Below are 57,671 nucleotides of genomic sequence, written 5' to 3' on the forward strand. Positions count from 1 at the left end.
CAAAGTATGCTGACAAGTTAATTACTTAACTTACCTATTACTATGTGAGCCTCAATAAATTTAAAGCTTATCTGCCGAAGCAGACGCACTATTCATCGAGTGCCCACACTTATCGGTTGTTCAATTTTTAAAGATCAATCGCATCTGACTTCGCTTCGTCGCACACTTACCGCGCCGTCGCTTCGTTTTCTGCGTCGCTGCATCAGCAGCAGAGAAGTGAGATTATGTCGCAGCTTCTCGTCGTCGTCAACAGCTTTTTTCGCTCTTTTCGTTCGTCGCCGTAGCGACTCACAAGCTCCAAAACCACTAACCACCGGGCTTTGCAGCCCGTCGCTTCAACTTCGTCGCTGCTTTCGCTGCGTCGCTGTCGTTGCGAGAGACGAGATATTAGTGAAAACCCCGAACCTTGGCAACCCCCTTTGTGAAAATAATTTGAAAAGGGCAAAAAAAGGCCCGCGTCGTGGGCGGGCCAAGATCCATGAGACAGGACACATGGAGGAGACGGATTCAATGTATCCGGGCTCCCCCCGACGACGCAACGAATGAAATCGCATATGCTTCCTGAAAGCCTGCCTATATGGAAAGGCTGTCCCGGGGTCGATTCCCCCTTCCTCGCGGCTTCTATATATAAGAGCGTTCGAGATGCTCCCTTCGCAGGCCCCCCGCCGCTTTCCCTCTCGCAGCCCTCAAGCGTCGGGGTTACGCGACTCGCCTCGTTGGTATGCCTCTGGATGGCGGCGCCTGGCTTCGCTCATCCCTCTCTTACTAGTCTTCGCTGCCTGTACATCGGTGCGGCCGCCGCCGGAGCCTTCCCAGTGGACGTCTCATACCCCGGCGACGACGCCCGGCGCGCTCGCCTCGGCATTGGCCCCGGCCATTCAGGCGCACGCGGGCCAGTCCGGCTTCCAGTTGCTGGCGACAGGCTCCGCCGCGTTCACCACGCGTCTCGCACTTGTCCAGGCGGCGCAGCATAGTCTCGACGTGCAGTACTACAGCGCGGGCGAAGACATTACCGGCCGGCTGTTATTGCAATCGTTGCTCGACGCCGCCCATCGAGGCGTGCGCGTTCGCATGCTGGTCGACGACATCAATCGCCGTCACACCGATCCGGCCTTCGCCGCGCTCGACCAGAGCCCCAACATCGAGATCCGCGTTTTCAATCCGTTCGGCACGCTCGACACCACGCTGCTCCAGCGCGCCGGGAATCTGCTCACGCAGTTCGATCAGTTGAACCGCCGCATGCACAACAAGGCGCTCGTGGCCGACAACCAACTGGCCATCGTTGGCGGACGTAATCTGGGCGACGAGTATTTCGACGCCAACCCCGACCTCTCCTTCCGCGACTTCGACCTGCTCTGCGCGGGCCCCGTGGTAGAAGCCATCTCCCGCAGCTTCGATCATTTCTGGACCAGCCCGCAGTCCTATCCCCTGAAGCAAGTCCAATCCAAAATCGATAACGAGACGCTGGACGCCACCCGCGACGCCCTCGCCGAGCACTGGCGCAACGCCGACAATGTCCCGGCCGGTCACGAGGCACTCCATCAGCCGCCCCTCGCCGCCAGCCTGCGCGACGGCACGCTCCCCCTCTTCTGGGCGCCGGCAGAACTCGCCGCCGACACCCCCGACAAGCTCGACGCCCCTGCCGCCGAGACAAAAAGCGCGCCCGCGGACAAACTCCGCCAGCTTGCCGCGAAAGCGCAAAACGAAGTCCTGATCATCTCGCCTTACTTCGTGCCGCTCGACGGCGGTGTCCGATTCCTGTCGACGCTGGCACAGCGCGGCGTCAAGGTTCGCGTGTTGACGAACTCCCTCGCGGCGACCGACGTCGTGCCGGTCCACGCTGGCTACGCCCGCTACCGTCCGGCGCTATTGCAGGCGGGTATCGAGTTATATGAGTTCAAGCCGATCCGGAGCGACGACGGCGAGCGTCAGCCCCGCCGGGTGACGTTCGGCGGCTCGTCCCGGGCGAGTCTGCACGGCAAGGCGTACGTGATCGACCGGCGAGACGTCGTACTCGGCTCGTTCAACCTCGACCCGCGCTCGGTACGTCTGAACACCGAGTTGGCGATCGTGATCCACAGTCCTGAATTCGCCGAACGCATGGCACGTATCTTCGAGCGGGCGACGTTGCCCCGCACGAGCTTTCGCGTCGAACTGGCGCCGGCGGGCACCACGCCGCCAACGTCGACGCCACCGACCGTGCCCGCGCTGCGTTGGGTAGGCGAGGAGAACGGTCAGCCGCGAACGTTCGACGTCGAGCCCTACGCCTCCTTCTGGCGTAACGCCGTGGCAGGCGCCTTCACTTTGATGCCGAGTGACGACTTGCTCTGAGTCGTAGCTCGCAGTCATGGGAAATCCGTATCGCCGTCTGCATCATCCATGTACCTCCTGCATCGCCCTCATCGCCGATATCGCGCCAATGAGGTCGCCCATGCAGTGCGCCACCGCTGCGGCAGCCGGCCCATACGCGAGGTCCGCCGGGTGCCGGTGACGAAGGGCGGTGGTTCTCTACGTCTGACACCGATCCCTCATCGTCGGCATCGCCCCAATGAGGTCGCCCATGCAGCGCGCCACCGCTGCGGTAGCCGCCCCGAATAGCGCAAACGACGGCGCAAGCAACGGCCGAAAACGCCCGGCTCAAGACAAAAAACCCGCTTGCGCGGGTTTTTGTAGATTCCGGTGGTCTCACACAAGAGAGGCGGGGTACCTACCTGGTGTCGCCACCGGTATAAGTGCTGGCAATCCGTTTCCACCGACCGCAGCCGCCGTCAGAACTCGAACGTCGCCGACAGCGTTGCCGAGCGTGCATCGCCGATGGCGACGACCGTCTGGCTGACGCTCGACGGGTAATACGTCTTGTTGAACACGTTCTTCACGTTGAGCTGATAGTGGATGGGATGGCGTCCGATCTTGGTGTCGTACGTAGCGAACACGTCGGCGACGAAGTACGCCGGCAGCGTGAAACTGTTCGCCGAATCTCCCGGACGCGACCCGATATATCGCCCGACCGCGCCAAGCCGCAGGTTGCCGCTGCCGTCGCCCAGCACCGGCCCCCAGTCATAGACGCCCGCCAGCGACGCCGTATGTCGCGCCGCATTCACCAGCGTATTGCCCGTATATAGCGGATCGTCGGTGGTCTTCGCGTCGGTGAACGCATAGCTCGCGATCACGTTCCAGCGCTCTCCGATCCGTCCCGACACGTCCAGCTCGACACCCCGCGAGCGCGCCGCACCGGACGTGCGCCAGTCGAGCGTGCTGCTCCCCGGTACCGCCTGCGACACGAGCACGTTGCGCTTGTCGATGTTGAACACGGCCAGCGAACCGCTCAGCCCGTTCGGCATATCCAGCTTCGCGCCCACCTCATACGACTTGGCATGCTCCGGCGGCACGTTAGAGTCGATGACCACGCCCGTCGACAACGGCGCGATGGTGGACGTCGGCTTGAGCGATTCCGAATAACTGCCGTAAAGCGACAGGTAGTCCCGCAACTTATAGACGACACCCGCACGCGGCAGCCACTTCGAATCGCTGATATCGGTATTGGCCTTGAACGGACGGCCCTTACCGGCGATCTGGCTGTACGTCAGCAGGCGAACCCCACCCACGACGATCCATCGATCGGTCACGTGGATGGCGTCCTGAAAGAAGACCGACGCGTCGTGCAGCGTATCGGTCTGATCGCTGTCGCTGGCAGACACCGTCGTCGGGATCACCTCGCAGCCGTAGACCGGATTCAGGTAGGAGAACGTGCACTTCGCCGCCTGACGAATCAGGTCGCGCCGGTAAATGCGCCGATACTCCCAGTCGCCGCCGAACTGCAAATCGTGCCGCATGCCCGCGAGCGTGACTTTACCGTCGAGGTAAGCCGTGCCGAAGCTGTCGGTGCTGTCCGAGCCAAGCGTGCCGTCGTTGCTGCGCGAGACGATACCCGTCTTCGAGTTCACCCCAGTGATACGCAACTGCCCCGCATCGTAGGTCTCGGTGTTGTAGCTATAGCCGAAGTGGGCCTTCCAGTCCGGGTTGAACTGATGATCGACGGTAATCTGCGCCAGATGCGACTGCCCCCGCATCTCGTTGTGCACGTCGTCCAGACGTTCACGCGCCGAGATCGCCAGTGGCCGGTTCGTCGCCGGGTCGAGCGCGGTGCCACGATCGAACGGCGTCAGGAAGTTACGGTATTCATAGGAGGCGACGACCTGCGTGTCGCGTCCGTAATAGGCAAGCGTCGGCGCAACGAGCGTCTCGCGCTGCGAGCCGAAGACGCGCCAGTACTGCTGGTTGTTCTGATCCACGACCAGCCGGTACGCCAGCCCCGAATCGCCGATCGGACCGGTCGTGTCGAGCGTCTCTTCCACGCCGTTCTTGCCGTGGCCGTAGGTCGTGCCGGCAACGCTCACCGCCGTATAAGGCTTGAGCAGCGGACGTTTGCTCACGACGTTGATCACGCCGCCCGGGTCCATGATCCCGTAGAGCAGCGACGTCGGCCCCTTGAGCACTTCGACCGAATCGGCGTTCGCGTTCAGCCCGCGTCCCTGCACGAGCGGCATGCTGTTGTGCATGATAGAGCCGTCGCGGTTGCCGCCGAAGCCGCGTTTGAGCAGCGTGTCCTGCGTACTCGCCAGCGTATTGCCCTGAACAATGCCGCTCACGTTGACCAGCGCGTCGTCCAGCGTACGGGCGCGCTGGTCGGCCAGCACCTGATGCGGCACGACGTTGACGACCTGCGGGATGTCGAGCACCGGCGCGTCGGAGCGAGTGACGTTGGCGTCCACCGGCATGCGGTAAGCGTCTGACCAGGCCTGCGCCCGCACATGCGTGGTCGGCAGCGCGACGTCGCCCGAACCACCACCGGCCGCCATCGTCGCGGCGACGGGCGCCGCCTGCGGGACTAGCGTATAGCCCGCGCCCTGCGGCGATGCCGTCAGCCCCGTGCCCGCCAGCAATTGCCCGAACGCGCGCGGCACATCGAAACGCCCCTGCACGCCGGGGCTTTGACGGCCGGTCGTGAGCGCGGGTGTGTATGTCAGCAGGATGCCGGCCTCCCGGCCGAAGCGCGTAAGCACGGCGTCGAGCGGGCCTGCCGGGATGTCGTAACTGCGGGCGACGGCGGCACTGGCTGTCGTCGCGGGCTGGGCCGCTGTCTGTGCGTGAGCGACGTCGGTCCAGAACGTCGACGCGAACGAGGCGAACGTCAGGGCGACGCCCGCGCAAATGCGGCGTCGATGCCAGCCGGTGGTAGCGGAGCGGGTGCACTGAAGGTGCGGGAAGTCCGGGATGTGCGGCGATTCAGGTAAAGCGACGGCCATGATGATATCTCGTACAGGCAAGAGAGAAGGTTTCACTTCCCTTGTCACGCGAGACCGACGAAACAGCTCACTGACCGTAGAACAATGCGAAAAAAGTTTGTCGTGACCGGCTGTCGACCGATCGAATCATCGCTCAGCCGCTGCGAGCGGCCACCGCACGAGAGCGGGCGAACCCAGTCGGCACACTGCCCGGCACCTGCACCGCACCGTCGGCGGCAACTTCACCCGACATCAGCCCCGTGGCCCGACCGTCACCCAATAGCGCGTGACGGATGCGACCGACACCGGCAATGCGTGCGGCAGCACGCCGAGAATGGCGTCGGTGTCTGCCAGCGGATAGGTGCCGGACACGCGCAGCGACGCCACGGCTGGATCGCAGCGCAGATAGCCGCGACGGTAGCGCGACAGCTCGGCAAGGAAGGCGTCCAGTCGCATGTCGACGGCCACGAACATGCCGTCGGCCCACGCGCCGTCGCCGTCCGCCAGCGGCAGCACCGGGCCGACGCCACCGGCATCGAACTGCGCCTGCTCACCCGCGTGGATGATCTGGACACTGGCCGCGTCGCTGCCTGATACCTTGGGCGTCACGCGCACGGCGCCCTCGAACACCTGCACCGAGACGTTCGCCGCGTCTTCCGTTTGGCGCACCACGAAACGCGTGCCCATCGGCCGGAGCGTGCCGTGCAAGGTCGCCACTTCCAGCGCTCGCGGCGGCACGTGCCCGGTGTCCTTGCCGGTGGTCACCATGATTTCGCCTTCCACGAGCCCGATGCGGCGCACGTCCCCCTCCATCGACAGCCGCACGGCGCTGCGCGTATTGAGGACGAGCGTCGTACCGTCGGCCAGACGCAGCGTGCGCCGCTCGCCCACGCCGGTCCGCGCATCGGCACGCAGCCGCTGGACCGTCAACGGATCGCTCGCCACCCACGTGCCGGCACCGACGAACAACGCACCGGCGATGGCCTTCACCGCCATACGGCGTGCCCGTGAGCGCGGCGCGCGCAACGCGGCCTGCGCGACTGCGGCGCCGAGCGTGCCCGAGACATGCCGCATGCGGGTGTCGGCATTTTCAATATGACGCCATGCGCGCTCGTGCTCCGGATGCGCCTCACGCCAGCGGGCGCACGCCGCGCGTAGCGTATCGGTGGCGTCGCCGCTTTGCAGCGTCACCCACCACTCGACGGCCTGCTGCGCGATCCCGGCGTCGAACGACGAAGCCGGCGACGCCAACGAAGCCGCGCGCGTCATGCCGTCCCCATCGCGAAGAAGCACTGCGTACCCGCCCGCACCAGATGACGCTTCACCGTCGCCAGCGAAATGCCAAGCTCGGCGGCAATCTCGGTATGGGTCAGCCCATCGAGCTGGGCCAGCAGGAACGCACGTTTGACGAGGGGCGGCAGGCCATCGAGACAGCGGTCGATTTCGAGCAGCGTTTCGAGCACGATGGCGCGCTCCTCGGGAGACGGGACGAGGGATTCCGGCTGCTGGGCGAGCGCGTCGAGATAGGCGCGCTCGATCTGTTCACGACGCCAGTAGTTATAGAGCACCCGCTGGGCGACGGTCGTCAGGAACGCGCGCGGCGACGTCAGCACGCCGGGCGGTTCGCGTTCGAGCAGACGAACGAACGTGTCGTGCGCAAGATCGGCAGCGCGGTGAGAGCAGCCGGTCTTGCGGTGCAGCCAGCCATGAAGCCAGCCGTGGTGATCGGTGTAGAGTCCCTGCAACGAAGTGTCGCGTTGCAGTGTGTCGTCGGCGGGCATACGCCCCTCCTGTCCCCGGGCCAGGTGCGGCCGCGAGGCTCAGGCACCGTTTTGCAAATGAGAATCGTTCGCAGTATAGCAAACAAGTCCGGAGCACACGGGGCGGCCTGTCGCCCGTCGTCGCTACGCGTGGTGCGTATGCCACAACGGGCTTCCAGCGGGCCGACGAGTCCGCGGGTACGGATCGACGGCCGACCGACGACAAATCAGTAGTAGCTGTCTTCGAGCAGCATGTCTTCGAAGAACGCGCCGAAGCGGTTCTGCGGATCGCGCAGGTGAATCTCCAGGATCCAGCGCATGGCCGACGGCGTCGTCTCGAAGTCTGCGAGCGAGCCCGTGTGGATGGCCGCGTGCGGGAAGTCCGACACGCGGTGCCCCGGCAAGTCGAAGTTCAGTGTCCAGCCCATGCGACGGGCGACTTCATCCGCGTGGGCGTACAGTGCCTGCCCCGTCGAACCTTCACGCTGCCACTTCTGGCGAACGTCGTGGAACAGCGCCTCGGCGTCGCTGGCGCAGCGTTGGTATTCGGCATGCTCGCCGACGACGAAGCTGGCTCCGCCGTCGCCTTCCCACGCCTCGAAGCGCGGCGCGATGTCGATGAAGAAGATGTCGTGCTCGCCGAGCACCACGCCCGGTTCGGACGGCTGACGCATCGGCTTGAGCGTATTGCTGCCGAAGCGGACCCGCGTCGGGTGCCAGCTCAGTTCGAGACCCGCCGAGACGAGCACGCCTTTGGCCATGACGACGGCGTCTTCTTCGACCATGCCGGGTCGCACGTTGGCCGCGATATCGCGGATCGCGGCGCGGGTCTTGTTACGGGCGGCGAGCATGCCGTCCACGGAGAATGCCGGGCCGACGCGCTCGGCGAGCGAAGCTTCGTCCGGATAGCGGACGGCGGAAGCATTGGCTTGAATCGACATCGATAACCTCACAGGGTGCGCAGTGTTGGGGGGGCGCGACGATCGTTGCCGTCGCTCACAACGATTGTCGAAGCCCCGCGCCCGCACACCGGGCGGCGCCAACGGTCCGATTGCGCCAAGCAGCGGCATCTTCGCGCCAGCCGTCGGCCGAACTGTTGCCGATGCGCCGCTTTCTGCCAAAATGGGTCGCATCGCTGCCAGGGCGACGGTGCGACTGGGCACCGTTCACTCGCCTTTCTGCCGACACCACCGCCTCCCGAATCGCCATGATCCGTAACGTCGCCCTCCTCGTGTTTCCCGGCGTGCAGTCGCTCGATGTGAGCGGCCCGCTCGACGTCTTCGCAGAAGCCAACCGCTTTCTGCTCCCCCGCGATCACTATCAGACGGAAGTCGTCGGCACCCAGCACGGCGCGATTGCCTGCTCGAACGGCATGACGCTGCTGCCGCGCCGTCACTATCAGGATGTGGGCGGGCATGTCGATCTGCTGCTGGTCGCGGGCGGCCCGTCGCTATTGACGGACGACCTTGGCCCGAACGTCTACCGCTGGCTGAACGACATGGTCCCGCGTGCACGACGCTACGGTTCGATCTGCAACGGCGCGCTGATCCTCGCAGCGGCGGGATTGCTCGACGGCAAACGCGTGACCACGCACTGGAACGACGTCGACGTGCTGGCCGAGCGCGCCCCCGGGGCGAACATCGAAGTCGACCGGCTGTTCATTCAGGACGGGAGTCTGTACACCTCGGCGGGCGTCACGGCGGGTATCGATCTGTCGTTGCATCTGCTCGCGCAGGATCACGGACAGGAGGTCGCGCTGAACGTGGCGAAGCGTCTGGTGGTCTTCACGCAGCGCGCCGGCGGACAGTCACAGTTCAGCCCGTATCTGACGCCGTACGCCGAACCGCATTCACCCGTCGCGCAGGTGCAGCAGTATGTGCTGGCGCATCTGGCCGAACCGTTGTCGGTCGGGGATCTGGCGGCGGTGGCGAAGATGAGCGTGCGTAACTTCTCGCGGGTGTTCGCGCGCGATGCGGGCGTGACGCCCGCCGACTTCGTGAGCGCCGCCCGCGTCGACGCAGCACGGGTGATGCTCGAGAACGGCAATGCGCCGCTCAAGACCGTGGCCTGGGAATGCGGCTTCGGCGATCCGCACAACATGCGCAAGGTGTTTCAGCGCCGTTTCGGCGTATCGCCGCAGCAGTACCGCGAGAACTTCGGGCAACCGCAGGGGTAAGGCAAGTCCTGCGGTTTTGTCATCACACGTCAGCGCTTGCCGGACTCACCGGAAGAAGGCGAACGCCGCGAGCGCCAGCATCACGATCAGCGCACCGCCGATACGCGTGGCGATCTGCGCGAACGGCATCAGCTCCATGCGGTTCGCCGCCGTGAGGATGGCCACATCGCCGGTGCCGCCCAGACCGCTATGCGTCGCATTGACGATGGCAGCTTCGACGGGATACATGCCGACCCATTTCGCGACGAAGAATCCGGTCAGCACGAGCGACAGCACCGTCGAGACGGCCGTCACGATGTTGATCCAGTGAAAAGCCGTGACGATCTGGCCCCACGGCGTCATCGCCACGCTGATTGCAAACATCAGCGGATACGTCACCGCCGTCGAGAAGAAGCGGTACATGAAGCGAGCGCCACCACGCACGCTCGGCGAGACGACGTGAAACACCTGCGCGATCACCACGAAGACGAGCATCACCACGGGCGCCGGCCAGTTGAACCACTGGTAGGTCAGCACGCCGAGCAGGTACAGCGCAATCGCCGTGCCGCCGGCGGCCGCCAGACTCGACGCGTCGAAACGCGGCTCGCCGTCGGCGTCGGCCTCCGGCACATCGCCGGCCGGCGTGACCGTGAGTTGGCCATTGCCGGTGAGCGCCGGCTTGCGCGTGCCCAGATAACTCAGCAGGCCCGCCAGACAGATCGCCGAGATGTTGCCGAGCATGGCGGCCGACAGCGCCTGCGCGAAGATCGGTCCCTGATCGACACCGAGGATCTGCGCGTATCCGGCCGAGAGCGGCAGCGCGCCTTCCCCCACACCGCCGGCCATGATCGGCACGACGATGTAGAACAACGCGTGCTTGAATTCGAGGCCGAGCGCCGTGCCCACGGCCGTCCCCACGCAGGCAGCCACGATCGAGCCCCCTGCCAGCGGGATGAAGATCCGCACGAAGCCCTTCACGAGCGTGCGCCGATCCATGCTCAGCACACTGCCCACGATGATCGCGGCGATAAACAGATAGAGGAAGTTCGAACTCTTGGTGAACGTGGTGACGGCCTTGGTCACCGGCGCGGGCATCAGCCCGTAATAGACCATCGCCGACGGGATGAACGCCGCGAAGATCGACGTCGCCCCGATGTGACGCACCCACGGAATGCGCTTGGCCAGCTCGGCGCATGTGAAACCGCCGACGGCGACCAGCGCGATGCCCGTGGGCAGGTCGGCGGCGAGCTTGCCGTTGTGCGTCATGGCGGCGAGGATGGCGATGAGCGCCACATACACCGGAAGCGGCAGCGAGCCGATGCGCACGTCGAAAATGGCCCACCAGCGTTCGCGGGCCGACGGTGTCGATGTCACTGACGCCGCCGGGCTCGATGCCGACGGGGAGTAAGTCGATGCGCTCGCCACCTTGGTGCGCGGCGTTGCGGTTTCCATGAGTCTGTCTCCGTTTATTTCGTTATCTCTGCATGGGGGCAAGTGCGTTCGCTGCGCTACTGCACCGCCTGTGTCGCGCGTAATGCGGCGATGTCGTCGTCGCTCAGGCCCGCATTACGCAACACGTCGTCCGAATGTTGTCCGAACGCGGGTGCCGCGAGCCCTGCCGATGACGATGCGGACGACGCGGCCTGCTGCGCTTCGCCGAATTTGATTGCCTGACGAAACCCGCGATAGCCGCCCACACCGGGATAGGTGTAATGCTGCACCATTGCTTCCGCTTCCACCTGCGGATCGTCGAACATGTCTTCGACGGTGCGTGCCGCAGCGCACGGCACGGCGTCGCCGAAAATCGTCTCCCACTCGCGTGCGCCGTGCGCCTGCAACGCCGCGTGCAGTTGCGGCACGATCTCGTCGCGGTGCGCTGCGCGCTTGCGCACGGAATCGTAACGGGGGTCGGCGGCCAGCGCCGCGAGGCCCGTCTTCTCGCACAACGCCTGCCAGAAGTGCGGCGTGTTGGCGGAGATGTAGAGATAGCCGTCGCGCGTGGGGTGAATGCCGGTGATACCGCCGGAGCGCATGTCGCGCCCCACGTCACGCGGTTCGTCATCCGCCCAGATCAGACGCGCCGACTGCATCGCCAGCGCGCTACGCAACAGCGACACGCCGACGTATTGCCCTTGCCCCGTGCGCTCGCGCGCAAACAAGGCCGACGACACGCCGGCGGCCACCATCGACGCCGCGTAGTAATCCACCACCGAACCGTAAAGGATCTCCGGCGGCCCATCGGCCTTGCCCTGCATGGCGCACATGCCGGTCATCGTCTGGAGGACCTGGTCGTAACCGGCCTTGTCCTTGTTCGGGCCGGTCTCGCCGTAGCCCGTCACTGCGCAATAGATCAGACGCGGGTTCACGTCGCGCAGTTGTTCATAGGCGATACCTAGCCGCGCGGGCACACTCGGGCGGAAGTTGTGGACGAGCACATCTGCCGATGCGACCAGCCGGCGCAGCACGTCGAGCGCCGCCGGTTGCTTGAGGTCGAGCACGAGGCCACGTTTGCCGCGATTTACGCCGAGGAAAGCGCGGCTTTCAGCGGCGAGCGTCGACGGGTATTTGCGCAGGTTGTCGCCTGTGGGCGGTTCGATCTTGATGACGTCGGCCCCCTGATCGGCGAGCAGTGTGCAGCCGTAGGGACCGGCGATGTAGGCGCTCAGATCGAGGACTCGCACACCGGCGAGCGGGCCGGTGCCGCCGGGCGTGTCATTGGTCGGGGCGTTCGTCGGGTCGATGGGTGTTCCCGCTGTGTCCGGAGCACCCGACACAGCGGGAACACCGGGCACTCCGGGCGTTGGGGATTCTCGTTTCATTGCTTGATATCTAGTGCGTTATCACGTCACGCGTTGGCTCGTGCGAGGACGACGGCGTCCCATCCGACTCAGGCGGCCGCGAGCACGTCGCGCTGCGCGTCGTTGAGCAGGCCCATGCGCTGTGCATCGGTCACGAGGGCGCGGGCGCGCTCCAGGAACGGCACGTCGATCATCTTGCCGTCGACGACATAAGCTCCGACGCCATCACGCGATGCCGTGCGCGACGCTTCGAGCACACGCACCGCGTGCGCGATCTCGTCGTCGGACGGACGGAAGACATCGTTGGCGAGCGCGATCTGGCTCGGGTGGATGCAGCTTTTGCCGAGGAAGCCCATCGCGCGTGCGAGTTGAGCTTCGGCGCGAAAGCCCGCCTCGTCCCGGATGTTCGCGAATGCGGAGTCATAGGCGAACACGCCAGCGACCCCGGCCGCCATGCGCAGCGTGAACATCGCCTGCGAGATGGCAGACGTTTCGCGTCGCGCGATACCCAGCGGCTCGAACAGATCGCCCAACCCGAGTTGCAGACCGGCCACGCGCGGATGCGCCGACGCCAGTGCCGCCGCGTTTTGCAGCGCGGTCGGCGATTCGACGTTGAGCAGCAGACGCACAGGCATATGGGTGCTATCGACACCGTTCGCACGCTCGGCACGCTCGATGCATTCGGCGGCGAAATGCACGTCGTCGGCACGCTCGGGTTTCGGCAGATTGATCAGGGCGACGCCGCGCTGGACCACGGCGGCAATGTCGGCTTCGAAGTACGGCGTGTCGATGGCGTTCACCCGAACGATGAGCTGCTTGGGCGGGGTGGCCGATCGGTATTCGGCGGGCAGCGCCACGAGCCAGTCGTGCAGCATTTGACGGGCTTCTGACTTGCGCTCAGGGGTGACGGAATCTTCCAGATCGAACGACAGGGCGTCCGCCGCGCTGGCAAGCGCCTTGGCGAATAGCTCGGGCCGTGCGGCCGGCACGAAGAGTTTGCTTCTCATGTCTCCAGTCCTGCTTTCTTTTCACTGGAAACCAGTCTATGTGTCGCCGGCGTTTAGATAAACTATCTGCATCTATCTTAAAAACATAGGAAATCTACTGTCATGGAGACGGGCTTTCTGGCGAACCTGCTGCTCGTGGTGGATAGCGGATCGATGGCGGAAGCGGCGCGTCGGATCGGCGTGACGCCGGCGGCCGTCGCGCAGCAGGTGCAGGCATTGGAGCGCGAGCTGGGCGTGCCCTTGCTGGTGCGCGCCGGGCGAACGGTCATTCCGACGGAGGCGGGGCACCGCGTCGTCGAAAAGGCTCGGGCGCTGGTGCGCGACGCCGCCGAGCTCAAAGCGGTCGCCCTCACCGACGAGCCATCGGGCGAACTGCGTATCGGCACGATCACCACGGCGCTGCTGAGCTTGCTGCCGGACGCCCTCGCAGGCTTTGCGAAGGCGTTTCCGCAGGCGCAGGTGCTGATCCGCGCTGGCACCTCGATGGAGCTGTACGAGACGTTGCAACGCGGTGACATCGATGTGGCCATCTGTCTGCATCCGCCGTTCGCGCTGCCGAAGGCGTACGACTGGCATCTGCTGCGCGAGGAACCGATCGTGGTGCTCGCACCGAAAGCGCTGGCGGATGTCGATCCGCACACGCTGCTGCAACGCGAGCCGTTCATTCGTTACGACCGGTCGCTGGGCGGCGGCAAACAGGCGGATCAGTATCTGCGTGCGGCGAAGATCGTGCCGCACGAACTGTTCGAGCTGAACTCGTTGATGGCCATCGCGATGATGGTGGATCGCGGGCTGGGGGTGTCGCTCGCACCGGACATCGTCTCACCGCTCACCGTCGGGCTGAACATCGCGCGCCTGCCGTTGCCCGCGCCGGCCGAGCATCGGCGCTTCGGGCTGTTGTGGCATCGCGCGTCGGCGCGAGCGCGGTTGATCAAGGGGTTGATGGAATGCGCGGAACAGGTGGTGATGCGAGACATCAAGCACGCCGGCTGACGACGCAGACCAGGCGGGCACCGGTCACGGCGCGGGCGAACGCGTGGCCTCGTCGACGTATTGCTCCATCAACGGAAAGAATGGATTCGACGACAGCCGCAGGAACGTGTCTGCGCCGATCACCAGAAAGCCAACCTCGCCGCGCACGGACAACGCGCCGAGATGCACACCGAACGACTCCGGTTCATCGGGACGGATACCGTAGAGCGAGTCCGACATCGGAAACGGCAGGGCCACATGCGACAGCGAGAAGATCTCTATCGGGTATTGCAATGCCAGAGGTTTGACAGCGGTGTCGGCACTGCCGGCCTCGGTCACCTGCGCCACCATGTCCGGCGAATCGGCCGTGGCGTTCGTGACGATGGTCGTACGGTAATTGCGTGGCGCAGGCGGTAGCAGCCGGAGCATGGCATCCGAGGCGGCGGCCCGGAAGAACGGCACCATCTTGGCCGAACGATTGATGTCGAACAGCACCAGTTCGCTGCCGTTGGCAGGCAGGCGCTGATACAGCGCGCTCACCACCGCACGGGTGCTGACCGTGAAGTCGAGTACCGAATGGAACGTGAGCACCGGTGGCAGCGTGCCGAGCTTGCCCTGACGGGACATGTCGACAATCTGCGATTGCAGGGCGCGTGTCAGCCGGTATGACTGCCGTGCCCCGTTGACCGGGAACGAGTTGTATTTGAACGGATTGAACTCGGGCACGATGCCGAGCCACGCCGCCTTGGCGAAGGGCGGCAGATAGGCCGGCAGCGCCGCGAGCCCGGCAAAACGGGCGAAGGCGGTGATGCCGATCATCGGGGAAATCAGGATCAGCCGGTCTGGCCGCGCGAGCCGGGTGTCGTCGATGGCATCCAGCGCGTACTTCATGGCGAGCGCCCCGCCATTGGAAAAGCCGACGATATGCAGCGGCAACGGTGCGGGGACGAGCGTGCGTGCCTCGCGCACCGCCAGACGCGTGGCGGCGGCCCAATCCTCCCATGCGACATCGGACAGACCCGACGGCACCGTGCCGTGCCCCGGCAGGCGTACCGCGACGACCGCAAAACCATCACGCTGATAGCGACGGCCGATGTGCCGCAGGCTGTAGGGCGAATCCGTCAGTCCGTGCAGCAGCACGACCACCCCGCGCGGCGCACCCGCCGGCATCAGCGTATAGGAGCGGTTCCAGTCCTGCTGAAAATGCTCGGGGTAGATCGGACTGTCGGGGTTGTAGCGGTTGCTCGGCACCCGCGCCTCGACGGGCAACTGATCACTGACGTGTGTGCGCACGTCGTCGAACACGACACCTTCATGCGCCAGATACTGCGCCCATGTCGCGTGATCGATATCGTGCTCATGCCAGTCCGGCGGCACGTAGGTATGCCAGAGCGACAACGCCGGTCCGCGTTGCGTTTCGTAGATGCGCAAGGCGAGGAATGTCGCCAGCACGAGCAGCAGGCCGATCAGGCCCCGCTTGCTCCACTTTCTTACGACGCCAGGCAGTTTGCTATCCATGACGGCAATCTTCCTTTGTCCCGCCGGGAACGAATCAAGCCGGCCAGAAGACCGGCACGAGCACCACGCAGATCACACCGGCCGCCAGCGTGATCGGCACGCCGATCCTGACGAAATCCCGGAAGGTGTAACCGCCTGCGCTGCTGATCAGTGCGTTGACGGGCGTGGCGATGGGCGAAATATAAGCGGCCGAAGCGGCGATCGCGACCGTCATCGTGAACGGTGCGGGCGGCATATGCAGATGCTCGGCCATGGTGATGGCGACCGGTGTCATCAGCACCGCCGTGGGCGTGCTCGACACCACCGTGCCGAAAATCACCGTCAACGCGAAGACAGCGCCCAGCATACTGTGGATGCCCCACTCGCTCGCCACGTAGACGAGCCCGTCGGCCACCATGTCGATGCCACCGGTGCGTTGCAATGCGATGGCGAACGGCAGCATGCCGACGATCAGCACGATGCTGCGCCAGTGAATGGCGCGGTACGCGCTTTCCCAGTTCACACAGCCGAAAAGGCCCATCAGCAGCGCCCCGGTCAGGCCCGCGAATAGATTCGGAATGCCCGGCATCATGAACATCGCCACCATCAGTGCCGTGCACAGCATGGCCTCGATCGCCCTGTGCGGTGCCGGCACGGTCGACTCGCTCTCGATCGGCATGGCTAAGCAGACCAGGTCATGTTCGATCGATTGCAGCGTGAAGATGCTGTCCCACGGGCCGACCACCAGCAGCGTGTCGCCGACCTTGAGCGGCGTCGACTGCAACCCCTCGGCGACCGGCCCGCCGGCCCGGCGCAGCCCGACGATCGTGACCCCATAGCGCCGCAACGCCGAATTGCGCGCGATGCCGCCCACGAGTCCCGAGTCCGGCGGCACGATGACCTCGGCCATGCCGACTTCGTGCGTCTGATCCATGAAATAGGCGCCGGACAGCGTCGTTTGCGCCAGCCGGTAGCGCGCGCAGAGGGTCGGCACGTCGAAGGCCTCGGCATCCGCGTCGAGCAACAGGATGTCGCCACCGGCGAGTACCGTGTCGGCATGGCCGAGCAGGACATTGGCGCCCATCGGCGTGCGTCGCTCTACGGCGACCACATGGGCACCGTAGTCGTCGGCCAGATCGATGTCGTTGAGCGACCGGCCGATCAGCGGTGAGCTCGACCCCAGCCGCAGCCAGTGCGCGCGCCCCCGCAGCGAATAGCGCTCGATCCAGTCGCGCATGGTCGGGCGCGGCAGGCTGGCGGCAGGGGTCGGGCCGCGCAGCCAGCGGCTGGCGAACACCATGTAACCGATGGCGACGGCGAGCATCGGTGCGCCGACACGCGTGATGTCGAAGAGCCCGAACGCCGGGTACCCGCGGTACACCATGGCGCTGTTGACGACCAGGTTCGAGGTCGTGGCGACCAGCGTGAGCATGCCGCTCGTCAGCGCGGCCACGCCCACCGGCATGATGAGCCGGGCGTGTGGAATCTCCGCCTTGCGGGCGATGTTCAGCACGATCGGGATGAAGATGGCGACGATGGCCGTGGAACTCATGAACGAGCCCATCAACGCCACCATGAGCATGAGCAATGCCACGAGCCGGCGCTCGCTCTTGCCGCCATGGCGAATCAGAAAATCGCCGACACGGTGCGCGATGCCGGTGCGCACGAGCCCGTCGCCAATGATGAACAGCGACGCGATGAGAATGATGTTGGGGTCCGAAAAACCGGCGACGGCCTCCGGCAGGGTGACGATGCCCAGTGTGGGCAGCAGGATGATCATGATCAGCGCCACGGCGTCCGCGCGGGGACGTCCCACGACGAACATGACGATGGCGCTGAGCAGCAAGCCGATGGTGAGCAGAAGATCGGTGGACACTGGACGGTGTTGGGAGCGACACGTTCGGAATCCTTCGTCAGCCGATTCTATAGCATCGACTCCCCGGACTGGCGAGGACATTGTGCAACGTTGTCTGAAGGTTCGTTCCGGAGACCGGAACCCCAATGCACCCACGCCACACCTTCCCACACTGGCATGCATCGCGCCGATGCTCGCTATCACCAGTAATAAAAATTACTGCGTGCATCATCGCGCACGACTGTCACCAATCCTGCGCTCGTTTTCGAATAGACTGAATCGCAGGACTTCGGAGTGCCCCGCATGATCGCCCGAACGTGGCCCAAACGTGGTGCATCCTCTGACTTTGCGGCAATCGTCATCGACGTCTTTCCACACCGGCCACATCCCGTTGGCCGAGCACCATCGTAGTAGCGACTTCTGTGCGACACGTTCCGGGACTTCACGCAGGTCCCGACTTAGGAGTTTGTCATGCCGGCGAATCGCCTCGATACGACATCTTCGCCCCGCCTTCCACAGGCCTTCAACCTTCGCACGATCCGCCTTCTCACCGGTTGCTTCTGCCTGACGCTGCTCGCAAGCTGCGGCCAGCGGGACAAGCCACCGGCCGAAGCCATCGCCCGTCCGGTCAAGGTGTTCACGGTGACGGATGGCGATGCTGCATCGCTGCGCGAATTCTCCGGACGGGTCGAGCGCACGAATGTCTCGCCGCTGGCATTCCAGGTGCCCGGACGCGTCGTCGAGATTCTCGTTCTCGACGGTCGACGTGTCGTGAAGGGCCAACTGCTGGCGAGGCTCGACGCGGAACCGTTCGAACTCCAGCTCCGGCGCGCCGAAGCGCAGTACGTCCAACTGTCCGGCGACGTACAACGCAAAGCGGTACTGCATTCGGACGGCATTCTGTCGGACGGTGCCTTCGAACAACTCAAAAGCGCACTCGTTGCCGCCGGCGTCGCCCGCGATCTGGCCCGGCGCGACCTGCGCAACACGCAGCTCGTCGCACCGTTCGACGGCCGCGTCCTGCAACGCAATGTCGAAACGGAACAGACCGTGCAGGCCGGTGCACCGGCCATGAGCTTCGAATCGCTCAACCGCGCCGATATCGGTATCGAACTGCCCCAGAGCCTCGTCGAACGCCTGCCGCTCAATGCGTCGCTGCACGCGCAGGCATGGACGACGGATCGCCCAGAGGAACGCATCGAGCTCAGGTATCGCGAGTCATCCGTCTCAGCGGGCCCGCAAGGCGCATCGTATCGACTGATCTTTGCGGTGGCGTCTCGCGTGCCCGAGCGGTTGCTGCCGGGCATGGCGGTGCGCGTTCGATTGACGACGCCCTTCCCCGCCGCCGCCGCCACGCCTGCGTCGGCTTCTGCCTCCACCGCTACCGCCGCAACAGCGCAGACTACGCTGCCGTTCGCCGCGCTAGCCGCCGCGCCCGACGGCACGCACCGCGTGTGGCGCGTGCAAGGCCCGGAGCACCGCGTGCATGCCGTCACGGTTCAACCACGCGAAATTCACGATGCCGACGGCACCGTCGCCGTCACCGGCGCACTTGCCCCCGGCGACATGATCGTGGCCGCCGGTGTGAATCAACTGAAGGAAGGAGACGCCGTCCGGCCGCTGGGAGCCTCGCGATGAATCTCGCTCGCCCTTTGATCGAACGGCCGCTGATCGCATCGATGATCGCGCTGGCCTGTCTGCTCGGCGGCCTGTTCGCCTACGTCAACATCGGTCGGCTGGAAGACCCGAAATTCACGATCAAGTCTGCCATGGTCGTGACGACGTTTCCCGGCGCCAGTGCCGCCGACGTCGAACGTCAAATCACCGACCCGCTGGAAAGCTCCATCCAGCAAATGGAGCAGATCGACGTGGTGACGTCGCGCTCGTTGCCCGGCTACTCCGAGATTCGCGTCAACATTCGCGACACCTACACGACCCAGCAACTGCCCCAGGTATGGGACGAGTTGCGGCGCTCGGTCGGCGACGTCCAGCCCCGGCTGCCTGCGGGCGCGGGCCCGTCCGTCGTCCTGGACCGCTTTGGCGACGTCTACGGCATGTTCTACTCGCTCACAGGCGAGGGCTATACCGATGCGGAACGCTTCGCCTATGCCCGCGAACTGCGCCGCCAGTTGCTCACGATGCCGGACGTATCGGACGTCGTGATCGGCGGCAACCAGACCGAACAGGTCCGGGTGGACGTGCCGCAATCCTCGCTGATCGCCGCGAATCTGTCGTCCGACGACATCGCGCAGGCCCTCGCACTGCAAGGCGAAACGCGAACCGCCGGACGCCTGCGCGTGGCGGGCACCGATGTGCGCATCGCGCCTACCGGGCAGATCAACTCGGTGGCCGATGTCGCTGCGCTGCCCGTGGGCGCCACCGCCGGTCCGATCCAACTCGGGGATATCGCCCGCGTATCGGCCGGCTACGCCAGCGTGCCCACGCAACTGATTCGTTACGACGGCAAGCCGGCACTGACCATCGGCATCAGCGCACGGGCCAACGTCAACGTCGTGAAGGTCGGCCAGGACGTGAAAGCGAAGCTGGACGAACTGACGCGCGACCGCCCCATCGGCATGGAACTGCACACGCTCTATGACCAGCCCGACATCGTCGACGCCAGCGTCAAGGGCTTCATGTTCGACGTGTTCCTGTCGGTAGTGATCGTCGGTGTGGCGCTCGGCATCGGTCTGGGCTGGCGGGCCGGCGTGATCCTGAGCGCGGAACTGCTGCTCTCGATCCTGGGCACGCTGGCCATCATGTATGCCGCCGGCATCGAGCTGGAGCGCATCTCCCTCGGCGCGCTGATCATCGTCATGGGCATGCTCACCGACAACACGATCGTCGTTTGCGAAGGCATGCTCGTGCAGGTCGAGCGCGGCAAGTCGCACATCGAAGCCGCCGGCGACGTCCTGCGTCAGCAGCAGTGGGTGCTGCTGGCCTCGACGATCGTGGGCATTCTCGCGTTCTCCGGCATTGGCCTGTCGCCGGACGCCGTCGGCGAATTCTGTTTCTCGCTGTTCGCCGTGGCCGCCATCTCGCTGCTGCTCAGTTGGGTGATCGCGGTGGCGCTCACGCCGCTGTTCGGCAAATATCTGTTCAAGCTGAAACCCAGACCCGCATCCGGCGCCGACGCCACCGCACACGACACGTCGGAATATGGCGGCGCCGTCTACACGCGCTATCGCCGCGTACTCACGTGGGTCATTCCGCGTCGCGCGGCGGCCATTGGCGGGCTGATCGTGCTCACGGCGCTGGGTATCTTCGGTTTCCGCTACGTCGAACAGAGCTTCTTCCCGCAGTCGACCACGCCGATGTTCTACGTCGACATGCGCCTCCCGCGTGGCACCGATATCCGCACGACCTCCGATCGCGCAGCCGCCGTCGAGCGCGCGCTGCTCCGCCGCAAGGGTGTCGAGAACGTTGCCACTTACGTCGGCAGCGGCGCCACGCGCTTCGTGCTGGTCTACGAACCAGAGGCGCGCGATCCGGGCTATGCCCAGTTCATCGTGCAGGTCAAACACGCTGGCGACATCGACGGCATGGCGCCGGATATTCTCTCCTCGTTGCGGGCCGATCACCCCGAAGCGCAGTGGACCGTCTCACGGCCGAGCTTCGGGCCGGGTGGCGGCACGCCGATCCAGGTGCGCCTGCAAGGCCCCGATCCTGCCGTGCTGCGTCAGCTTGGCGACAAGGTCAGTCACGCCCTGCTCGCCGATAACGATATCGATGGCGTTCGCGACGACTGGGAGCAGCCGATCGAAGTCCTGCGCCCGCTGTTCGATGAGTCCCGCGCGCGCGCCGCCGGGGTCACGCGCCGGCAGTTCGGCGACGTACTGGCCTACGCCACCGATGGCCTGACGACCGGCGTGTTCCGCGAGGAAGATCAGATCATCCCGATCGTGCTCGCCGAGCCGAACGCCGTGCGCGGCACCGATCGCCTGCGTAACCTGCAAGTGTTCAGCGCCACGCAACGCCGTTACGTCCCCATTGGCGATGTCACGGACGGCTTCTCGATCCGCACCGAGGAAGGCGGTTTTGCCCGCCGCGAGCGCATTCGAACGCTGACGGTGTTCGCAGGCGTCAAATACGGTCACAACAGCGTGGCGGCCTTCGAGCGCATTCGCGGCCCGGTCGAAGGCATCTCGCTGCCGCCCGGCTATCACATGGAATGGGGCGGCGAGCATGAGTCGTCGTCGAAGGCGCAGGCAAGCCTCTTCCGGCAACTGCCGATGGGGTTTCTCGCCATGATCCTGATCGTGCTGTTCATGTTCCGCCGCGTGAAGTCCGCGCTGGTGGTGCTGTTCGTCGTACCGATGGGCATCATTGGCGTCACCTTCGGCCTGACGGTGTTCCGCGGCACGTTCGGCTTCATGTCGTTGCTCGGCCTATTGAGTCTGGTCGGCATGATGATCAAGAACGGCGTGGTGCTGGTACAGGAAATCGACCATCAGGTGGAAACGGGCGTCGCCCCGTACGATGCGATCGTCGATGGGGCCATGAGCCGTCTGCGCCCGGTGGCGCTGGCGGCCGGCACGACCATTCTCGGCATGGTGCCGCTACTGTGGGACCCGTTCTTCAAGGACATGGCGATCACAATGATGTCAGGGCTGGCCTTCGCCACGGTGCTGACCATGGTGGCCGTACCGGCGCTTTACGCACTGCTCATGAAGGTACGCGCAAACCCCGGCGCCGCCCCCGCGGGCGACCCTCGGAGCGGCGAGATTCCCCCCGCGAGCGCAGGAGGTCAGCATGCGGATGCCTGATCGATCACGTTGTCGCACCCTGACGCGAAGCACGATGGCCACGGTGTTGTGCGCGACGCTTGCGGCCTGCTACGGCCCGCTGAAGCTCGCGGACCCGACGCCCACGCCAGACCACTACACGGAAGCGGCGCCTTCAGTGACGACACCGCCCGACGACGCAGCGCTCGCTGTCTGGTGGCAGCAGTATCACGACGACACGATGACCTACGTCGTGACGACCGCACTCGCGCAGAACCAGGACATCCGCATCGCCGCCGGACGACTGGACGAAGCGCGCGCGACCATCGACGCTGCGCGCTCGCAACTGTTCCCGACGATCGGCGCCGGCGTCGACGGCCTGCGCTACTACGGCGGGCCGACGTCGCTCGAATTCCAGCAGTTGCTCGGGGTCAACGATCTGACGGCCCAGATGTGGCGCGGCGCGTTGCAGGCGCAGTGGGAAGTCGACGTGTTCGGTCGCGGCCGCGACCGGCTGTCGGCGACGAAATCGCTGGCCACTGCGGCGGCAGGCGATGTCGAAGCGGTTCGGCTGAGTGTCGCCGCCGCGGCCGCCGATCTCTATATCAATTACCGCGGCTTGCAACAGCAGCATGACCTGCTGCGTGCGAGCGAGTCGATCGCCAGCGATTTCGTGACGATCGCGCAGAAGAGCTTCACGGCAGGCGTCGTGCTGAGCACGGACATCCGTGTGGCACAGGCAGGACTGGCGCAGGTCCGCGCGCGGTTGGCCGATGTCGATGTGGCGATCGCGCAGGCGCGACTCGGACTGGAGAACCTTTGCGCCCTGCCGCCGGGCAGCCTGACGCCACGGCTCGCGGACACCGGTGTTCTGCCGTCGGCCCTGCCGGCCATCGCCCCGGGGCAGCCCATCGACCTGATGCGCCGCCGCCCCGACCTGATCGCCGCACAGGCGCGTCTGGAGGCGAGCATCCGCCAGTCGGATGCCGCCCGCAAGAATTACTGGCCGACGTTCTCGCTCGCGGGCACGCTGGCGCGCAACGGCTGGCAGCTTGCCGGACAGACGCTGGCGCCAAGCACCTTCTGGCTGTTCAACATCGCGGCGATGGTGCCGCTGATCGATTTCGGTGCGCGCAAATCGCAGGTGGATGCCTCCGACGCCCGCGCCCAACAGGCGCTCGCGATGTACGACAAGACCGCCATGACGGCACTCTTCGACGTGGAACGCGCCCTCGCCCGCCTGTCGCGGCAGGCGGAAGTGCTCGGCAGCCGACGCGAAGAAGTCGCGCAGCGCAATCGCGTGCTGTCCAACGTGCAGCGACAGTACGCCGTCGGCGACAACGGTCGGCTGGATATCGACCAGTCACGGCTGGCACTGCTGGAGAGTCAGTCGGCACAGGTTCGGGAGCAAGTGGCGCAGCTTCAGGCGCAGGTCGCGCTGTTCCGCGCCATGGGCGGCGGGTGGCAGGCCAACGCAACGCCCGGGGAGCATGCGGCGGCCGATACGACAGGTGTGCGGACAGATACGCGAACACATACGCAGACAGATACGCAGTGAGATCGTCACACGCCCGCCCACTGCACAGCGCAAGAGCCCTTCAGCCTGAAGGGTTCTGGGCTTGCGGTGGCGCCGCGTCTCTCGTGAGCAACGTCGCGAGCGGGCGTGTCGGCTCGAAGGCGGCACAGATGATGGTGAAGGCCACCGTGCCGGGCACCGCGAGGAACGCTCCGGCGACACCCCAGATCGCGCCCCAGACCGCCAGACTCATCAGAATGACCGACGCGCTCAGGTTCATCGAGCCTCCCATCAGCCACGGGTCGAGCAGATTGCCGACCAGAAAATTCAGCACCCCGAGCGAGATCAGCAGAAACGTCGGCTCGTTCCAGCTGCCGAATTGCAGCAAGGCGAGCAGCGTCGGCAGCGCCACCGAGACGAGCGCGCCCGCATACGGCACGAAGTTGAGCACGACGATCAGCACCGCCAGCGGCCCGGCGAACTCCAGCCCCACCACGCGCATGCAGATCCAGCTCAGCACGCCCAGCACGGCCCCCAGCAACGCCTTGAGCGCCAGATACGTGCCGATCCGGGCATTGATGTCGTCGATGACCGATGCGAAATCCGGTTTCCGATGCATCACCGCCAGCAGCTTCTGGCGAAAGCGGTCGTGTTCGACCAGAAAGAAGCCCGCGTACAGCAGCACCAGCACGATCGTGGCGATGATCGACGACACCGAACCGATCAACGTCGTCAGCAGCGCCTGAAGATTGACGGCGCCGAGTATTTCCCGTCGCATCGCCGCCCACGTCGGCTCGGTCTCGATGTGCAACAGCACCGCCGCCTTGGACAGCAGCACCAGCAGCGTCGCTTCGTATCGGGGCGCCACGGCGACCATGCGATTCGTATCGGCCAGTAGCAGATCGACACCGAGCCAAGCCACCAGCACGATCAGCAGCGCCGCGCTGCCGTAGCGAACGCCGGAGCGCAGGCGTCGACCAACATGCGGCAGATAGCGGAATATCTCGGCCAGACCGAACACGATATAGGTCACGATCACGGCAAACGCGATAGGCACCACCACCGAGCGGCCGACGTGGATCGTCCAGCCGACGATCGTGACGATGATCAGCACGCACGTACACGTGATCAGATCCTGCTTCATGGGGCGCCCCGCGTCAGCTGCGTCAGCCGCATCAACTGTGTTAGCCACGTCAGCGCGACACGGCAAAGCCGATGCGCGCCATCCACCGATGCTTGTTGTAGTCGAGGATGTCCTCGCCGTAGCCGTTGAAGTATCCGATCCAGACGTAGCCGCCCCAGGCGTTGTTGATCAGCTTGGCCAGCGGATAGGTGAGCTGCGTGTCGATGCTTCCCTTGCCCGACTTCATCCCCTTGCGCAGCGTGGTCGCAAGTTGCCAGCCGTCGGTGCTGCCGTACTTGAGCAGCAGGTCGACATAGCCGCGATAGTCGGCGATGTCGCGGTTTTCCTCGGCCTTGTGTTCGTACCAGTAGATCTTCGGCGCCACCGTCAGGTGATAGCCGTCGAGATTACCGAAGTCGAAGATCGGTTTGACGAACATGATGTCGATGCCGCGCGACTCAGGTCCGTCGCGGCCGTTCGACTCATGCTCGTACCCGCCCGCGAAGCCCAGCCGGCTGAACCAGCTGGATTTCCAGCCGGTGTCTTCCACGTAATAGAACAACGACGGCTTGTAGCTATTGTCGCGAAACGGCGCCGACTCCTCGCGCATCGCCCAGAACGACGTCTGCGTATAGGCGAAGTAGAGATTGTCGAAGAACCCCTTCGAGCGCGGATCGTCGGGCATGATCATGCGGAACTTCAGGCTGATCTGAAAGCGCGCGAGGTTCTCGCTGTTCGATCCCAGACCGTCGGCGAAGTAGGTCGGCTCGTACATGCTGAGGCGGCCGCCGAACCAGCTCGGCACATCCGGCGACGTGCCGCTGGCGACCATATCGATCGGCTTGCCGGCAGGTGCGCCGTCGCCTGACGCGGGCGGCGGCACATTGCCCCAGCCAGACGCCACAGCCGACGCATCGGCTGTCGTTTCCGCCGTCTTTTCTGCCGACGCTTCCGCCGTCGTATTGCCACCCTTCACGCGAGTGAGCACCACCGTCGAGGGGGAAACGTCCATCGCCGGGACATCGACACGCAACGCCCCGCGCGCCCAATCCGGCCATGCCGCCTCGTACGTGACCGCCTGCATCGCACCGGCCGCCAGCGTCACGTGCGTCGGCGAGGACGCCGCACGTTGCAGCGTCACGGCCCGCGGCAACGATTCGCCATTGGTCAGCGTGATCGTCAGTTGCTCGGGCACGTCGGCATCGACACCGTTGGCGTCGCCCGCATACAGGATCGTCACGACCAGCGGCCGGTCCGAGCGCGCCTCGCGCGGCGGACGCAGCACCGACACGGCCGCCAGACCCAGTGCCGGACAGAGCACGAGAACGGTCGCTGCCGCGAGCGACCGCACGGCCTTTCCCCTTCGCGACGGGGGCGTCACGTCAGAAATCCACGGCGTCGCGGATGATCGGGCACGTCATGCAATGGCCACCGCCACGTCCGCGTCCAAGCTCGGCGCCGACGATGGTCACGACCTCGATGCCGGCCTTGCGCAGCAGGGTGTTCGTGTACGTATTACGGTCGTAAGCGAACACCACGCCCGGTGACGCACAGACCAGATTCGCGCCGCTGTCCCACTGGGTGCGCTCGCGCTGATAATCGCTGCCGCCCGCCTCCACGACACGCAGTTTCTTGAGCCCCAGCGCTTCGGCCACGACATCGACGAACGGCTTGCGCTCGGCGTGCAGCTCGACTCCCGCCGGCCCGTCGCTCGGCCGATACGAGAACGTACGCGTCTGCGACATGAAGTCGGGCGCGACCAGCACGCAGTCGCGATCGGCGAACGTGAACACGGTATCCAGGTGCATGGCGGCACGAATCTTCGGCATCGCCGCGACGATCACGCGCTCAGCCGCGCCGCGCCTGAACAGCTCGTTGGCCAACTGGCTGATGGCCTGCCGTGACGTGCGCTCGCTCATGCCGATAAGCACGGTCTTGTTGCCGATCGGCATGACATCGCCCCCTTCGAGCGTGGCCAGTCCGTGATCCTGCGTCGGGTCTCCCCACCACACATTGACCTTGCCGGCGAAGTCCGGATGGAAACGATAGATGGCGGTCGTGAGAATGGTTTCCTCGTGGCGTGCCGGCCAATACAGCGGGTTGAGCGTAACGCCGCCGTAGATCCAGCACGTCGTGTCTCGCGTGTAGAGCGTGTTGGGCAGCGGTGGCAGCAGGTATTCGGTCGCGCCGGCGGCTTCACGCACCACCTTCAGTGCGGCACCGCCGTGCGTCTCGGGGAAGTCGTGAATCGAGAGGCCGCCGAGCAGCGTCTCGGCCAGTTTGCGATTGTCGAGCCCTTCCAGATAGCTACGTAGTTCGTCGATAAAACCCAGGCCGACCTGATTCGGCACCACCTGATTGTCGAGAATCCACTTCTTGCCCTCGGGTACCGCCACCGTTTCCGCGAGCAGGTTGTGCATTTCCACCACGTCCACGCCCTTGTCGCGCAGCTTGGTGATGAAGTCGAAGTGATCGCGCTTGGCGTTTTCCACCCACAGCACGTCGTCGAACAGCAGTTCGTCGCAGTTGCTCGGCGTCAGTCGCGAATGCGCCAGGCCGGGTGCGCAGACCATCACCTTTCGCAACTGGCCGACCTCGGAATAAACGCCGAACGGACTGTCTTTCACTGCAACGCCTGCATCGGCACCTTGAGACTTGGTCATGTCGATCTCCGAATTGATCTCACTCGTTCAAGAAATGGCGAAGTGCGGCAGCACGGGCACGGCGCTTCGCGACGGCACGGTATCCGGTCAGACGGCGATATAGCCCGTGGCCAGGCCGATAACACCCGCGATGGCCGCGATAACGGTCACCGCGAAAATGGCAATGTCGACGGCGCCCTGGAACACCGGCAGGCCCCGCTCACGCCGGGCCCAGAAATAGAGCGCAGTTCCCGGCGCGTACAACACCGCAGACAGCAGCACATACGAGAGCCCGCCGGCAATGATCATGAAGACGGTGTAGATGACCGCGACCAGCGCGAAGGCGAGATCGCGCTTGCGCTCCTCGGGGCGCACTTCATAGCTCTCGCCCCGGCGCGCCAGTATCACGCCGTAAGCCGCCACGAACAGATACGGAATCAGGGCCATCGAACTCGTGAGGTTCAGCATCAGCGTGAACGCGTCGCGAGAGAAATACGTACTCGCGACCAGCAACTGCACGATGATGTTCGTGATCCACAACGCGTTGGCCGGCACTTCGTTGGCGTTTTCCTTGGCGAACATCAACGGCATGTCCTTGTTCTTCGCCGCCGCGAACATCACTTCCGCACAGATCAGCGACCAGGCCAGATAGGCGCCCAGTACCGACACCACCAGACCGATACTGACGAACAGGCCGCCCCACGGACCCACGATCTGTTCGAGCACGGCAGCCATCGACGGCTGACGCATGCCTGCCACATCGGTACGCGAGAGCACCGCGAACGGCAACATCGACACCAGCACCATCAGTGCCGTGACCGCGCAAAAGCCGGTAATCGTGGCGAAGCCGACGTCTTCACGCTTCTTGGCGTAACGGGAATAGACGCTGGCGCCTTCGATACCGATGAACACGAACACCGTCACCAGCATGGTCGCGCGCACCTGCTGCACGATGCCGCCCTCCTGCGCCGCCAACTGGATGTTCAGGCTGAACATGTCGGCTTTGTAGGCGAACGCCAGAATCACGATGAACACGATGATCGGGATCACCTTGGCGAAGGTCACCACCGTGTTGATGAAGGCGGCCTGCTTGACGCCGCGCAGGATCAGGAAGTGGAACAGCCAGATCCCGACGGACGCCACGAGAATCGCGACGAGCGTATTACCGTCGCCGAATACCGGAAAGAAGGCACCGAGCGTGGATTTGATCAACACCCAGTACGACACATTGCCGATGCAACTGCCGATCCAGTAGCCGAAGGCAGACAGGAACCCCGGGTAGTCACCGAAGGCTTCCTTGGCGTACATGAACACACCGGCATCGAGGTCGGGCTTTCGCTGCGCCAGATGCTGGAAGACGCGCGCCAGCGTGTACATGCCGATGCCCGCGATCACCCACGCAATGACGGCACCCACCGGCCCGGTGGCGTTGGCAAACGTGCGGGGCAACGAGAAGATCCCCGCCCCGACCATACCGCCCACCACCATGGCGGTGAGCTGGATACGACTCATCTTCGCTGTCGAATTGGACATTCATGGCCTCATGGCGTTAAAGCGCGAACGATGCCGCAAGCGCGATACGTGGATACGTGGCGTCGCACAGCAGGGTGTGCAGGAATGAACCGTAGGCGGGTGCTACTGGCGCGCCTTATCGATCAATGCGCGATCAATGCGCGATCAATGCGCAATCAACGCTCGATCAACGCGCGGGGAACTGCCATGACGCCGGACATCGCTGGTGGAGATGGCGAGCCCGGGAGTTGTGAACAACGCACGGCGGACACGGTGTGACGGTCGCCTGAAAATCTGGACGAGCGCAGGTCAGGATGAAGCAGTATCGATGCAACGTTACGCATGCCATTCCCCTGAGAAAATGAAGCCACGCATCTTGTCGACCCGAATTCCCCCCGCACAGCGGCAACCTTCCATCGAGACGAAGCGTAATAAAAATTACTTGCTTCAGACGTTAAACACCAACCTTGTCTCGACGGTAAGGAATCCGCGAATATTTTTCTTATCGCGTTCGGCGGCAGATCAGACAAAAACTCGATTGCAACGGGTATGCTGCCTTAAATGATTCGTCTGTCTGCCATTCGACGCATAAGGCAGAGTAGACCATTTGGAAGTACTGCGCATAGTTAATTTTTCGGCGCCGCCCGGTGACTTTTCCTCAACCGCTGCATGACTGCATCACGATGAGGACGCATGAACGCAACGAATCCCTCCAAAGCGTCGTTGCCCGCGCTGTGGGCCATGGTCGTGGGCTCCATGGTCGGCGCGGGCATCTACTCCTTGCCGCGCAACTTCGCATTGGCAACCGGTCCGGCAGGCGCCATCGTGTCGTGGTGCATTGCCGGTGGCGGCATGTACCTGCTCGCGCGCATCATTCAGTATCTCGCTGAAATCAGACCTGATTTGGACTCCGGAATATTTGCTTATGCGCGCGATGGCTTTGGCGATTACGCGGGATTCATTTCGGCCTTCGGTTATTGGATGGCAGGCTGCTTCGGCAATGTCTCCTACTGGGTGCTGATTAAATCGACACTGGGCACTTTCATTCCGGTGTTCGGCGACGGTAATACGCTTACGGCGATTGCCGTGTCGTCTGTCGGCATATGGTGCTTTCACTGGATGCTGCTGCGCGGCGTGCAACAGGCCACGCTGATCAATGCGATTCTCACCGTGATCAAAGTGCTGCCCATTTTTGCGTTCATCGGCATTCTGGTGTTCAAGATCGACCCCGATGTATTCGCGACGAACTGGCAAGGCGGTAGTGCGACGCTGGGCTCGCAGGTATCGGCCACCATGCTCGTGACGGTGTTCGTCTTCCTGGGTATCGAAGGCGCGAGCGTCTACTCGCGACACGCGCGCAGCCGCAAGCATGTCGGCATCGCCACGCTGGCAGGTTTCGCCTTCGTGCTGCTCCTGCTCGTGTTGGTCACGCTGCTGCCTTTCGGTGTGCTTGCGCAGGCCGATATCGCGCTCATGCGGCAACCCTCGATGGCGGCCGTGCTGGGCGCGGTCGCGGGACCGGCGGGCGCGGCATTCATTTCGGCCGCACTCATCCTGTCCGTGTTGGGCGCCTACCTCGCCTGGTCGCTGATCTGTGCCGAAGTGGTCTATGCCACTGCGCTCGCCGGCGGCCTGCCGAGAGCCTTTGCCCGCCTTAACGCGAAACAGTTGCCCGCCAATGCGATCTGGCTCACGTCGGCTGTCGTGCAGGCGTTCGTGATCAGCACGTATTGGTCCACCGATGCCTTCTCGCTCATGTTGCGCATGACGAGCACGATGGCGTTGATTCCGTATCTGCTGGTCGCACTGTTCGGACTGAAAGTCGTGGCCGGTCAATCGTCCGACGCCGACGCGCAAAGCGGAAGAACGACGCGCTACGGCATCGCCATTGGCGCCACGATCTATACGGCGTTCCTGCTCTATACGTGCGGCATCGATCTGCTGCTGATGGCCGCCTTGCTCTATGCACCCGGCAGCCTGCTGTACGCGTGGGCACGCCGTTTGCACGGGCAACCGCTTTTCTCGCGTCGGGAATGGTGCGCTTTTGCGGTCGTGATGGCAGGTGCAGGCGTCGCCATCCTCACCATGACGGGTGTGATGCTGCGTTAGCGTCCCGGCCCCTGCCCCTTTTTGCATCCAACAGCGAGGCACCATGCCGATTCGTTCCACGCTGAAGAAAGCACAGATTGCCGCCATCGAGAAGCGCGCGATGAAGGTGTCCCTCGTCGTCGTGAGCTTCGGTTTCGTCGCGAACATCGGCTACGGCCTGCTCATCCAATCCGATGCGCTGCTGCTGACGGCCGTGATTTATCTCCTCAATCTGGCCACGGCCGGACTCGGCCTGCTTGCCGCGACGCTGATCAACGCACCGGAGAACAGCCGCCGCGAACACGGTTACTGGTTCCTCGAACCGCTGGTCAATGGCATCACCGGGATCATGATCCTGCTGATCTGTGCGTACGGCGTGATCAACGGTCTTGAAGGAATACGCACCGGCGGTCACTATGTCGATACGCAGGGAGTGATCTGGTTCAGCGCCGGCAGTTGTCTCGTCTGCCTGATCATGGTGCGCTACAAGCGCTGGGCGAGCGCACAGGTCAACTCCAAACTGCTCAAGGCCGACAGCTGGAAATGGGTGATGAAGCTCGCATTCAGCGCCGCCACGCTGCTCGGCTTTCTCGTGTACCTCGCGCTGCCGGATGCGTTTCGTGTGGTGTGGGCGCGTTATGTCGACAGTATGGTGACGGTGGTGCTATCGGCGCTTTTCGTCGGTGTGGCCCTGCGGCTGATTCGCAAGAATTTCGGTGAGTTGCTGCATGTGCCGCCGGAGGAAAACAACCCGACGAACGACATCGATGCCTTGCTGACGAGCGTCGGCGAGCTGGGCGGCGTGCTGCGTTTTCACACCCATGTCGCGCAGGCCGGGCGTCTGAACTTCGTCGACATCAGCATTCTGATCGACGCCGACTCGCCCTTGCGCGACGTGCGGGCGCAGGACGCCCTGCGCGAACGCCTCTGGCTCGTCACCAGCCGTCAGGACATCGGCAGCCGGGTGACGGTCCAGTTCACGGCGGACCCCGCATGGGAAGATGGCCGACAGACGACGTAACGTCCAGCGAAACCATAGATGCGCGGTGTAAAACGGCTTAAGACTCGCTTAAGGTGCGTCACATAGGATGCTGGCTTTTCGCGCCCCCGTCCCTCCCCGTACTACTGAGCATCATGAGCACCGACAAGCATCGATACGGCCGCATCGCCGCGAGTATCGCCGTGCTGACGACGACCGTCGCCGGCATTGCACTGGCCCCCTCGGACGACGCCGCTGCCGGCGTATTGCCCTTCACCACAACGGCCACCGCGACCGCAGCCACCGCCCCGGCATCGAAGCCGGACGGCGATTCCACCACGCCGCAGGCCCCGAACTTCGCCAACATCGTATCGCGCTATGGCCCGGCGGTCGTCCATATCGATGCCGTGGCCGGTCGGGGCTCGGCCAGCCTCGGCTCGGGCTTCATCGTGAGCAGCGACGGTTTCATCCTCACCAACCATCACGTGATCAAGGGTGCCGAACAGGTGTCGGTCAAGCTGACTGACGGCCGCACCTTCGATGCGCGCGTGGTCCGCACCGATCCGACGACGGACGTGGCGGTGCTCAAGGTCGACGCGCGCGGCCTGCCCGTGGTCAGGATTGGCGACCCGGCGGACAGCAGAACCGGGGAGTGGGTCGTCGCCATCGGCTCGCCGTATGGTCTGGACAACACCGTCACGTCCGGCATCATCAGCAACAAGGCACGCACGATGTCGGAGGACAACCCGGTGAAGTTCATCCAGACCGACGTCCCGGTGAACCCCGGCAACTCCGGTGGGCCGCTGTTCAACCTGAAAGGCGAAGTCATCGGCATCAATTCGATGATCTACTCGCGCACCGGCGGCTTCCAGGGACTGTCGTTCGCCATTCCGATCGATGTCGCGATGCGCATCAAGGATCGGGCGCCGCGGGAGGCGCAATCGGGCTCGCCCACGCCCTCATCTCACGGCCGACTCGGCATCGCGATCCGGCCCGTGACCGACGATCTCGCCGACGACCTGGCGCTGCCGTCCACGCGCGGCGCGCTGGTGGTTCAGGTCGCGGCGGGCAGTCCCGCCCAGGCGGCCGGACTGATGGCGGGCGACGTGGTCGTCGCGTTCAACGACCGCGCCATCGCATCGCCGGACGTCCTCGCGCGCTACGTCGCGGCGCAGGCACCCGGCGCCCCGTGCAAGCTAGTTGTCTACCGCGACGGCGAGGTCGTGACGGTGCGCACCCGTTTGTCCTGATCGAAAGACCGGCTGAGCGCCCCCGTCACCTCAGCCCTTTCGTTTCCCCTGCCGAAACCCACGATCTGTGGAAAACGACACCTCCGCGGCCTAATGGAAAACATTTATTGACCGACCGGCCGGTCGGTTTATAATGCGTTCCATATCCCCACATGCCGCGGAGGCCTTCCTCTATGTATACGCAAGCCATCGATCTGGCCGGCAACAGCCCCAAGGGTGTGCGCACCCTGAGCGATGCAGAGCAGGCGCAGCAAGCTCGCTTCGACGAACGCGTCGCCGCCGAACAGAAGATCGAGCCGCAGGACTACATGCCCGCCGAGTACCGCAAGACGCTCGTGCGCCAGATCTCCCAGCACGCGCACTCGGAAGTCGTCGGCATGCTGCCGGAAGGCAACTGGATCTCGCGCGCGCCCAGCCTCAAGCGCAAAGCCATTCTGCTCGCCAAGGTTCAGGACGAAGCCGGCCACGGTCTCTATCTCTACTCCGCCGCCGAAACGCTCGGTACGTCGCGCGACGAGATGATCGACGCACTGCACTCCGGCAAAGCCAAATACTCCAGCATCTTCAATTACCCCACGCTCACGTGGGCCGACGTCGGCGTGATCGGCTGGCTGGTCGATGGCGCCGCCATCATGAACCAGGTGCCCCTGTGCCGCTGCTCGTACGGCCCGTACGCGCGCGCCATGATCCGCGTCTGCAAGGAAGAGTCGTTCCACCAGCGTCAGGGCTTCGACGCCCTGCTCTCGATGATGAGCGGCACGCAAGCCCAGCGCGACATGGTGCAGGAAGCCGTGAACCGCTGGTGGTGGCCGGTGCTGATGATGTTCGGTCCGAGCGACAAGGAGTCCATCCACAGCACGCAGACCATGAAGTGGGGCATCAAGCGCATCTCGAACGACGACCTGCGCCAGAAGTTCGTCGACGCCGCCATCGAACAGGCCAAGGTGCTCGGCGTGACTTTCCCCGATCCGGATCTCAAGTGGAACGAGAGCCGTCGCGCCCACGACTACGGCGAGATCGACTGGAGCGAATTCTGGCGCGTCGTCGGTGGTGACGGCCCGTGCAACAAGGAACGTGTCGGCACCCGCGTGGCGGCCCACGAGAAAGGCGCCTGGGTGCGCGAAGCCGCCCTCGCCCACGCTGCCAAACAGCGCCAGCGCGCGCAGAAGCAGGCCGCCTGAGCGCTCGTCGCCAGTCACGCCGCCCTCACAAGACATCAGGAACGATCATGACGCAAGCAACTAACAAGGAATGGCCCCTCTGGGAAGTGTTCGTGCGCAGCAAGATGGGCCTCGAACACAAGCACAGCGGCAGCCTGCACGCCGCCGACGCCGAAATGGCCCTGCGCATGGCGCGCGACGTCTACACGCGCCGCCAGGAAGGCGTGAGCATCTGGGTGGTGCCGTCGGTCGCGATCACCGCGTCGGCACCGGAAGACAAGGCCGAGCTGTTCGATCCGGCCGCCGACAAAATCTACCGTCACCCGACCTTCTACCAACTGCCGGAAGAAGTGAACCACATGTAAGCGGCTGCGCGCCGACAGACCCGACGAGGTCCACGGCGCGCCCCAAGCGAGACCCCAGAACATGAAACCGACGCAGGAACATCTGTCCTATCTGCTGCGCCTCGCCGACAACGCGCTGATCCTCGGTCAGCGCAACGCGGAATGGTGTGGTCACGGCCCCGTGCTGGAAGAGGACATTGCCCTCACGAACCTGAGCCTCGACCTCATCGGCCAGGCACGCATGCTGTATCAGCACGCCGCCAAGCTCGAAACGGCACTCACCGGCTTCGCCAAGCAGGAAGACGATTACGCCTTCTGGCGCGACGAATTCGCCTTCCGTAACTGGACGCTCGTCGAACTGCCCCACTACGGCCCGACCGCCGGCACCACAGCCGCCGAGCGCGACTACGCCGTCACCATCGTGCGCAACTTCCTGTACTCCGCCCTGATGGTCGAAGTGTGGCAAGCCCTCGCACAATCGGCAGACGAAGACCTCGCCGCCATCGCCGCCAAGTCGGTCAAGGAAGCGCATTACCACCTGCACCACGCGCGCGACTGGCTCGTGCGCTTCGGCGACGGCACGGAAGAATCGCATCGCCGCGCGCAGGCCGCACTCGACTATCTCGTGCCGTACATGAACGAGATCTTCAAGCGCGATGCCCTCGAAGACACCGTGGCCGCCGCCGGTACGGGCGTCACGATGGCCGACCTGAAAGACGCGTGGCAAGCCACCGTCAACGACGCCCTCGCCGAAGCCACGCTGACGTCGCCCGTCGGTGGTGCGTTCGAGAGCACGGGCAAGTTCGGTCATCACTCCGAGCACATGAGCTATCTGCTCGGCGAGATGCAGGGACTGGCCCGTCAGCATCCGGGCGCCAACTGGTAAGCCGCCCGCGCACATCATGCACAAGACGAACCTGTTTGCCGACGCGATGACGAATCTGCCGCTCACGCCTGCCGTGGCACCCGACGTGCTGACGCCGGCGTCGGCCGCATCGTTGCCGCTCGCCTGGCAAACACTCGAAGCCGTGCCCGATCCGGAAATTCCGGTCGTGTCGATTCGGGAGCTCGGCATTCTGCGCGATGTGCGCGTGGTCACGAACGATCAGGGCGCTGCGGCGTTCGAGATCGTGATCACGCCGACGTATTCCGGCTGCCCGGCCATGCAGCAGATCGCCGAGGACATTGCCGCGGCCATGACGCGCGCCGGCCTCGGCCCGTGGCACGTCAAGACGGTGCTCGCGCCCGCCTGGACGACCGACTGGATCAGCCCGGAAGCGCGCGAAAAACTGCGCGGCTACGGCATTGCTCCGCCGACCGGCACGCACGCCGTCTCCGCCGACGCCCCGCGCAAGATCACGTTCTACGGCCGCCCGAAAGACGGCGTGCCCTGCCCGCATTGCGGCTCGCACGATACCGAAGTCGTCTCCGCCTTCGGCTCGACCGCCTGCAAGGCGCATTACCGTTGCCGTTCGTGCCAAGAGCCGTTCGACTACTTCAAGCCATATTGATGGCCAGATTGACCCCAGATTGACCCGATAGGGAAGCCTACGATGACGACCCCGCAATTCCATTCGCTGACGATTCGCGAAATCCGGCCCGAAACCGCCGACGCCATCTCCATCGCCTTCACGGTGCCGGACGCCCTGCGCGACGCCTATCGCTTCACGCAAGGCCAGTTCCTCACGCTCAAGACCGATATCGACGGCGAAGAAGCCCGTCGCTCGTACTCGATCTGCGTTGGCGTGCCCGACTATGAGGCCACGGGCGAATTGCGCGTGGGCATCAAGCGCGTGCCGGGCGGCAAGTTCTCGAACTTCGCGAACGACCAGCTCAAGCCGGGTCAGCAAATCGACGTGATGACGCCGGACGGGCGTTTCTTCACGCGACTGTCGGCGGACAACGCCAAGCATTACGTCGGTTTCGCCGGCGGCTCGGGCATCACGCCGATGCTCGCGCTCATCAAGACGACGCTTGCCGCCGAGCCGGACAGCCAGTTCACGCTCGTCTACGGCAACCGCTCGGTGCCTGCGATCATGTTCGCCGAAGCGCTCGAAGACCTGAAGAACACGTATCTGGGCCGACTGCGCCTGTATCACGTGCTCTCGGACGAGGCGCAGGAAGTCGAGCTGTTCAATGGCCTGCTCAACGAAGAGAAGTGCGCGGCGTTCCTTGAGACGCTGATCCCGGCATCGAGCATCGACGAAGCCTTCATCTGCGGCCCCGGTCCGATGATGGACGCCGCCGAAGCTGCGCTGGCCGCCGCCGGCGTCGCCAAGGAAAAGATCCACGTCGAACGCTTCGGCGTGCCGTCGCCGCAAGCGGGCGTGAAGCCTGTCGTCATCACCGACGACACGCCGATGGCCGAACTGGTCGTCGTCATGGACGGCAAGGAGCGCCGTCTGCGCCAGCCGTACGAGGGCCAGAGCATTCTCGACACCGGCCTCGCCGCCGGCCTGTCGCTGCCGTATGCCTGCAAGGGCGGCGTGTGCTGCACGTGCCGCGCGAAGGTGCTCGAAGGCGAAGTGGCAATGGACAAGAATTACACGCTGGAAGATTACGAAGTCGAACAGGGCTTCGTGCTGACCTGTCAGGCGCGCCCGCTCACGGAGCGCGTGGTGGTGAGCTACGACGAGCGCTGATCGGCCGAGGGCAGGATGGACGTGGAGCGCGGTCCGCCGTGTTCTCCGGCCGTCTTCCCCCGCCGTCTTCCTCATGTCGAACGCCTGTTTGCCGTGAGGTGCGAACGTCACGTCATCGCAGGCGAAAGCGGCATGAAATCCCGCCAATGCGTCGATTATTTCCGGCATTACGGGAGCGTCAACCCGAGGTAGCGGGAATACCGTAAACTACCGGGCATGAATACCATCCATGTCGTCTGTGGCGATATCGCCGCGCAGCAATTGCGCGCGGCGATGGCGCAAGCGCAACGCGCCGACCCTGTCCTTGTCCTGCGCGACGATCTGGCCGTTGGCCCGCTGCGCGAGATCGACGAGAACGAACGGCAGCGTGCCGCGTTCTGGCAGCGCGTCGCGCCATCGGCCGGCCGGGATTACGCAGGCGAGTTGCGCGAAGAGCTGGCCTCGCTGCAACGGCTCGTCGAAGGCGACAATGCGGTGGTTTGCTGGCATGGCGACAGCGCGTCCGATCAGTTGATGTTGCGACGCGTCGCCTTTATGCTTCGCAGCACGCCTGCCCGCCTGAACGAGATTCTCCTGCGTGGCAGCGATCTGTCACCGGACGGCAGCGCGGGCGACGCCAACCGCCGCACGAGCGTCGGCATGTACGCCCCGGCAGTGCTGGCCGAACGGTTTGTGCGGATCGCCCCGATTTCGCTGCTTCGCATCGGTCGTCTGTCGCTGGAATGGCGGGCGCTCAAGCAAGTGAATACGCAGGTCAGACGCTGGGTGCACAACACGTTCGAAGGCGCGACGTTCGCCGAGATCGACGATCAGATTCTGGCGCGCGCCCCGGTGGCCTGGACCCCGATGGCCGCGTTTCTCGGCGAACTGATGCCCCGCATCGAGGGTTTCTTCGCCACCGACAGTTTTCTTTTGTGGCGCTGCCGCGAACTCGGTGCGGCAGGCCGGCTAGCGTTACGCGGCGACACCACGGCCGCGAGCGCGTGCGATTTACGACTGGAGTAACCCCCGTTTATGGCACGTACCAAAGCGCCCGATCACGAATCGCAGCGCGAACAGATTCTCGACGTCGCCGCCGACGCCTTCGCGCGCGCGAGTTATCCGAGCACGTCGATGTCCGAGCTAGCCGCCGCCTGCGGCACGTCCAAGGCCCGTCTCTATCACTACTACGCCAGCAAAGACGCCATCCTCTTCGATCTGCTGGAGCGCTATACCAAGCGCCTGATGCTGATCGTCACCGAGGTCGAAGCGCTCGGCCAGCGACGCGGCCTGTCGGAGCGCGACACGTTCCACGAGCTGATCCGTGCGTTCCTCGATGAGTACGAGACGTCGCAGACGCGTCACATCGCGCTGCTCAACGACGTGAAATTCCTGAACGACGAGCAACGCGAGATCGTCCTCAACCGTCAGCGCGACGTGGTTGCCGCGTTTGCACGCCAGCTCACCCGGGCGTTCCCGGAGCGCGTGGCCAAACACAACCAGACGGCGCTCACGATGATGCTCTTTGGCATGATCAACTGGACCTTCACGTGGCTCAAACCCGGCGGCCGCATGCGCTACCGCGACTTCGCCAACGAGGTCATTGCCGTGCTCGAACACGGTCTGGCCGCCCCGCTGCCGGACGGCATCGAAGCCGCGATTCCCGCGCCTGCCACGCCATCGCGCCCCTAAAGGTTGCAAGTACTCACTTACACAAAAAGGGTGATATCTCGCCCTTTTTTGTTGCCTCGCAGCAACTGCGTTGTGACGGCTGTTCGGTGTCAAAGTCAGAAAAGACGCCATTCTTCAGCGACTTAGACGCTTCCCTCCACAGGCGATTATTCTTTTCCTAGGGTTTTTACCTACCCGTTCGGGTATAATTCTTTTGCGTCGCACAATGCAGTGCACGCACTAAAGAATACTCAAGGATTACGCCATGACTGCCCCGAACCACACGCCCGACGTCGCACACGCGACGGTTGCCGCCAACGAGCGGTCAAGCGTGCTGATTCGTGAGCTCACCTCCGGCGACATCCACCGACTCCAGCGCCATTTCCTGGCGCTCGGCGAGGAAGACCGCCTGCTGCGTTTCGGTCAGGCCGTGTCAGACGATGTGATTACCCGCTACGTCGCTAGCCTCGACTTCTCCCGTGACAGCGTGTTCGGTGTCTATGACGACAACCTCGCACTCGTTGCCGTAGCGCACGTCGCGCAATTGCCGGAAGGCAAGAACGGCCGTGTCGCAGAATTCGGCGTCTCGGTGCTCGAATCCGCGCGTGGGCGTGGCATCGGTTCGCGTTTGTTCGAACGTGCGTCGATCCATTGCCGCAACAAGCGTGTCGATACCCTCTACATGCATTGCCTGTCGCGTAACGCCCGCATGATGCGTATCGCCAAGAAGGCTGGCATGGAAATCAACTTCGCTTACGGCGAAGCGGACGGTTACCTGAGCCTTCCCCCGGCCGACACGCAGTCGATGCTCTCGGAAATGATGCAGGAGCAGATCGCGGCATTCGATTACGCGCTCAAGCGTCAGTTGCGCAACGCCCGCCGTCTGGTCGGCGCGATTTTGCCGAACCAACGCGCTGCCTGAGTGAGTGCCTGAGCGCGTCCGGGCGAACACCCCGCACTCGCTCGCAACCGCGCGTCTCATGAAAAACCCGGCTTTGGCCGGGTTTTTTGTCGTCGTCAGAATGACAGCGTGTGACGCTTGCCGATTACGGCAACGGCAGCGCCGTCGTCTCTTTCAACTGATCGAGGACAAAGCTGGTTTTGACGTCGACCACGCTCGGATGCACGAGCAACTGCGTCTGCATGAAGCGCGAGAAGTGCGCCATGTCGCGCACATGCACGCGCAGCAGGTAGTCCATGTCACCCGCCATCGCGTAACAACCGACGACCTCCGGCCACGAATCGACCACGCTGCGGAAGTGCTCGATGACCGAGCCTCCCTGCCCGTCGCCGGGATGCCGCTTGTCGAGCCGCACATTGACGTAGGCGAGCAGGCCAAGCCCCAGACGCGTGGGCTCCAGCAGCGCCACGTAACCGCGAATGACGCCGGCCTCTTCGAGACGACGAATGCGGCGCAGGCACGGACTCGGCGAGAGCCGCACCTGTTCGGCGATTTCGAGGTTGGAAAGGCGCCCGTTACTTTGCAGCAAGGCGAGGATGCGCCGATCGATCTTGTCCAGCTCCAGTTTTGACATATCTCTCCCTGTTATTGGTATTTATGCGCAATATTATTGCGCAAATCACCAGATATAAGGAAGTGTAATGCGGGTATACGTGGTTACAAGAGATTACAGCGCAGTCGAGCAATACCGAAGGGAAAAGAAAAAGGCGCTCGCCCGGTGGGGCTGCGCCTTTGCGGTTCGGGAGTGTAACGCTGTCTGACGGGTATGGCCGCCGGGCAACGCACTCAGGTGGATCGGGCCGAAGTCACGAAACCAAAACGTGACTTAGCGGCGCTGGAATTCTCGCGGATCGATCGTGCGCTGGTCGAGCGGGCCTTCGTAACGCTGCGGCGTTTGGGTCGTGCGCTGCTGCGTAATCGGAGTGGGTTCGGCCGTCTTGTCGCGCGCCAGCTCATCGGCGCGGGCGACGCTCACTTCCAGGGTCAGGAACGAAGCGGAAACCAGCAGGAATTTGGCAATGTTTCGTTGATTCACAGTGACTCCTTCTTGCGTATCGCTTTATTTGTAGCTGCGTGCTTTCGTTGCACGCTATGGAACGTACCCAACGTGTCGGTCACACCACCGTGACGCATCGGGTAACGCATTAGTAGGCATTCTGCCAACTCCGTTCCCTGAAGCCCCGAACCGTTACACGTTGTTACCCATGTGTCAGATGACGCCGACAAACGTACCATTGTCGACACAATCACGACACAATCACGCCATTTTGAAGCCAAATCCCAAAATACGAATGCGGTTCAATGCCGCACCTGCCGCTTATGTGGGGGGTGTCCGAAAAGAACACCAGACAGGGTTTACGCCAGCCGCCTTACGTTTACGTAAACGTCATAATCATCGCTATACTGCGCTCGTTCGGAAACCCATGAGACGTTGCCGCCACCATCAGGCAACGCCATGACACCGGTGATACCATGGGTCCGACTGGCAACTGCATCACGAAAAAAGGCCCCGCCCACCGGGTGACATCACGCACGTGAACACTCGGGACAAGCGACTAAAAGGCCGGCATTCACGCTGCCGTCCTGCTTCACGAGAGCGGGAGGGGCAGGAAATTTTTGGCGATCCCAAAATCAGTGAGAGTGAGGAGCACACCCCATGAACGCCCCCGTCAACCCGAGTTTGCTGGCCGCACTAGAATCGGTCACGCTCGACGACAAGTACACGCTCGAGCGCGGTCGCGCTTACATGAGCGGCATCCAGGCCCTGGTCCGACTACCGATGTTGCAGCAGGCACGCGACGCCGCGGCCGGGCTCAACACCGCCGGTTACATCTCGGGCTATCGCGGCTCGCCGCTCGGCGGTCTGGATCTCTCGCTATGGAAGGCCAAGCAGCACCTCGCCAGCCATAACATTGTCTTCCAGCCGGGTCTGAACGAAGACCTCGCCGCCACCGCCGTGTGGGGCTCGCAGCAGGTCAATCTGTATCCCGCCAAGTTCGATGGCGTGTTCTCCATGTGGTACGGCAAGGGCCCGGGCGTCGACCGCTCGATGGACGTGCTCAAGCATGGCAACTCGGCAGGCTCGTCCAAACATGGCGGCGTGCTGGTGCTCGCCGGCGACGACCACGCCGCCAAATCCTCGACGCTCGCGCATCAGTCCGAACACGTTTTCAAGGCCGCCGGCATTCCCGTGCTGTTTCCGTCGAACGTGCAGGAGTACCTCGATTACGGCCTGCACGGCTGGGCGATGAGCCGCTACTCGGGCCTGTGGGTTTCCATGAAGTGCGTGACGGATGTCGTCGAATCGTCGGCCTCGGTGCTGATCGATCCGCATAACGTCGACATCCGCCTGCCGGAAGACTTCATCATGCCGCCCGACGGCCTGAACATCCGCTGGCCCGATCCGCCGCTGGTGCAGGAAGCGCGCATGATCGACCACAAGTGGTACGCCGGTCTTGCCTACGTGCGCGCCAACAAGCTCGACCGCGTGACGATCGACTCGCCCAACGCCCGCTTCGGCATCATGACCGGCGGCAAGGCGTATCTCGACGTCTGTCAGGCGCTTGCCGACCTCGGGCTGGACGACGCCACGTGTCAGCGCATCGGCATCCGTCTCTACAAAGTAGGTTGCGTGTGGCCGCTCGAAGCGCAGGGTGCGCGCGCGTTCGCACAAGGGCTTCAGGAAATTCTGGTGGTCGAGGAAAAGCGTCAGATCCTCGAATACCAGATCAAGGAAGAGCTGTACAACTGGCGCGACGACGTGCGTCCGCGCGTGTACGGCAAGTTCGACGAAAAGGATGGCGCCGGCGGCGAATGGTCAGTGCCGATGGCCAATTGGCTGCTGCCCGCCCACTACGAACTCTCGCCTGCGCTGATCGCCAAGGCCATTGCCACGCGGCTGGAAAAGTTTGAGCTGCCGCGCGACGTGCGCGATCGCATCGCGACGCGCCTGCGCGTGATCGAAGCCAAGGAACAGGCCCTCGCCAAGCCACGCGTCGCGGCCGAACGCAAGCCGTGGTTCTGCTCGGGCTGCCCGCACAACACGTCGACCAACGTGCCCGAGGGCTCGCGCGCCATCGCGGGCATCGGCTGTCACTACATGACCGTGTGGATGGACCGCAAGACCGACACGTTCTCGCAGATGGGCGGTGAAGGCGTACCCTGGATCGGTCAGGCGCCGTTCTCGTGCGACGAACACATCTTCGCGAACCTCGGCGACGGCACGTACTTCCACTCGGGCTTGCTCGCGATTCGCGCGGCGATCTCCGCGAAGGTCAACATCACCTACAAGATCCTGTACAACGATGCGGTCGCCATGACCGGCGGCCAGCCGGTCGACGGCACGCTGACCGTGCCGCAGATCGTGGCGCAGGTCGACGCCGAAGGCGCCGAGAAGATCGTCATCGTGACCGATGAGCCGGAGAAATACGACGGCGTGAAGCTCGTCGGCGACGTGCCCATCTATCACCGCAGCGAACTCGACCGCGTGCAGCGCGAGCTGCGTCTGGTGAAGGGCACGACGATCCTGATCTACGACCAGACGTGCGCGACCGAGAAGCGCCGCCGCCGCAAACGCGGTGCCTACCCGGACCCGGCAAAGCGCGTGGTCATCAACGAGTCGGTCTGCGAAGGCTGCGGCGACTGCTCGGTGAAGTCGAACTGTCTGTCGGTCGAGCCGCTGGAGACGGAATTCGGCACGAAGCGTCAGATCAACCAGTCAACGTGCAACAAGGACTTCTCTTGCCTGAACGGCTTCTGCCCGAGCTTCGTGACGGTGGAAGGCGGGCAGCTTCGCAAGCCGAAGACCGCGCAGGTCGACAGCAGCGGCCTGCCGCCGTTGCCCGAACCGGCGCTCCCGGCAATCGCGCGTCCGTACGGCATTCTGGTGACGGGCGTGGGCGGTACGGGTGTGGTCACGATCGGTGGTCTGCTCGGCATGGCGGCGCACCTGGAGAACAAGGGCGTCACCACGCTCGACGTGACCGGTCTCGCGCAGAAGGGTGGCGCGGTGACGAGCCACGTACAGATCGCGCTGCAACCGGAGGACATCCACGCCACGCGTATCGCCATGGGTGACGCACGCGTCGTGATCGGCTGCGACGCCATCACCACGGCCAGCGACGACACGCTATCGCGCGTGCAGCACGGCGTGACGAACCTCGTCGTGAACAGCGCGCATACGCCGACGGCCGAGTTCATCCGCAACCCGAACTGGCGTTTCCCCGGTTCGAGCACGGAGAACGATATCCGTGCAGCCGCCGGTGACAACGTCGATTTCGTCGATGCCAACCATCTCGCGCTGCGTCTGCTCGGCGACACCATCTACACGAACCCGTTCGTGCTGGGCTACGCCTGGCAGAAGGGCTGGGTGCCGCTGTCGTACGCTGCGCTGGTGCGCGCCATCGAACTCAACGGCGTGGCCATCGAGAAGAACAAGCAGGCGTTCGAATGGGGACGTCGCGCCGCCCACGATCTCGCAACCGTGCGCAAGCTCGCGCAGCAGAACGAAGCGCCGGAATCGTCGGCCACGGGCGGCAAGCTCATCACGCTGCATTCGCCGCGCGCGCTCGACACGCTGATCCAGCGTCGCTACGACCAGCTCGTGGCGTATCAGGACCGCGCCTATGCCGAGCGCTTCAAGCAGACGGTGGATCGTGTGCGCGCTGCCGAATCGACCCTGCCGAACGACGCCTCGCACATGCCGCTGACCGAAGCCGTCGCCCGTGCGCTGTACAAGCTCATGGCGTACAAGGACGAGTACGAAGTCGCGCGTCTGTACACCGACCCGGCGTTCATGAAGAAGATCAACGAGCAGTTCGAAGGCAACTTCTCGCTGCGCTTCCATCTGGCGCCGCCGTCGCTGGCCAAGCACGACGACAAGGGGCATCTCATCAAGAAGGCCTATGGCCCGTGGATGATGAAGGCGTTCGGTGTGCTCGCGAAGTTCAAGGGCCTGCGCGGCGGTGCGTTCGACATCTTCGGTCGCACGGAAGAGCGTCGTATGGAACGTGCGCTGATCGGTGAGTACGAAGCGCTGGTGACGGAGCTCGTGACGCATCTGAACGAGCACAACCTGTCGCTCGCCGTGCAACTCGCCGAACTGCCGCAGGAGATGCGCGGCTACGGCCACGTGAAGGAGCAGAACGTGGCGGCGACGCGCATCAAGTGGACGAAGCTGCTTGCGCAGTTCCGCGACGGTGGCTCGCACCGCGTCGCGGCATGATAGGTAGCGTGACTCAGGGCGACGCCTTCACGGCCTGGTGACTTAAGACCGTCGAAGCCAAGCCACTGCCCAAAGAAAATCCCGCCGACGCGCAAGCGTACGGCGGGATTTTTTATGCGCTTCCGGCGGACGCGCGCATCGGGGCCGTGCCCGTCTGGCGCGTCCGCCTGAGCATCAACGCGTGACGTTCGCCGCAGCGACGGCCGTCATGTTGATGATACGGCGCACGGTCGCGGCCGGCGTCAGGATGTGAACCGGCTTGGCGCAGCCGAGCAGGAACGGGCCGACCGTCACGCCTTCGCCGCCCGTCATCTTGAGCAGGTTGTACGTGATGTTCGCCGCTTCCACGTTCGGCATGACGAGCAGGTTCGCTTCACCGGACAGACGCGATGCCGGATAGGCTGCGCGACGGATCGTCTCCGACAGGGCAGCATCGCCGTGCATTTCGCCGTCGACTTCCAGTTGCGGAGCCCGTTCGGCGAGCAGTTCGGCAGCATGCGCCATGCGCTGGGCCGATGCCGACTTCACGCTACCGAAGTTCGAGTTCGACAGCAGCGCCACCTTCGGGGCGATGCCGAAACGCTCGATTTCCTTCGCGGCCAGCACGGTCATCTCGGCGAGTTGCTCCGACGTCGGCACTTCGTTCACATACGTGTCGCTGATGAACAGGTTGCGCTTTTCCAGCATCAACAGGTTCATCGCCGCGTAGTTCTCGACGCCCGCAGCGCGACCGAGCACCTGATCGACCACGTCCAGATGACGATGGTACGTATCGATCATGCCGCAGATCATGCCGTCGGCTTCGCCCAGATGCACGAGGATCGCCCCGATCAGCGTGTTGTCCTTGCGCATGGCGGCCTTGGCGACTTCCGGCGTCACACCGTGACGCGCGCCAAGGTTGTGATACGCCTGCCAGCAGCGCTGATAGCGCGTGTCGTCTTCCGGATTCACGACTTCGAAATCGACACCCGGCTTGAGCTTCGAGCCGATCTTTTGCAGACGCATTTCCACCACGGCCGGACGACCGATGATGATCGGCTTGGCAATACGTTCGGCCAGCACGAACTGGGCGGCGCGCAGCACGCGCTCGTCTTCGCCTTCGGCGAACACGATACGGGCAGCGTCGCCACCGAAGCGCGCACGCGCGGCAGCGAAGACCGGGCGCATGATGAAGCCGGTGCGGTACACGGTCGTGCCGAGTTCTTCGCGGTAGGCGTCCATGTCCTTGATCGGACGCGTGGCCACGCCCGAGTCCATGGCAGCTTGTGCCACGGCCGGTGCGATCTTGATGATCAGACGCGGATCGAACGGCTTCGGAATGATATATTCCGGGCCGAATTCGAGCGACTGGCCTTCATAGGCGCGCGCGACTTCTTCGCTCTGCTCTTCTTCCTGCGCCAGTTCGGCGATAGCGCGCACGGTGGCGAGCTTCATTTCTTCCGTGATGGTGGTGGCGCCCACGTCGAGCGCGCCACGGAAGATGAACGGGAAGCACAGCACGTTGTTGACCTGGTTCGGGTAGTCCGAACGGCCGGTCGCGATGATGCAGTCCGGACGCGCCGCCTTGGCGATTTCCGGGCGGATTTCCGGTTCCGGGTTGGCGAGCGCGAGAATCAGCGGCTTCGTGCCCATCGTCTTGACCATGTCGGCGGTCAGCACGCCGGCGGTCGAGCAGCCGAGGAACACGTCGGCGCCGTTGCTGGCGTCGGCCAGCGTACGGGCTTCGGTCGCCACGGCATAGCGCGCCTTGCTCTCGTCGAGCTTGTCGCGGCCCGTGTGGATCACGCCCTTCGAGTCGAGAACGAGAATGTTCTCCTTCTTGAGGCCGAGATTCACGAGCAGGTCCAGACAGGCGATCGCGGCAGCGCCGGCGCCCGAGCACACCAGCTTCACCTTGCCGATATCCTTGCCGACGACCTTCAGGCCGTTGAGGATAGCGGCCGAGGCGATGATGGCGGTACCGTGCTGATCGTCATGGAAGACCGGAATCTTCATGCGCTCGCGCAGCTTCTTCTCGATGTAGAAGCACTCGGGCGCCTTGATGTCTTCGAGGTTGATGCCGCCGAGCGTGGGCTCGAGCATGGCGATGGCTTCGACCAGCTTGTCCGGGTCGTGCTCGGCGAGTTCGATGTCGAACACGTCGATACCGGCGAACTTCTTGAACAGGCAGCCCTTGCCTTCCATGACCGGCTTGGCGGCGAGCGGGCCGATGTTGCCCAGACCCAGCACGGCAGTGCCGTTGGTAATCACGCCAACGAGGTTGCTGCGCGACGTGTAGCGGTTGGCCGCGAGCGGATCTTCAGCGATGGCTTCGCAGGCGTAGGCCACGCCGGGGGAGTAAGCCAGGGACAGGTCGATCTGGTTCGACAGCGGCTTGGTCGGCGTGACCGAGATTTTGCCCGGACGCGGGTTCTCGTGGTACGCCAGGGCGCTTTGCTTCAGTTGTTCATCCATATCTCGATACCTAATGACTTGGCGACGGCCGGGCCAGTGCCGCATGGGGGTGCAGGCGGGCTCGACCGTCTTTTGACGGATCACGGCGGGGGGAAGAAGCCGACCGGAGGGATTCGACGATTGTGTCGTCGACGGGGTTCTTCTCAGCGCGATGGCGTGATGACCATCGCTTTCCCGGTCCTGAAAGCCGCGCTCACGCGCGTCTGACCGGGGACTGACAGTGGCCGGTGTGCACCGCAGGACGCAAAGTGTACACCCTCAGATGAAACCTTGATGCCGCACGCGCAGCAGGACTGCGTGTGCGGCGCAATACGTAAATTGCCTTACTGCAACGCCTCGCCGCGACGCTCCGGAATCAGGAACAGCGTGGCCAGAATGTCGAGGACGTAAATACCGGCAAGGAAGACGAGCGCGATCTTGAACGAGAACGCCGCAGCCAGCGCACCGACCGTCAGCGGTCCGAAACCGCCCACGGCACGACCGATGTTGAACAGCACGTTTTGCGCCGTTGCACGGGCCGCCGTCGGATACAGCTCCGAAATCAGCGCACCATAGCCGCCGATCATGCCGTTCACGAACATGCCCATCACCGCGCCACCGATCAGCAGCGAGAACTGCGACTGAAGCTGCGCGTAGACGAACACCATCACGACCGCACCGATCTGATAGCCGATGAACGTGGGGCGACGGCCGAAGCGGTCCGCCAGACGGCCGAACAACCAGATGCCGAACGCCATGCCGAGCACCGTCACTGCCGTCCACATGGCCGACTTGGTGAGCGAGTAGCCGAACGTCTTCGACAGATACGAGGGCATCCAGATCATCAGGCCGTAATAGCCGAAGTTCTGCACCGAGCACAGAATCGCCACGCCGAGACTGGCGCGCGTGGTGGCGCCGTCCTTGACCAGCAGCTTGAGCGGGGCGTGCTCACGCGGTTGTTGCTGCTGCGCGAGAAACATCTCCGGCTCGCCGAGCGTGCGGCGCATGATGAAGGACACCACCGCCGGCAGCAGACCGACCGCGAACATGCCGCGCCAGCCGATCACCGGCAGCAGCAACGGCGTGAGCAGCGCAGCGGCGAGCACGCCCGCCTGCCAGCCCAGCCCCACGAACGACGACGCGCGCGCCCGGCGCTCCGGCGCGCAGGCTTCCGCCGCAAGCGCCATGCCGATACCGAACTCGCCGCCCAGACCGATACCGGCGATCGTGCGGTACGCCAGCAGATCCCAATAGCCCTGCGCCAGCGAGCACAGACCGGTGAAGACCGCGAACAGCAGAATCGTCCACGACAGCACGCGCACGCGGCCGAAGCGGTCCGACAGCATGCCGAAGACAATGCCGCCGACGACCGCGCCGATGAGCGTCCACGTCACCAGTGCACCCGACTGGGCGCTGGAGAGCGCCAGATCGGCAGCGATCGCCGGCAGGATGAAGCCGAGAATCAGCAGGTCGAAGCCGTCCATGGCGTAGCCGACCGCCGAGGCCCACAGGGCGCGGTTCGCATAGGCGTGGTCGTGCTTCGCGGCGGCAGGGGCCGAAGCTGCCGGTGTGGCAAGGGAGGGCGAAGAGTCGTGAGGCATGGTGGCGTGTGGATGGCGTCTGATCGGGTCTGAATTTCGGCGAGAGTGTATGCCTGTCATAAAGGCTCGGCAACTGTCTCTTTTTTTGGATTCATCTATCGTTGCCAATTTTTCATATGCGCCGTGCGCGCACACCGCGCGTACTCATCCCTCGATAAATGTACGCTCAGTGCATAATTGACCTCGCATCTGCTGAAACTTGTGGCATAATTCGCGTTTAAGCGCAGGCGAGTCGTCGCAAGACGTGCCGCCCGCCGCCTCAGCAGGTGTTTTTGCCGCGCACAGTGATGGGTTTGCCTCACGCACGCGTCGCACGGTATGCCGCTGACTCACCCATGACTCCTGGCTGCACGCCGCACGGCGGGCAGCTACGCTAAGGAACCGCATCATGATTGGCATCGACCGCCAGGCGATTTCCGACATCACCGCAAAGATCCTGCTCGAAGTGGGCGCGGTGCATTTCAACGCCGAGAAGCCGTACATCTTCACCTCGGGCTGGGCCAGCCCGGTCTACACCGACTGCCGCAAGCTGATCTCGTACCCGCGCGTGCGTCGTACGCTGATGGACTTCGCCGAGGCCGTCATCATTCAGGACGTGGGTTGCGAGCAGTTCGACACGGTCGCCGGCGGTGAAACCGCAGGGATTCCGTTCGCTGCCTGGATCGCTGACAAGCTGATGCTGCCGATGCAGTACGTGCGCAAAAAGCCGAAGGGTTTCGGCCGCAACGCACAGATCGAAGGCGATCTGCCGGAAGGCTCGCGCGTGCTGCTCGTCGAAGATCTGACGACCGACGGCCGCAGCAAGATCAACTTCTGCAAGGCCCTGCGCGAAGCCGGTGCGAAGGTGAACCACGTGTTCGTGGTGTTCCACTACGACATCTTCCCGGAAAGCCGTCAGGTGCTGAAGGACATCGACGTGGAGCTGCACTCGCTCGCCACGTGGTGGGATGTGCTGCGCGTGGCCAAGCAGCAGAACCACTTCGACACGAAGACGCTGGACGAAGTCGAGAAATTCCTGCACGCACCGGCCGAGTGGTCGGGCGCGCACGGCGGTGCCACGTCGTTCCCGAAGGACTAAGTTCTTTGGCCATACGAATGGCAACGCGCGTAGTATTCGCTTGAGAGGCGAGAACGGTCAGCCCCTAACCCGGCTGGCCGTTTTTTTTGCTGCGGGCCCGCCATGCTTCGTACGACGAATTGGCGATTTCTCATCTGCGGGAGGGAATACCCATGCTGGCTTCGGTCGTTGCCATCAGCATCGGCGCCGCACTCGGTGCGTTACTGCGCTGGGCGCTGAGCGTACAACTCAACGCCATCCTGCCTACGCTTCCCCTCGGCACCCTCGCCGCCAATCTCGGCGGCGGCTACCTCATCGGCGTTGCCGTCGCGCTGTTCAGCCACATTCCGTCGATACCGGTCGAATGGCGGCTGTTCGTCGTGACGGGGTTCCTCGGCGGCCTCACCACCTTCTCCACGTTTTCCGCCGAAGTCACCGAATTGCTGCGCGAAGGCCAGTTCGGCGCGGCGTCGCTGATCGTGATCGTGCACGTAGGCGGCTCACTCATCATGACGCTGCTCGGCATGGCCACAGCCACCTTCCTGGTGCACTGGCTGCGCCCGGCGGTGTAGCGGGTGGCTAGTCAGCAGACAAGGCGGACGAGTACGAACAAGGACGAACACACGCGAACGATGTGGGACGGTGGATCGACGAGGCGTGCACGACGTCTCAGGCGAGCAGCATGACGAGCTTCACGTCGTCGTGCCCCGACAACCGGAACGTGACCTGCGCGAAGTCGATGTCGCCCCGCTCGGGATGATGAAAACCGCGCCGCCCGCCTTCACGCTCGACAACATCCTGCTGCGACCAGAGCGCTGCGAACACCGGGCTCTCCCGCTGCAAGGCATCGGTCAGCGCCCGCACGGGCGTGTCATCCAGATACGCGCTGCACTCGGCGCGGAACTCGGCCACGACGCGTCGCGCGCGACTCTCCCAATCCTGAATCAACGTCCGTGCCGCGGCATCGAGGAAGATGTAGCGCAGCAGGTTCTTCGTGCCGGGGGTGCCGATGGTGCCGGTGGCACCGGTCGCGCCGGATACGTCAGATACCCCGGCGGTATCGGACACGTCGAGCCACCCACGGAAGATGTCAGCGGCGGCATCGTTCCATGCCAGCACATCCCAGCAACGGTCCAGCGCGTAGGCGGGCGCGGCCACGGCCGCCACAGCGGCCTGCACCTGCGCGGCGGCGTGATGCGGCAGCGGCTCCGCGCCGCGCTCCGGATCGCGCTTGCCCGCGAGATCGAACAGATACGCACGCTCGGCGCGCGAGAGACGCAACGCACCGGCGACGGCAGCCAGCGCCCCCGCCGAAATCGACACCTCCCGCGCCTGCTCGATCCACGTGTACCAGGTCGACGACAACCCGCATAACTGCGCCACCTCCTCGCGACGTAGCCCCGGCGTGCGGCGGCGTCCCATCGGCGGCAAGCCGACGGCCGCAGGCGTCAGGCGCTCGCGGTGCGCGCGCAGGAAATCGCCAAGCGCGCGACGCTGACGCGCGTCGTCCGCATGTGATCCCGACTCGCCCGCCGGAGTAGGATGCTGCACAGGATGAGGATGAGAATGTGAGGGTATGGGGGTAGTTTTCATACCAGGATAAATAGGCAACTTGTACCGGTATTGATGAGCCATTATCGTGACACTCATCGATGTCGCGCAAGCCCCCGACACCGGCACATTCACCCTCAACGTTCCGCCCCACATACGAAGGAGACGCCCGTGAGCGACACTCGCCGAACCGCAGCTACGCCTTCCCACGACTCGCACAACGCCGTCGTCACCGGCCAGTTCGGCCCGCAGGCGTCCGCCTATCTGACGAGCGCCAACCATGCGCAGGGCGCGGATCTGGAGCAGCTTGCCAGCATCGCGCGTGCGCACGCGCGCGCTCAGGTCCTCGATCTCGGCTGTGGCGCAGGCCACGTCAGTTTCTTCACTGCGCCTCACGTGGCGCGCGTGGTGGCTTACGACCTCTCGGCCGACATGCTCGGCGTCGTCGCCGGCGAAGCAGCCAAGCGTGGCCTGAAGAACATCGACACGCAACTCGGTGCGGCCGAATCGCTGCCGTTCGACGATGCGAGCTTCGATCTCGTCTTCAGCCGTTACAGCGCCCATCACTGGGCCGACGTGGGCGCCGCGTTGCGCGAGATGCGCCGCGTGCTCAAACCGGGCGGACGCGTGGCGATCTGCGACGTCGCCTCCACCGGGCAACCTTTGTTCGACACGTACCTGCAAGCGGTAGAGGTGCTGCGCGACACGTCCCACGTGCGCGACTACTCGACGGCCGAATGGCTGACGATGGCCGCAGGCGCGGGATTCTCGGTGGCGTCGGTCACGCCGCGTACGCTCGAACTCGACTTCAAGACGTGGACGACACGCATGCGCACACCGGAGCCGATGCAGGTCGCCATTCGCGCATTGCAGACAGCAATGGCCGACAGCGTGCGCGAACACTTCCGGATTCAGAACGACGGCTCGTTCACGCTCGACACGGTCACGCTCGAACTGATCGCCGGTTAATCCAGGTTCAGCCAGGTTAAGCCGGGTGAAGACGGGTTAAGCCGCCATCGTCGCCACCCTTCGCCACCACCATTCGCCGGTACGGCATCGACGATGCATCGATGCCCCGTCGCCGAACGACAAAGGGCGCTGCCTGAATCGACGTCATCCGTCGTCTTCAGGCAGCGCCCTTCATGCATGGCACATCGGGAGATGCGAGTGAGCGGCGCTCACGCGACTACTGCACGCGTATCGGCCCCTCGCTGTCGTTCGCACCGCTGATCTCGGCCGCGTCGGCCAGCAATGCTACGTAGTGACGCAGTGCCCGCGCACGCGCCTGTTCGTACAACTGCGCGGCGATGCGATCCGCCACGCGCTCGAACGGCGGCATACGCCCTTTCACACGCCGCTCGATCCGCACGACATGGAAACCGTAACGCGTGTTGACGAGTCTTGGCAGCACCCCGAGCCGGTCGCCGCAGAACAGCACCAGTTCAAACTCCGGCGCCCCGCTGCCGCGCGCGAGCATGCCGAGACTGCCGCCGTCGCGTGCGGATGGGCAATCCGACATCGTCTGCGCCACCGTTTCAAATGACGACGGCTCGGCGAGCACGGCATCGAGCGCCGATTGCGCACGTCCCAGCGTGCTGGAGACCGGTGCGCCCGCAGACAACGCGAACAGAATGTGACTGGCCTGCACCTTGTCGCCGATGCGGAACTGCCCGGCGTGATCGTGAAAATAGGCGCGGCACTCCGCCTCCGACGGACGCCGCACCTGCACATCTCGCGTGAACAGCGCGTCGACGACGGCGGCGTCGCTCTCGCCTTCGTCCTCCGCCAGCAGACGCAGATCACGCGCCCGCTGTCGCAACAATTCACGGCTCACGAGCGCACGCTGCGCTGCGGCTTCCGGGTCGACCGCGTCCCGATGTTGATCGATCTCATCGGCGACGCGGCGTGCGTCGATGACAATACCGTTGACACGCAAAGACATGACGGACTCCACCAAAAACGTTCACGGTCACAGCGCTCATGCGTCTCATGAGGCTCGCCGGCAACTTCGTCGAAGCGGCAACGGCGAGCGGACATGCCTTCGTCAGAACGCGTTCTGAATACGCCGATAGGCGCGCGCGAGCTGTACGTTCGTGCGGCTCACCGACTCGGAGAACTCACGCGCATCGACCGTGACCTTCGGGATGGTCGCGAGATCGGTCTCGCGGCTGATGTGTGTGGTCGAGGGGATATAGAAATTCTCGGGAATATCGCGCCCGTCGACCACGCTGTTGTGCCGCACCACGACGCCGTCGTGCACGACGCAGTTGAACAGCACCGAGTTGAAGCCGATGAAGACGTTGTTACCGATGACACACGGTCCATGCACGATGGATCGATGGGCGATGGACGTGTTCTCGCCGATGGAAACGCGTGCGCCGTCTTTCGAATGGATCACGACCCCGTCCTGAATGTTGGAATTGGCGCCGATCACGATCGGCTCCATCTTGCCGTGCTCATCGACCTCGTCGGCGCGCAGCACCGCATAAGGCCCGATGAAGACGTTCTCGCCGACGATGATCTGGCCGCACAAAATGGCCGTGGGATCGACAAACGAGGTCTCGTGCACCACGGGATAATCCCCGCGCGGATTCTTTCGCAACATGCTTGAGTAACTCCAGACCGCTCGCTCGTACGCCGGACCACGTCACAAAACGCCGCGCGCACCCGATGGGTACGCGACACGTTCGTGCCGATGCTGGTCACGTCGGAATACGCCCTGTGGGCGAGCGGGGGAAAGGGAACACGGACGGGCGCCGTGAGGCAGACTCTCCCACCGCTGCGAACGGTATATCGATGTTTTAGGCGATGGGAGACAGAAAGGCAAATGCCCGCGATGACGGTGCGGACACCCGTTGCGTGTCGCACACAATGGTGTGCGACACCGGAAAAACTCAGTGCGTGGGGCGCGTTGCCGACGCTTGCGATGCGTTCGCGTCGTTGGCCGTGCCCGTCGGGCGACCGCGCCAGTAGCCCGCAAGGAGCGAGCCCGACAGGTTGTGCCAGACGGAGAAGAGTGCGCCCGGCAACGCGGCCAGCGGCGTGAAGTAGATCTTGCCGAGCGTGGCGGCAAGCCCCGAGTTCTGCATGCCGACTTCGATCGCCAGCGTGCGGCAGATCGATTCGTCGAAGCCCAGCAGACGGCCGCCCCAGTAACCACCGGCCAGCCCCAGTCCGTTGTGCAGAATCACACCAACCATGACCAGGGGACCCACGGTGGCAATGTTGCTCTGGTTGGCGCCGACCACAGCGCCGATGATCAGCACGATGGCGACCATCGAGACCAGCGGGAGAATACCTTCGATGGCACGCACCAGACGGCCGAAGAAGTGATTGATGAGCAGACCGGCACCGATCGGCAGCGCCACGATCTGAAGGATCGACAACAACATGCCCTCGACGTCCACCGTAATCGAGGCATCGACGTACAGACGCGTGAGCAACGGCGTCGCAAACACGCCGACGAGTGTCGACATGGCACTGATCGTGACCGAAAGGGCCACGTCGCCTCGGGCGAGATAGATCATGACGTTCGACGCCGTGCCGCTCGCTACGCTGCCCACAAGCACCATGCCCGCAGTCAAGTCGGGGGGCATGTGCAGCACGCGTGCAATGATCCAGGCGGCCAGCGGCATGACCAGATAGTGCAGCACCACACCCGCAACGATGGGGGCGGGACGGGTGAGCACCCGCTTGAAGTCGTCGAACGTGAGCGTGACGCCCATCGCGAACATCACCACGGTGAGCAGCGCCGTGACGTGCGGCGTAATGCCGGTGAAGCTGCCGGGCGAAAAGAAGGCAAAGACGGACAGCAGCGCAGCCCACAAGGGGAACAGCCGGGTGACACGGGCGATCATGAGAGTCTCGGGCGCAAAAAGTTAATATTTTACTTATTTTGCGCAGACCGCCCGTCAGGGTCGACCCGGAGGCACGCTGGGTACCTGTCGAATATGAGCCGCACGTATCGCCAGATGAACCGTGGCACACGTCGTCGCACGCGTTGCCGTGTGCGTCTTTACGCGAATGGCGGCAGGTTTGCTGACTGACGTTGCGACCGGTGTCATGACCGGTGTCGTGGCACGTGTCGTCGCATGCGGCATGACGTTGACCGCCATGGCGAAGTCGCTTTGCGGCTTCGCGCAATCCCATGCCGCGGCTCAAATTCATCGGAATGTTGAGCCGCGTACACATCGTCGATACCTCGGCGAAGCGCTTAGTCGCGCTTCGATTTGCCCATCAACAGGGCACCGCCGGCACCGTCGCGGCGAGCCGGGCGCGCACCGCGCTGACCGAAGTCACCACGCTCGCCTCCGCCGCCACCCTGCCCGCGCCCGGTGTTCTGTGCGCCTTGTCCCTGACGCGGCGCACCCGAGCCTTGCGACGTGCGGGCCGGTGCGCGTTGCGAATCGCCCTGCCCGCCCTGACGTTTGGCCGGCTGACGCTGGCTGGTCCCGACATTGCCAACGTTGATGCCATTCCCACCATTGGCACCGTTACCACCATTCCCACCATTACCACCCTTGCCACCGCCGCCCTGACGGCCACCGCGTTCGCCTTCGAGGCGTGGCTTCGGCGGCTTCGCCTCACCACCCTGACGCGGCGCACGGCCACCGTCACGCGATTCGCGCGGTGCACGGGCCGGTTGACGGGCTTCTTCTGCCCCGCCGCCGCCATTGCGCCCACCACGACCACCACCCGCGCCACGGCCATTGCCTTGCTGATTCTTGCGAATCGGCTGCGCCACCGCGTGCGGATCCGGCTCGAAGCCCGGAATCACTTCACGGTCGATGGTGCGCTTGATGAGACGCTCGATCTGCTGGAGCAGCAGATGTTCGTCCACGCACACGAGCGAGACGGCTTCCCCATTCGCCCCGGCGCGGCCCGTGCGGCCGATACGATGCACATAGTCTTCCGCCACTTCCGGCAGATCGAAGTTCACCACGTGCGGCAACTGGTCGATGTCGATGCCGCGCGCGGCGATATCGGTCGCGACCAGCACTTGCAGCGTGCCGCTCTTGAACTCGGCGAGCGCGCGCGTGCGTGCGCCCTGACTCTTGTTGCCGTGAATCGCCAGCGCGGGAATGCCGCCCTTCGTGAGTTGTTCCGCCAGACGGTTCGCACCGTGCTTGGTGCGCGTGAACACGAGCACCTGAAACCAGTTGTGCTCGCGCACGAGATGTTCGAGCAGTTCGCGCTTGCGATCGCGATCGACCGGGTGAATCTTCTGCGCGACGGTCTCGGCCGTCGTGTTGCGACGCGCGACCTCGATCAGCGCAGGCGACTTGAGCAGGCCGTCGGCGAGTTGCTTGATTTCGTCGGAGAACGTGGCCGAGAACAGCAGGTTCTGACGTTTCGCGGGCAGCGCCGCCAGCACCCGTCGGATGTCGCGAATGAAGCCCATGTCGAGCATGCGATCCGCTTCGTCGAGCACGAGAATCTCGACGCCCGACAGATCGACGGTCTTCTGCTGCATATGGTCGAGCAAACGTCCCGGCGTGGCGACGAGAATGTCGACGCCGCGCGAGAGTTGCTTGACCTGCGGCACCATCGACACGCCGCCGAACACGGTCATGGAGGTCAGACGCAGGTACTTGCCGTATTGCGTGACGCTTTCCTCGACCTGTGCGGCCAGTTCGCGCGTAGGCGTGAGCACGAGCGCACGCACGGGACGCTTGCCGTTGGCGGCGGCCGGACGCGCTCGCGACGAGAGCATTTGCAGAATCGGCAGCGTAAAGCCCGCCGTTTTACCGGTCCCGGTCTGGGCACCGGCGAGAAGATCGCCGCCTTGCAGGACGGCCGGAATCGCTTGCAGTTGAATCGGAGTCGGCTGCGTGTAACCGAGATCGGCTACCGCACGCAGGATGTCGGCCGAGAGGCCGAGCGTT

General features: G+C 64.2%; 43 protein-coding genes (1 of these 43 running past the window's edge). 21 read left to right on the plus strand and 22 right to left on the minus strand.

Going from position 1 to position 57,671, the window contains the following annotated elements:
- The first annotated feature begins 789 nt into the window (after positions 1 to 789).
- Positions 790 to 2,331, plus strand: a complete 1,542-nt coding sequence (locus C5N93_RS07840; protein ID WP_242558854.1) for a phospholipase D family protein — start codon at positions 790 to 792, stop codon at positions 2,329 to 2,331.
- A 437-nt stretch (positions 2,332 to 2,768) separates the two neighbouring features.
- Here the strand turns inward: C5N93_RS07840 and C5N93_RS07845 are convergent, their stop codons facing one another.
- The 4 genes from C5N93_RS07845 to C5N93_RS07860 form a co-directional block, all read right to left on the minus strand.
- Entirely contained in the window at positions 2,769 to 5,306 is a 2,538-nt protein-coding gene (locus tag C5N93_RS07845; RefSeq protein WP_242558855.1) for a TonB-dependent receptor, read from the minus strand.
- 231 nt (positions 5,307 to 5,537) lie between these two features.
- Complete coding sequence (locus tag C5N93_RS07850; RefSeq protein WP_242558856.1) at positions 5,538 to 6,554, minus strand: FecR domain-containing protein; 1,017 nt, start codon at positions 6,552 to 6,554, stop codon at positions 5,538 to 5,540.
- Positions 6,551 to 7,066, minus strand: coding sequence for a sigma-70 family RNA polymerase sigma factor (locus tag C5N93_RS07855; RefSeq protein WP_242558857.1), 516 nt, complete (start codon positions 7,064 to 7,066; stop codon positions 6,551 to 6,553). The genes C5N93_RS07850 and C5N93_RS07855 overlap by 4 nt, the downstream gene beginning before the upstream one ends.
- Before the next feature lie 206 nt (positions 7,067 to 7,272).
- A complete protein-coding gene (locus C5N93_RS07860) occupies positions 7,273 to 7,986 on the minus strand; it encodes a M24 family metallopeptidase (protein ID WP_069343524.1) in 714 nt (237 codons plus the stop codon).
- 269 nt (positions 7,987 to 8,255) lie between these two features.
- On the opposite strand from C5N93_RS07860, the gene C5N93_RS07865 reads away from it, so the two are divergent.
- Positions 8,256 to 9,221: a DJ-1/PfpI family protein gene (locus C5N93_RS07865; protein ID WP_242558919.1), complete on the plus strand. Its 966-nt coding sequence runs from the start codon at positions 8,256 to 8,258 to the stop codon at positions 9,219 to 9,221.
- A 45-nt stretch (positions 9,222 to 9,266) separates the two neighbouring features.
- Here the strand turns inward: C5N93_RS07865 and C5N93_RS07870 are convergent, their stop codons facing one another.
- From C5N93_RS07870 to C5N93_RS07880, 3 genes are all read right to left on the minus strand, one after another.
- Complete coding sequence (locus tag C5N93_RS07870) at positions 9,267 to 10,652, minus strand: 2-hydroxycarboxylate transporter family protein (protein WP_242558858.1); 1,386 nt, start codon at positions 10,650 to 10,652, stop codon at positions 9,267 to 9,269.
- A 56-nt stretch (positions 10,653 to 10,708) separates the two neighbouring features.
- Positions 10,709 to 12,019, minus strand: coding sequence for a CoA transferase (locus C5N93_RS07875; RefSeq protein ID WP_242558859.1), 1,311 nt, complete (start codon positions 12,017 to 12,019; stop codon positions 10,709 to 10,711).
- 68 nt (positions 12,020 to 12,087) lie between these two features.
- Positions 12,088 to 13,005 carry a CoA ester lyase gene (locus tag C5N93_RS07880; protein WP_242558860.1) on the minus strand — a complete coding sequence of 306 codons (918 nt, stop codon included), beginning with the start codon at positions 13,003 to 13,005 and terminating at the stop codon, positions 12,088 to 12,090.
- A 102-nt stretch (positions 13,006 to 13,107) separates the two neighbouring features.
- Here C5N93_RS07880 and C5N93_RS07885 point away from each other — a divergent pair, with 102 nt between their 5' ends.
- Entirely contained in the window at positions 13,108 to 13,998 is an 891-nt protein-coding gene (locus C5N93_RS07885; RefSeq protein ID WP_242558861.1) for a LysR family transcriptional regulator, read from the plus strand.
- A gap of 24 nt (positions 13,999 to 14,022) precedes the next feature.
- On the opposite strand, the gene C5N93_RS07890 is transcribed toward C5N93_RS07885, so the two are convergent.
- Together C5N93_RS07890 and C5N93_RS07895 are read right to left on the minus strand one after the other, a co-directional pair.
- Positions 14,023 to 15,495, minus strand: a complete 1,473-nt coding sequence (locus C5N93_RS07890; RefSeq protein WP_242558862.1) for an alpha/beta hydrolase — start codon at positions 15,493 to 15,495, stop codon at positions 14,023 to 14,025.
- A gap of 34 nt (positions 15,496 to 15,529) precedes the next feature.
- Positions 15,530 to 17,350 carry an SLC13 family permease gene (locus tag C5N93_RS07895; RefSeq protein ID WP_242558863.1) on the minus strand — a complete coding sequence of 607 codons (1,821 nt, stop codon included), beginning with the start codon at positions 17,348 to 17,350 and terminating at the stop codon, positions 15,530 to 15,532.
- A gap of 450 nt (positions 17,351 to 17,800) precedes the next feature.
- Here C5N93_RS07895 and C5N93_RS07900 point away from each other — a divergent pair, with 450 nt between their 5' ends.
- From C5N93_RS07900 to C5N93_RS07910, 3 genes are read left to right on the plus strand one after another with little or no spacing between them, the layout of a single operon-like run.
- The gene (locus C5N93_RS07900; RefSeq protein WP_242558864.1) at positions 17,801 to 18,967 is read left to right on the plus strand and encodes an efflux RND transporter periplasmic adaptor subunit; all 1,167 of its coding nucleotides are present in this window, start codon (positions 17,801 to 17,803) and stop codon (positions 18,965 to 18,967) included.
- Positions 18,964 to 22,095, plus strand: coding sequence for an efflux RND transporter permease subunit (locus C5N93_RS07905; RefSeq protein WP_242558865.1), 3,132 nt, complete (start codon positions 18,964 to 18,966; stop codon positions 22,093 to 22,095). The genes C5N93_RS07900 and C5N93_RS07905 overlap by 4 nt, the downstream gene beginning before the upstream one ends.
- A gap of 34 nt (positions 22,096 to 22,129) precedes the next feature.
- Positions 22,130 to 23,611 (plus strand): efflux transporter outer membrane subunit, encoded by a 1,482-nt coding sequence (locus C5N93_RS07910; protein WP_242558866.1) that lies wholly within the window; start codon positions 22,130 to 22,132, stop codon positions 23,609 to 23,611.
- A gap of 40 nt (positions 23,612 to 23,651) precedes the next feature.
- On the opposite strand, the gene C5N93_RS07915 is transcribed toward C5N93_RS07910, so the two are convergent.
- The 4 genes from C5N93_RS07915 to C5N93_RS07930 all read right to left on the minus strand — a co-directional run bounded on the left by C5N93_RS07915 (position 23,652) and on the right by C5N93_RS07930 (position 28,867).
- Positions 23,652 to 24,713 carry an AI-2E family transporter gene (locus C5N93_RS07915; RefSeq protein ID WP_242558867.1) on the minus strand — a complete coding sequence of 354 codons (1,062 nt, stop codon included), beginning with the start codon at positions 24,711 to 24,713 and terminating at the stop codon, positions 23,652 to 23,654.
- A gap of 49 nt (positions 24,714 to 24,762) precedes the next feature.
- Complete coding sequence (locus tag C5N93_RS07920; RefSeq protein WP_242558868.1) at positions 24,763 to 26,043, minus strand: phospholipase A; 1,281 nt, start codon at positions 26,041 to 26,043, stop codon at positions 24,763 to 24,765.
- 31 nt (positions 26,044 to 26,074) lie between these two features.
- On the minus strand, positions 26,075 to 27,355 hold the full coding sequence (gene arcA, locus C5N93_RS07925) for an arginine deiminase (RefSeq protein WP_242558869.1): 1,281 nt from the start codon (positions 27,353 to 27,355) through the stop codon (positions 26,075 to 26,077).
- An 87-nt stretch (positions 27,356 to 27,442) separates the two neighbouring features.
- Positions 27,443 to 28,867, minus strand: coding sequence for a basic amino acid/polyamine antiporter (locus C5N93_RS07930; RefSeq protein ID WP_242558870.1), 1,425 nt, complete (start codon positions 28,865 to 28,867; stop codon positions 27,443 to 27,445).
- Positions 28,868 to 29,539: 672 nt separating this feature from the next.
- On the opposite strand from C5N93_RS07930, the gene C5N93_RS07935 reads away from it, so the two are divergent.
- The 11 genes from C5N93_RS07935 to C5N93_RS07985 all read left to right on the plus strand — a co-directional run bounded on the left by C5N93_RS07935 (position 29,540) and on the right by C5N93_RS07985 (position 39,881).
- Entirely contained in the window at positions 29,540 to 30,955 is a 1,416-nt protein-coding gene (locus C5N93_RS07935) for a basic amino acid/polyamine antiporter (protein ID WP_242558871.1), read from the plus strand.
- A gap of 43 nt (positions 30,956 to 30,998) precedes the next feature.
- Entirely contained in the window at positions 30,999 to 31,955 is a 957-nt protein-coding gene (locus C5N93_RS07940; protein WP_242558872.1) for a cation diffusion facilitator family transporter, read from the plus strand.
- Positions 31,956 to 32,068: 113 nt separating this feature from the next.
- Positions 32,069 to 33,163 carry a trypsin-like peptidase domain-containing protein gene (locus C5N93_RS07945; RefSeq protein ID WP_242558873.1) on the plus strand — a complete coding sequence of 365 codons (1,095 nt, stop codon included), beginning with the start codon at positions 32,069 to 32,071 and terminating at the stop codon, positions 33,161 to 33,163.
- A gap of 173 nt (positions 33,164 to 33,336) precedes the next feature.
- Positions 33,337 to 34,344 (plus strand): 1,2-phenylacetyl-CoA epoxidase subunit PaaA, encoded by a 1,008-nt coding sequence (paaA, locus tag C5N93_RS07950; RefSeq protein WP_069343538.1) that lies wholly within the window; start codon positions 33,337 to 33,339, stop codon positions 34,342 to 34,344.
- Positions 34,345 to 34,391: 47 nt separating this feature from the next.
- Positions 34,392 to 34,688 (plus strand): 1,2-phenylacetyl-CoA epoxidase subunit PaaB, encoded by a 297-nt coding sequence (gene paaB, locus C5N93_RS07955; RefSeq protein ID WP_069343539.1) that lies wholly within the window; start codon positions 34,392 to 34,394, stop codon positions 34,686 to 34,688.
- Positions 34,689 to 34,749: 61 nt separating this feature from the next.
- A complete protein-coding gene (gene paaC / locus C5N93_RS07960; protein WP_069343540.1) occupies positions 34,750 to 35,553 on the plus strand; it encodes a 1,2-phenylacetyl-CoA epoxidase subunit PaaC in 804 nt (267 codons plus the stop codon).
- A gap of 16 nt (positions 35,554 to 35,569) precedes the next feature.
- A complete protein-coding gene (gene paaD, locus C5N93_RS07965) occupies positions 35,570 to 36,178 on the plus strand; it encodes a 1,2-phenylacetyl-CoA epoxidase subunit PaaD (RefSeq protein ID WP_242558874.1) in 609 nt (202 codons plus the stop codon).
- A gap of 42 nt (positions 36,179 to 36,220) precedes the next feature.
- A complete protein-coding gene (gene paaE / locus C5N93_RS07970; RefSeq protein WP_069343541.1) occupies positions 36,221 to 37,309 on the plus strand; it encodes a 1,2-phenylacetyl-CoA epoxidase subunit PaaE in 1,089 nt (362 codons plus the stop codon).
- Positions 37,310 to 37,525: 216 nt separating this feature from the next.
- The gene (locus tag C5N93_RS07975) at positions 37,526 to 38,314 is read left to right on the plus strand and encodes a DUF1835 domain-containing protein (RefSeq protein ID WP_242558875.1); all 789 of its coding nucleotides are present in this window, start codon (positions 37,526 to 37,528) and stop codon (positions 38,312 to 38,314) included.
- A gap of 9 nt (positions 38,315 to 38,323) precedes the next feature.
- Positions 38,324 to 38,980, plus strand: a complete 657-nt coding sequence (locus tag C5N93_RS07980) for a TetR/AcrR family transcriptional regulator (protein ID WP_069343543.1) — start codon at positions 38,324 to 38,326, stop codon at positions 38,978 to 38,980.
- Positions 38,981 to 39,224: 244 nt separating this feature from the next.
- Positions 39,225 to 39,881 carry a GNAT family N-acetyltransferase gene (locus C5N93_RS07985; RefSeq protein ID WP_069343544.1) on the plus strand — a complete coding sequence of 219 codons (657 nt, stop codon included), beginning with the start codon at positions 39,225 to 39,227 and terminating at the stop codon, positions 39,879 to 39,881.
- Positions 39,882 to 40,005: 124 nt separating this feature from the next.
- Here the strand turns inward: C5N93_RS07985 and C5N93_RS07990 are convergent, their stop codons facing one another.
- Together C5N93_RS07990 and C5N93_RS07995 are read right to left on the minus strand one after the other, a co-directional pair.
- A complete protein-coding gene (locus tag C5N93_RS07990; protein ID WP_150722727.1) occupies positions 40,006 to 40,494 on the minus strand; it encodes an Lrp/AsnC family transcriptional regulator in 489 nt (162 codons plus the stop codon).
- A 252-nt stretch (positions 40,495 to 40,746) separates the two neighbouring features.
- The gene (locus C5N93_RS07995) at positions 40,747 to 40,956 is read right to left on the minus strand and encodes a hypothetical protein (RefSeq protein ID WP_039393813.1); all 210 of its coding nucleotides are present in this window, start codon (positions 40,954 to 40,956) and stop codon (positions 40,747 to 40,749) included.
- Between the two features lie 621 nt (positions 40,957 to 41,577).
- Here C5N93_RS07995 and C5N93_RS08000 point away from each other — a divergent pair.
- Positions 41,578 to 45,144, plus strand: a complete 3,567-nt coding sequence (locus C5N93_RS08000; protein ID WP_242558876.1) for an indolepyruvate ferredoxin oxidoreductase family protein — start codon at positions 41,578 to 41,580, stop codon at positions 45,142 to 45,144.
- Positions 45,145 to 45,318: 174 nt separating this feature from the next.
- Here C5N93_RS08000 and C5N93_RS08005 read toward each other — a convergent pair whose 3' ends face one another.
- Together C5N93_RS08005 and C5N93_RS08010 are read right to left on the minus strand one after the other, a co-directional pair.
- Entirely contained in the window at positions 45,319 to 47,598 is a 2,280-nt protein-coding gene (locus tag C5N93_RS08005) for an NADP-dependent malic enzyme (protein ID WP_242558877.1), read from the minus strand.
- A 323-nt stretch (positions 47,599 to 47,921) separates the two neighbouring features.
- On the minus strand, positions 47,922 to 49,178 hold the full coding sequence (locus C5N93_RS08010) for an MFS transporter (RefSeq protein WP_242558878.1): 1,257 nt from the start codon (positions 49,176 to 49,178) through the stop codon (positions 47,922 to 47,924).
- A 388-nt stretch (positions 49,179 to 49,566) separates the two neighbouring features.
- On the opposite strand from C5N93_RS08010, the gene C5N93_RS08015 reads away from it, so the two are divergent.
- Positions 49,567 to 50,256, plus strand: a complete 690-nt coding sequence (locus C5N93_RS08015; RefSeq protein WP_039393823.1) for an orotate phosphoribosyltransferase — start codon at positions 49,567 to 49,569, stop codon at positions 50,254 to 50,256.
- Positions 50,257 to 50,408: 152 nt separating this feature from the next.
- On the plus strand, positions 50,409 to 50,807 hold the full coding sequence (gene crcB, locus C5N93_RS08020) for a fluoride efflux transporter CrcB (RefSeq protein WP_242558879.1): 399 nt from the start codon (positions 50,409 to 50,411) through the stop codon (positions 50,805 to 50,807).
- 97 nt (positions 50,808 to 50,904) lie between these two features.
- On the opposite strand, the gene C5N93_RS08025 is transcribed toward crcB, so the two are convergent.
- Positions 50,905 to 51,786: a helix-turn-helix transcriptional regulator gene (locus C5N93_RS08025; protein WP_242558880.1), complete on the minus strand. Its 882-nt coding sequence runs from the start codon at positions 51,784 to 51,786 to the stop codon at positions 50,905 to 50,907.
- Positions 51,787 to 51,957: 171 nt separating this feature from the next.
- On the opposite strand from C5N93_RS08025, the gene C5N93_RS08030 reads away from it, so the two are divergent.
- Complete coding sequence (locus C5N93_RS08030; RefSeq protein WP_242558881.1) at positions 51,958 to 52,755, plus strand: class I SAM-dependent methyltransferase; 798 nt, start codon at positions 51,958 to 51,960, stop codon at positions 52,753 to 52,755.
- 217 nt (positions 52,756 to 52,972) lie between these two features.
- Here C5N93_RS08030 and C5N93_RS08035 read toward each other — a convergent pair whose 3' ends face one another.
- The 4 genes from C5N93_RS08035 to C5N93_RS08050 all read right to left on the minus strand — a co-directional run.
- Complete coding sequence (locus tag C5N93_RS08035; RefSeq protein WP_242558882.1) at positions 52,973 to 53,728, minus strand: peptidylprolyl isomerase; 756 nt, start codon at positions 53,726 to 53,728, stop codon at positions 52,973 to 52,975.
- A 102-nt stretch (positions 53,729 to 53,830) separates the two neighbouring features.
- A complete protein-coding gene (locus C5N93_RS08040) occupies positions 53,831 to 54,391 on the minus strand; it encodes a carbonate dehydratase (protein WP_069343553.1) in 561 nt (186 codons plus the stop codon).
- Between the two features lie 289 nt (positions 54,392 to 54,680).
- On the minus strand, positions 54,681 to 55,643 hold the full coding sequence (locus tag C5N93_RS08045) for a bile acid:sodium symporter family protein (protein WP_150722735.1): 963 nt from the start codon (positions 55,641 to 55,643) through the stop codon (positions 54,681 to 54,683).
- A gap of 356 nt (positions 55,644 to 55,999) precedes the next feature.
- On the minus strand, positions 56,000 to 57,671 hold the 3' portion of the coding sequence (locus tag C5N93_RS08050) for a DEAD/DEAH box helicase (RefSeq protein WP_242558883.1). The gene runs 11 nt beyond the window's last position; only the last 1,672 of its 1,683 coding nucleotides appear in the window; its start codon lies beyond the right edge, outside the window — the gene reads right to left on this strand; the stop codon is at positions 56,000 to 56,002.

It is taken from the genome of Pandoraea sp. LA3 (genome assembly GCF_022696215.1).
Classification (GTDB): Bacteria; Pseudomonadota; Gammaproteobacteria; order Burkholderiales; family Burkholderiaceae; genus Pandoraea; species Pandoraea capi.

Coding starts and splice junctions, on each gene's coding strand:
- C5N93_RS07845 (WP_242558855.1), bottom strand. CDS start 5,306: ATGGCCGTCGCTTTACCTGAATCGCCGCACATCCCGGACTTCCCGCAC.
- C5N93_RS07850 (WP_242558856.1), bottom strand. CDS start 6,554: ATGACGCGCGCGGCTTCGTTGGCGTCGCCGGCTTCGTCGTTCGACGCC.
- C5N93_RS07855 (WP_242558857.1), bottom strand. CDS start 7,066: ATGCCCGCCGACGACACACTGCAACGCGACACTTCGTTGCAGGGACTC.
- C5N93_RS07860 (WP_069343524.1), bottom strand. CDS start 7,986: ATGTCGATTCAAGCCAATGCTTCCGCCGTCCGCTATCCGGACGAAGCT.
- C5N93_RS07870 (WP_242558858.1), bottom strand. CDS start 10,652: ATGGAAACCGCAACGCCGCGCACCAAGGTGGCGAGCGCATCGACTTAC.
- C5N93_RS07875 (WP_242558859.1), bottom strand. CDS start 12,019: ATGAAACGAGAATCCCCAACGCCCGGAGTGCCCGGTGTTCCCGCTGTG.
- C5N93_RS07880 (WP_242558860.1), bottom strand. CDS start 13,005: ATGAGAAGCAAACTCTTCGTGCCGGCCGCACGGCCCGAGCTATTCGCC.
- C5N93_RS07885 (WP_242558861.1), top strand. CDS start 13,108: ATGGAGACGGGCTTTCTGGCGAACCTGCTGCTCGTGGTGGATAGCGGA.
- C5N93_RS07890 (WP_242558862.1), bottom strand. CDS start 15,495: ATGGATAGCAAACTGCCTGGCGTCGTAAGAAAGTGGAGCAAGCGGGGC.
- C5N93_RS07900 (WP_242558864.1), top strand. CDS start 17,801: ATGCCGGCGAATCGCCTCGATACGACATCTTCGCCCCGCCTTCCACAG.
- C5N93_RS07905 (WP_242558865.1), top strand. CDS start 18,964: ATGAATCTCGCTCGCCCTTTGATCGAACGGCCGCTGATCGCATCGATG.
- C5N93_RS07910 (WP_242558866.1), top strand. CDS start 22,130: ATGGCCACGGTGTTGTGCGCGACGCTTGCGGCCTGCTACGGCCCGCTG.
- C5N93_RS07915 (WP_242558867.1), bottom strand. CDS start 24,713: ATGAAGCAGGATCTGATCACGTGTACGTGCGTGCTGATCATCGTCACG.
- arcA (WP_242558869.1), bottom strand. CDS start 27,355: ATGACCAAGTCTCAAGGTGCCGATGCAGGCGTTGCAGTGAAAGACAGT.
- C5N93_RS07930 (WP_242558870.1), bottom strand. CDS start 28,867: ATGTCCAATTCGACAGCGAAGATGAGTCGTATCCAGCTCACCGCCATG.
- C5N93_RS07935 (WP_242558871.1), top strand. CDS start 29,540: ATGAACGCAACGAATCCCTCCAAAGCGTCGTTGCCCGCGCTGTGGGCC.
- C5N93_RS07940 (WP_242558872.1), top strand. CDS start 30,999: ATGCCGATTCGTTCCACGCTGAAGAAAGCACAGATTGCCGCCATCGAG.
- C5N93_RS07945 (WP_242558873.1), top strand. CDS start 32,069: ATGAGCACCGACAAGCATCGATACGGCCGCATCGCCGCGAGTATCGCC.
- paaA (WP_069343538.1), top strand. CDS start 33,337: ATGTATACGCAAGCCATCGATCTGGCCGGCAACAGCCCCAAGGGTGTG.
- paaB (WP_069343539.1), top strand. CDS start 34,392: ATGACGCAAGCAACTAACAAGGAATGGCCCCTCTGGGAAGTGTTCGTG.
- paaC (WP_069343540.1), top strand. CDS start 34,750: ATGAAACCGACGCAGGAACATCTGTCCTATCTGCTGCGCCTCGCCGAC.
- paaD (WP_242558874.1), top strand. CDS start 35,570: ATGCACAAGACGAACCTGTTTGCCGACGCGATGACGAATCTGCCGCTC.
- paaE (WP_069343541.1), top strand. CDS start 36,221: ATGACGACCCCGCAATTCCATTCGCTGACGATTCGCGAAATCCGGCCC.
- C5N93_RS07975 (WP_242558875.1), top strand. CDS start 37,526: ATGAATACCATCCATGTCGTCTGTGGCGATATCGCCGCGCAGCAATTG.
- C5N93_RS07980 (WP_069343543.1), top strand. CDS start 38,324: ATGGCACGTACCAAAGCGCCCGATCACGAATCGCAGCGCGAACAGATT.
- C5N93_RS07985 (WP_069343544.1), top strand. CDS start 39,225: ATGACTGCCCCGAACCACACGCCCGACGTCGCACACGCGACGGTTGCC.
- C5N93_RS07990 (WP_150722727.1), bottom strand. CDS start 40,494: ATGTCAAAACTGGAGCTGGACAAGATCGATCGGCGCATCCTCGCCTTG.
- C5N93_RS08000 (WP_242558876.1), top strand. CDS start 41,578: ATGAACGCCCCCGTCAACCCGAGTTTGCTGGCCGCACTAGAATCGGTC.
- C5N93_RS08005 (WP_242558877.1), bottom strand. CDS start 47,598: ATGGATGAACAACTGAAGCAAAGCGCCCTGGCGTACCACGAGAACCCG.
- C5N93_RS08010 (WP_242558878.1), bottom strand. CDS start 49,178: ATGCCTCACGACTCTTCGCCCTCCCTTGCCACACCGGCAGCTTCGGCC.
- C5N93_RS08015 (WP_039393823.1), top strand. CDS start 49,567: ATGATTGGCATCGACCGCCAGGCGATTTCCGACATCACCGCAAAGATC.
- crcB (WP_242558879.1), top strand. CDS start 50,409: ATGCTGGCTTCGGTCGTTGCCATCAGCATCGGCGCCGCACTCGGTGCG.
- C5N93_RS08035 (WP_242558882.1), bottom strand. CDS start 53,728: ATGTCTTTGCGTGTCAACGGTATTGTCATCGACGCACGCCGCGTCGCC.
- C5N93_RS08040 (WP_069343553.1), bottom strand. CDS start 54,391: ATGTTGCGAAAGAATCCGCGCGGGGATTATCCCGTGGTGCACGAGACC.
- C5N93_RS08045 (WP_150722735.1), bottom strand. CDS start 55,643: ATGATCGCCCGTGTCACCCGGCTGTTCCCCTTGTGGGCTGCGCTGCTG.